Origin of the sequence: Desulfoprunum benzoelyticum (assembly GCF_014201505.1) — a bacterium.
Lineage (GTDB): Bacteria > Desulfobacterota > Desulfobulbia > Desulfobulbales > Desulfocapsaceae > Desulfoprunum > Desulfoprunum benzoelyticum.
Genome location: NZ_JACHEO010000018.1, coordinates 1 through 57,671, shown reverse-complemented (window position 1 = coordinate 57,671; position 57,671 = coordinate 1). Strand labels below are relative to the sequence as shown.

At 61.2% G+C, this 57,671-nt stretch carries 49 protein-coding genes, 1 tRNA gene, 1 other RNA gene, 1 pseudogene and 1 CRISPR repeat array; of the genes and pseudogenes, 10 read left to right on the top strand and 42 right to left on the bottom strand.

From position 1 onward, the window contains the following. Positions 1–20 precede the first annotated feature (20 nt). Both HNQ81_RS13655 and HNQ81_RS13650 read left to right on the top strand, forming a co-directional pair. The gene (locus HNQ81_RS13655) at positions 21–461 is read left to right on the top strand and encodes a hypothetical protein (RefSeq protein WP_183351860.1); all 441 of its coding nucleotides are present in this window, start codon (positions 21–23) and stop codon (positions 459–461) included. Positions 462–498: 37 nt separating this feature from the next. Beyond that, positions 499–945, top strand: a complete 447-nt coding sequence (locus HNQ81_RS13650) for an RT0821/Lpp0805 family surface protein (RefSeq protein WP_183351859.1) — start codon at positions 499–501, stop codon at positions 943–945. Between the two features lie 128 nt (positions 946–1,073). On the opposite strand, the gene HNQ81_RS13645 is transcribed toward HNQ81_RS13650, so the two are convergent. Then, complete coding sequence (locus HNQ81_RS13645) at positions 1,074–1,379, bottom strand: hypothetical protein (RefSeq protein ID WP_183351858.1); 306 nt, start codon at positions 1,377–1,379, stop codon at positions 1,074–1,076. Between the two features lie 369 nt (positions 1,380–1,748). Here HNQ81_RS13645 and HNQ81_RS13640 point away from each other — a divergent pair, with 369 nt between their 5' ends. After that, positions 1,749–2,261, top strand: a complete 513-nt coding sequence (locus HNQ81_RS13640; protein ID WP_183351857.1) for a hypothetical protein — start codon at positions 1,749–1,751, stop codon at positions 2,259–2,261. Between the two features lie 297 nt (positions 2,262–2,558). Continuing rightward, a pseudogene (locus tag HNQ81_RS18185) lies at positions 2,559–2,657 on the top strand (VIT1/CCC1 transporter family protein); the annotation flags it as partial. Positions 2,658–2,693: 36 nt separating this feature from the next. Here HNQ81_RS18185 and HNQ81_RS13635 read toward each other — a convergent pair. The 24 genes from HNQ81_RS13635 to HNQ81_RS13520 form a co-directional block, all read right to left on the bottom strand. Then, positions 2,694–2,963 carry a hypothetical protein gene (locus HNQ81_RS13635; RefSeq protein WP_183351856.1) on the bottom strand — a complete coding sequence of 90 codons (270 nt, stop codon included), beginning with the start codon at positions 2,961–2,963 and terminating at the stop codon, positions 2,694–2,696. Positions 2,964–3,166: 203 nt separating this feature from the next. Beyond that, positions 3,167–3,817: a PEP-CTERM sorting domain-containing protein gene (locus tag HNQ81_RS13630; protein WP_183351855.1), complete on the bottom strand. Its 651-nt coding sequence runs from the start codon at positions 3,815–3,817 to the stop codon at positions 3,167–3,169. A 677-nt stretch (positions 3,818–4,494) separates the two neighbouring features. Next, positions 4,495–7,020 carry a DUF6600 domain-containing protein gene (locus HNQ81_RS13625; RefSeq protein WP_183351854.1) on the bottom strand — a complete coding sequence of 842 codons (2,526 nt, stop codon included), beginning with the start codon at positions 7,018–7,020 and terminating at the stop codon, positions 4,495–4,497. A gap of 31 nt (positions 7,021–7,051) precedes the next feature. Further along, on the bottom strand, positions 7,052–7,672 hold the full coding sequence (locus HNQ81_RS13620; RefSeq protein WP_183351853.1) for a superoxide dismutase: 621 nt from the start codon (positions 7,670–7,672) through the stop codon (positions 7,052–7,054). 436 nt (positions 7,673–8,108) lie between these two features. Further along, positions 8,109–9,041, bottom strand: a complete 933-nt coding sequence (locus HNQ81_RS13615) for a hypothetical protein (protein WP_183351852.1) — start codon at positions 9,039–9,041, stop codon at positions 8,109–8,111. Between the two features lie 110 nt (positions 9,042–9,151). Beyond that, positions 9,152–10,075: a hypothetical protein gene (locus tag HNQ81_RS13610; RefSeq protein ID WP_183351851.1), complete on the bottom strand. Its 924-nt coding sequence runs from the start codon at positions 10,073–10,075 to the stop codon at positions 9,152–9,154. Positions 10,076–10,109: 34 nt separating this feature from the next. Further along, positions 10,110–11,510: a phospholipase D-like domain-containing protein gene (locus HNQ81_RS13605; protein ID WP_205240255.1), complete on the bottom strand. Its 1,401-nt coding sequence runs from the start codon at positions 11,508–11,510 to the stop codon at positions 10,110–10,112. 70 nt (positions 11,511–11,580) lie between these two features. Beyond that, positions 11,581–12,246 (bottom strand): ABC-type transport auxiliary lipoprotein family protein, encoded by a 666-nt coding sequence (locus HNQ81_RS13600; RefSeq protein WP_183351850.1) that lies wholly within the window; start codon positions 12,244–12,246, stop codon positions 11,581–11,583. A gap of 4 nt (positions 12,247–12,250) precedes the next feature. Continuing rightward, positions 12,251–13,180 (bottom strand): MlaD family protein, encoded by a 930-nt coding sequence (locus HNQ81_RS13595; protein WP_183351849.1) that lies wholly within the window; start codon positions 13,178–13,180, stop codon positions 12,251–12,253. Further along, entirely contained in the window at positions 13,165–14,022 is an 858-nt protein-coding gene (locus tag HNQ81_RS13590) for an ABC transporter ATP-binding protein (RefSeq protein WP_183351848.1), read from the bottom strand. The genes HNQ81_RS13595 and HNQ81_RS13590 overlap by 16 nt, the downstream gene beginning before the upstream one ends. A 1-nt stretch (position 14,023) precedes the next feature. Beyond that, positions 14,024–14,887: an MlaE family ABC transporter permease gene (locus tag HNQ81_RS13585; RefSeq protein ID WP_492212468.1), complete on the bottom strand. Its 864-nt coding sequence runs from the start codon at positions 14,885–14,887 to the stop codon at positions 14,024–14,026. A gap of 340 nt (positions 14,888–15,227) precedes the next feature. Next, positions 15,228–16,466, bottom strand: coding sequence for an AI-2E family transporter (locus HNQ81_RS13580; RefSeq protein WP_337833459.1), 1,239 nt, complete (start codon positions 16,464–16,466; stop codon positions 15,228–15,230). Between the two features lie 93 nt (positions 16,467–16,559). Then, positions 16,560–16,718 carry a DUF3309 family protein gene (locus HNQ81_RS13575; protein ID WP_183351846.1) on the bottom strand — a complete coding sequence of 53 codons (159 nt, stop codon included), beginning with the start codon at positions 16,716–16,718 and terminating at the stop codon, positions 16,560–16,562. A 103-nt stretch (positions 16,719–16,821) separates the two neighbouring features. Beyond that, entirely contained in the window at positions 16,822–17,058 is a 237-nt protein-coding gene (locus tag HNQ81_RS13570; RefSeq protein WP_183351845.1) for a hypothetical protein, read from the bottom strand. A 425-nt stretch (positions 17,059–17,483) separates the two neighbouring features. Continuing rightward, positions 17,484–19,004 (bottom strand): sigma 54-interacting transcriptional regulator, encoded by a 1,521-nt coding sequence (locus tag HNQ81_RS13565; protein WP_183351844.1) that lies wholly within the window; start codon positions 19,002–19,004, stop codon positions 17,484–17,486. A gap of 159 nt (positions 19,005–19,163) precedes the next feature. Then, positions 19,164–20,303 carry a RelA/SpoT domain-containing protein gene (locus HNQ81_RS13560; RefSeq protein ID WP_183351843.1) on the bottom strand — a complete coding sequence of 380 codons (1,140 nt, stop codon included), beginning with the start codon at positions 20,301–20,303 and terminating at the stop codon, positions 19,164–19,166. A 50-nt stretch (positions 20,304–20,353) separates the two neighbouring features. Continuing rightward, positions 20,354–22,273: a hybrid sensor histidine kinase/response regulator gene (locus tag HNQ81_RS13555; protein ID WP_183351842.1), complete on the bottom strand. Its 1,920-nt coding sequence runs from the start codon at positions 22,271–22,273 to the stop codon at positions 20,354–20,356. A gap of 142 nt (positions 22,274–22,415) precedes the next feature. Then, positions 22,416–25,529 (bottom strand): chemotaxis protein CheB, encoded by a 3,114-nt coding sequence (locus HNQ81_RS13550; RefSeq protein WP_183351841.1) that lies wholly within the window; start codon positions 25,527–25,529, stop codon positions 22,416–22,418. A 314-nt stretch (positions 25,530–25,843) separates the two neighbouring features. Further along, positions 25,844–26,203: a putative quinol monooxygenase gene (locus HNQ81_RS13545; RefSeq protein WP_183351840.1), complete on the bottom strand. Its 360-nt coding sequence runs from the start codon at positions 26,201–26,203 to the stop codon at positions 25,844–25,846. Between the two features lie 118 nt (positions 26,204–26,321). Further along, on the bottom strand, positions 26,322–26,543 hold the full coding sequence (locus tag HNQ81_RS13540) for a DUF3185 domain-containing protein (protein ID WP_183351839.1): 222 nt from the start codon (positions 26,541–26,543) through the stop codon (positions 26,322–26,324). 20 nt (positions 26,544–26,563) lie between these two features. Next, positions 26,564–26,740: a lmo0937 family membrane protein gene (locus HNQ81_RS13535; RefSeq protein WP_183351838.1), complete on the bottom strand. Its 177-nt coding sequence runs from the start codon at positions 26,738–26,740 to the stop codon at positions 26,564–26,566. 46 nt (positions 26,741–26,786) lie between these two features. Continuing rightward, positions 26,787–26,993, bottom strand: a complete 207-nt coding sequence (locus HNQ81_RS13530) for a hypothetical protein (protein ID WP_183351837.1) — start codon at positions 26,991–26,993, stop codon at positions 26,787–26,789. Continuing rightward, a complete protein-coding gene (locus tag HNQ81_RS13525) occupies positions 26,972–27,361 on the bottom strand; it encodes a phage holin family protein (RefSeq protein ID WP_183351836.1) in 390 nt (129 codons plus the stop codon). Before HNQ81_RS13525 ends, HNQ81_RS13530 begins: the two co-directional genes overlap by 22 nt. Before the next feature lies 1 nt (position 27,362). Then, positions 27,363–27,659, bottom strand: a complete 297-nt coding sequence (locus HNQ81_RS13520; protein ID WP_183351835.1) for an ElaB/YgaM/YqjD family protein — start codon at positions 27,657–27,659, stop codon at positions 27,363–27,365. Positions 27,660–28,236: 577 nt separating this feature from the next. Between HNQ81_RS13520 and HNQ81_RS13515 the strand changes: the two genes are divergently transcribed. Further along, positions 28,237–37,431, top strand: a complete 9,195-nt coding sequence (locus HNQ81_RS13515; protein WP_183351834.1) for a GH36-type glycosyl hydrolase domain-containing protein — start codon at positions 28,237–28,239, stop codon at positions 37,429–37,431. Between the two features lie 66 nt (positions 37,432–37,497). Here HNQ81_RS13515 and recR read toward each other — a convergent pair whose 3' ends face one another. The 6 genes from recR to tadA all read right to left on the bottom strand — a co-directional run bounded on the left by recR (position 37,498) and on the right by tadA (position 41,158). Further along, positions 37,498–38,100 (bottom strand): recombination mediator RecR, encoded by a 603-nt coding sequence (recR, locus tag HNQ81_RS13510; protein WP_183351833.1) that lies wholly within the window; start codon positions 38,098–38,100, stop codon positions 37,498–37,500. 18 nt (positions 38,101–38,118) lie between these two features. Then, positions 38,119–38,436, bottom strand: a complete 318-nt coding sequence (locus HNQ81_RS13505; RefSeq protein ID WP_183351832.1) for a YbaB/EbfC family nucleoid-associated protein — start codon at positions 38,434–38,436, stop codon at positions 38,119–38,121. Positions 38,437–38,465: 29 nt separating this feature from the next. Next, positions 38,466–40,274, bottom strand: a complete 1,809-nt coding sequence (dnaX, locus tag HNQ81_RS13500) for a DNA polymerase III subunit gamma/tau (RefSeq protein WP_183351831.1) — start codon at positions 40,272–40,274, stop codon at positions 38,466–38,468. Positions 40,275–40,321: 47 nt separating this feature from the next. Continuing rightward, an RNA gene (gene ffs, locus HNQ81_RS13495) (signal recognition particle sRNA small type) lies at positions 40,322–40,419 on the bottom strand. A gap of 19 nt (positions 40,420–40,438) precedes the next feature. Further along, a tRNA-Ser gene (locus tag HNQ81_RS13490) sits at positions 40,439–40,524 on the bottom strand. Positions 40,525–40,633: 109 nt separating this feature from the next. Continuing rightward, positions 40,634–41,158 carry a tRNA adenosine(34) deaminase TadA gene (gene tadA / locus HNQ81_RS13485; RefSeq protein WP_183351830.1) on the bottom strand — a complete coding sequence of 175 codons (525 nt, stop codon included), beginning with the start codon at positions 41,156–41,158 and terminating at the stop codon, positions 40,634–40,636. Between the two features lie 113 nt (positions 41,159–41,271). On the opposite strand from tadA, the gene HNQ81_RS13480 reads away from it, so the two are divergent. Next, a complete protein-coding gene (locus tag HNQ81_RS13480; RefSeq protein WP_183351829.1) occupies positions 41,272–42,690 on the top strand; it encodes a sigma-54-dependent transcriptional regulator in 1,419 nt (472 codons plus the stop codon). A 64-nt stretch (positions 42,691–42,754) separates the two neighbouring features. Here the strand turns inward: HNQ81_RS13480 and trpA are convergent, their stop codons facing one another. The 8 genes from trpA to rsmI form a co-directional block, all read right to left on the bottom strand. After that, entirely contained in the window at positions 42,755–43,519 is a 765-nt protein-coding gene (gene trpA / locus HNQ81_RS13475; RefSeq protein WP_183351828.1) for a tryptophan synthase subunit alpha, read from the bottom strand. Between the two features lie 43 nt (positions 43,520–43,562). After that, positions 43,563–44,789: a tryptophan synthase subunit beta gene (trpB, locus tag HNQ81_RS13470; protein ID WP_183351827.1), complete on the bottom strand. Its 1,227-nt coding sequence runs from the start codon at positions 44,787–44,789 to the stop codon at positions 43,563–43,565. Between the two features lie 361 nt (positions 44,790–45,150). Next, positions 45,151–46,785: a hypothetical protein gene (locus HNQ81_RS13465; RefSeq protein ID WP_183351826.1), complete on the bottom strand. Its 1,635-nt coding sequence runs from the start codon at positions 46,783–46,785 to the stop codon at positions 45,151–45,153. A gap of 204 nt (positions 46,786–46,989) precedes the next feature. Next, positions 46,990–47,592, bottom strand: coding sequence for an FmdE family protein (locus HNQ81_RS13460; protein ID WP_183351825.1), 603 nt, complete (start codon positions 47,590–47,592; stop codon positions 46,990–46,992). A 24-nt stretch (positions 47,593–47,616) separates the two neighbouring features. Beyond that, on the bottom strand, positions 47,617–48,384 hold the full coding sequence (locus HNQ81_RS13455) for an ABC transporter ATP-binding protein (protein ID WP_183351824.1): 768 nt from the start codon (positions 48,382–48,384) through the stop codon (positions 47,617–47,619). Next, positions 48,381–49,451 carry a FecCD family ABC transporter permease gene (locus HNQ81_RS13450; protein WP_183351823.1) on the bottom strand — a complete coding sequence of 357 codons (1,071 nt, stop codon included), beginning with the start codon at positions 49,449–49,451 and terminating at the stop codon, positions 48,381–48,383. The genes HNQ81_RS13455 and HNQ81_RS13450 overlap by 4 nt, the downstream gene beginning before the upstream one ends. 1 nt (position 49,452) lies before the next feature. Then, positions 49,453–50,562 (bottom strand): iron ABC transporter substrate-binding protein, encoded by a 1,110-nt coding sequence (locus HNQ81_RS13445; RefSeq protein ID WP_183351822.1) that lies wholly within the window; start codon positions 50,560–50,562, stop codon positions 49,453–49,455. Between the two features lie 224 nt (positions 50,563–50,786). Beyond that, positions 50,787–51,644: a 16S rRNA (cytidine(1402)-2'-O)-methyltransferase gene (gene rsmI, locus HNQ81_RS13440; protein ID WP_183351821.1), complete on the bottom strand. Its 858-nt coding sequence runs from the start codon at positions 51,642–51,644 to the stop codon at positions 50,787–50,789. Between the two features lie 160 nt (positions 51,645–51,804). On the opposite strand from rsmI, the gene HNQ81_RS13435 reads away from it, so the two are divergent. The 3 genes from HNQ81_RS13435 (at position 51,805) to HNQ81_RS13425 (ending at position 54,651) form a co-directional block, all read left to right on the top strand. Next, positions 51,805–52,158, top strand: a complete 354-nt coding sequence (locus tag HNQ81_RS13435; protein ID WP_183351820.1) for an ArsR/SmtB family transcription factor — start codon at positions 51,805–51,807, stop codon at positions 52,156–52,158. A gap of 55 nt (positions 52,159–52,213) precedes the next feature. After that, positions 52,214–53,404, top strand: coding sequence for an SO_0444 family Cu/Zn efflux transporter (locus HNQ81_RS13430; protein WP_183351819.1), 1,191 nt, complete (start codon positions 52,214–52,216; stop codon positions 53,402–53,404). Between the two features lie 116 nt (positions 53,405–53,520). Then, complete coding sequence (locus tag HNQ81_RS13425; RefSeq protein WP_183351818.1) at positions 53,521–54,651, top strand: 6-phosphofructokinase; 1,131 nt, start codon at positions 53,521–53,523, stop codon at positions 54,649–54,651. Between the two features lie 61 nt (positions 54,652–54,712). Here the strand turns inward: HNQ81_RS13425 and HNQ81_RS13420 are convergent, their stop codons facing one another. Genes HNQ81_RS13420 through HNQ81_RS13410 form a run of 3 tightly spaced genes read right to left on the bottom strand, consistent with a single transcriptional unit; the run spans position 54,713 to position 56,727 of the window. Next, a complete protein-coding gene (locus HNQ81_RS13420) occupies positions 54,713–55,594 on the bottom strand; it encodes a hypothetical protein (protein WP_183351817.1) in 882 nt (293 codons plus the stop codon). Between the two features lie 31 nt (positions 55,595–55,625). Beyond that, positions 55,626–56,252 carry a DNA-3-methyladenine glycosylase I gene (locus HNQ81_RS13415; RefSeq protein WP_240191843.1) on the bottom strand — a complete coding sequence of 209 codons (627 nt, stop codon included), beginning with the start codon at positions 56,250–56,252 and terminating at the stop codon, positions 55,626–55,628. Positions 56,253–56,283: 31 nt separating this feature from the next. Then, a complete protein-coding gene (locus HNQ81_RS13410) occupies positions 56,284–56,727 on the bottom strand; it encodes a flavodoxin family protein (RefSeq protein WP_183351816.1) in 444 nt (147 codons plus the stop codon). An 84-nt stretch (positions 56,728–56,811) separates the two neighbouring features. Between HNQ81_RS13410 and HNQ81_RS13405 the strand changes: the two genes are divergently transcribed. Next, positions 56,812–56,970, top strand: coding sequence for a hypothetical protein (locus HNQ81_RS13405; RefSeq protein WP_183351815.1), 159 nt, complete (start codon positions 56,812–56,814; stop codon positions 56,968–56,970). A gap of 150 nt (positions 56,971–57,120) precedes the next feature. Continuing rightward, positions 57,121–57,555: a CRISPR direct-repeat array (repeat unit 33 nt; unit sequence GTTTCAATCCACGCCCCCCGCGCGGGGGGCGAC). Positions 57,556–57,671 lie beyond the last annotated feature (116 nt).

Genomic DNA, 57,671 nt, shown 5'->3' with positions numbered 1-57,671 from the left:
CAAAGAAGAAGAGTAAGAGTATGGATGGACGATTTTCCCATGTTGCCGGATTATCGACTCTTTTCAAGCATGTGTTTCTCTCTTTGACGGAAACATTGCAGGATGGACACGTTGTGCTCAGTTCCAGCGGTAAAGTGAAGCGATTCTGGCTGGTTCATTTTCAAAAAAAGTATGTTCAGCGACAACTTTCACGCCGTCACGGTACCTGCAGTCAATGCGGCACATGCTGTAAGATGCTGTTCACCTGCCCCTTGCTGACAAGACAGAGGGGCTGCCTTTGGTACAGCACATGCAGGCCGCAATCCTGCAGGATTTTCCCCATTGATCAACGGGACATTGACGAAGTAGCTCTTTGCGGCGGTCAGTGCGGGTACAGTTTCATCAGAGAAGGGTCAGCGAAGGCCAAAAAAGAAGCGGTGCAAACAGAAAAAGAAACGGATCGAAATGAAACCGTGGGCTGACTGAGAAGAATAAAATTTCGAACTAATGAGGATTATTATGAAAAAATTGAGTGCGGTGGTACTGGCGTTGGCATTGATGACCCCTCTTGCATCATGCACCGGTCAGTACAACAAAGGCCAATCAGGGGCTGTGATGGGAGGAGTGGGCGGGGCTGTGGTTGGGCAGGCTATCGGAAAAAGTACCGAGGCAACCTTGATCGGTGTCGCCGTTGGCACAATGCTCGGGTACATCGTCGGTAATGAAATGGATAAATACGACCGCCAACAGCTCAATTACGTGTATGAGACCGGCCCATCCGGACGGCAGAGCAGTTGGCAGAATCCCGATTCTGGAAACACCTATACGGTCACCCCCCAGCCCGCGGTCCAAAGTTCATCCGGTACCTGTCGGAAAGCAGAAATTCAAGCGGTGATCGATGGGAGAAATGAGACAACCTATTCAACAGCTTGCCGTGATGCCAGCGGTCGGTGGGTCATTCAATAGCAACACGATTCATCCCGCAAAACGAAGTGTTTGTGGTCACAAGGTCCTGATTCGGGTGCATCTGTCGAGCGAGTGTGGACGACTTGCAGGCTGAGGGCACCCTCGTTTTTCGCGACCGACTTTCTTCTTTATTCCATGTGCGCTCGAGCTGTTTGGAGAGCAAAATCTTTATCCTTTGTAAATATACTCCACTTCATTTTTGATGAATGAATCCCGGCTTTCTTGTCTTGACCTCTGCAGAGATACCAATGACCAAATCGTTCGACCGTAGAAAAAGGATGATTTTCTGTGCAGAACAGCCCGCATGGCCTGAACTCTTTGTAAAAAATAGTCTCATCCGGGTCTTCACCAGCTAACATATTTGCAGGCAGTGCGATTTGAGATACGTCCACGTTTTCGGCTTCTTTTTGATCGAGCCAGTCTGAAATTTTCATTTTGGTAGTACCCTTGAGAATTTTAATTGGTGTCGGAAATCCGTTCGCATTTAAACATCAGACATTCAGTAGGAAGGTAAATTGTGAGATCAATGCCAAATCGGTTGAGATTGGATTTGTCTATCTCAACCCTGAGGGTTTCGAATCTTCAACGAAAATTAATTGTCCAGAAACATCTCTTCTAACTGTCCATTTCTCAGGTTATAGTATACCTGTAATGGCTGCTAAAAAGAATGTTTCTAAACTTCCATTATCATTTTATACAGGCAGTATTATTTATTTTGAGCGTGATGCTCAGAAACTTATAATGATAACTTTAGACCTCTACCTCTGCAGCGGGTAATGCACTTGAGACTTGGTGAATAATATATGGATGCGACGAACATTGTTCAAAGAATTTTTATCATCGGCTACGTGGTCGTTGTCGGCTTTTTCCTGTTTTGCGGGTTTTCCCTTATTGTCATGGCTGGACTGGAACTCTGGCATGGACTCTGGGTTTCCGAACAGGCCTCGCTGCGAAACCGATTCGATTCAATATTGGAGAGCATTGGGCTGTTGACTATCGCCGTTGCAGCGCTCGAATTGGGCCAGACCGTTCTCGAGGAGGAGGTCGTGCGAAAGGCGGGAATGAGCGCACCGACGCGCGTGCGGCGTTTCCTGTCGCGGTTTATGATTGTGGTTGTCGTGTCACTGTCGATCGAGTGCCTGGTGGCTGTTTTTCAACTCATGCACAAAGAGCCGACGCTATTGCCTCAAGCAGCAATGATAGGGGTGGCGGCTGCAGGGTTGTTGATTGCATGGGGGTTCTTTCTGAGACAGAACGTACACGTCGAGGAACTCGAACCGGAGGCCATGGCTGAGGTGAAAAGCGAGGATCAGTAGCTGGATTAATCAGCAGTATCAACCGCATACAACCTGCAAAGTTGTCAAAGATCAAACTTTTCAATCCTTTTGTTGCCAGGATTATCCGCCATTCAGTCCTGGGCGGATCTCCTCATCGTCCGCCATCAAATTCTGGAATTTTTTATTCCCCATGCACCATCTGATCCGGCACCTGAACCACATGCCGACAGCACGAAACTGATGAAAGAGCACGCACCAGAACAGTGGGAGAACGAAGGTGGGATGACTCCAGAGGAGCACTTGACCCAACACATGACCCCGGAGAAAGTATTCAAGATGAGACAGGCAGAACAATACCGAACACAGTGCATCGGTTGGCTCCGCGCCGCCGTCCTCGGCGCCAACGACGGGATCGTTTCCGCCGCCAGCTTGATCGAAAAACTTGAGTTATCCCTTTTTTCGTTCAGTAGATCACCCCATACCTCGTGTATATAAAAACAGGAACGCTGTTCCTGAGCCGACGATACCCCACCAAAAATCACCCCAACTCCATGATCCTTTGCTCCATACGTCCAGAAATTCTTTTATCACAGTTATCGTTATACCTGCACCATAGAGCGGCAACCAATAGACACCGAGCAGGGTCAAGGTAAAGCCCCAGAAAAAATGAAGCTGCAAGTCCCACCTGAAAATACGCATTACGATGAGAGCTGCTTTTTGATGTACTTGAAGAAGTGTCATGGTGGTGCTATTTTTTCTAATTGGCTGTCCGATTATCAGACAAAAAAATGTGATTTGGAGGAGTCTCTCTTCTGTGTATTTTAAATCAGTTTGTGAGCTTCATAGCATCCTTTTGGCCGTGTTTCGTTCGATAAAACCGTACCACGGGATGCTATGAAGATCTATACACTCAAAGTTTGATGATTTACATTACCGTGAAACCTTCAACCTCTTGTCAACAGGCCCTGCTCGTCTTTCTGCAGAGGGCCCGTTTTTTTACCGATTTTTCTGCGTAAGCCGGCCAGGCCGATCAGGCCGGTGCCAAACAGCAGCATCGTTGCCGGTTCAGGTACGGGTGCGGTAGCGGCAGACGCAGACCATGAAAAGTTTGCATTGTCCGCTCCCTGCCCGGTAAAATTCCAGACACCCGGTGTATCTTCAAAACCTGCTGCACTCATCGTACCCAATCCGTAAATATGAAGATTATAGCTCAAACCCTTGGTTTCCCAATTTGAGGTAGCAGAATCCATTTCAAACGAGAAACCACCAACTGACCAGAGTGGTGTGCCAGTGGCAGTAAATTCTGGAAGAAACTGGAAATTATTTATAATTCCAGCCGTGTTGCCGGAAAGGCCTGCATAATCACCAGTTGCCGTTGTTACCAGAAAAGTGTTGTCAGGACCACCATCATACCACCCACCAAAATCAATTCCCGTGGCGAGTGGTATTGTAGTGGCGTCACCCTGAGCATCAACAGGAGTATACGCACCTGTCATGCTTAGTCCACCTTCCAGCATCGCTGCATTGGCAGCCCCAACCGCACACATCGAGCCAATGACTGCCAGTGCTAAACTCTTTAACATTGTTTTTTTCATGCTTTTCTCCTTGAGACGAGATTTGACTGCAGAATCCAGATTCACAATTGAACCTGCGACCCTTCGAACAAAAAAAATCAATACCTTCTGAAGGCTTTGCAGAAAGGCGCTTTCCTGGTGCCTGTTTTTTGGGCGCAGGATGACAATCGGAGTACACAATGCTCCCCGCTTCTCCGAGTCCCGGCCTACGCTGGGATGACTGATTTTACAGGAATTTACTCTTGACGCTTCTGCCCTATCCTTCTCTTTTGGGTTAGGCAGAAAGGGTTTTTGATATCCGATTATAGAGTATCTTGCAGTTCTTGTGCCGGACGGTTGTTTATGTTTTCAAGTCGCCTATGCACCGGGTATTGATAGATAAACCTGTAAAATTCTTGGTGCGCCGGCAGGCGATAGTCTTTGAGAAAGGGCCACATGCAACCAATGGTCATGTAGCATCATTCCGGCTTCATCACTCAAGGTTGGGATGTGCCTTGGCGAAGACAGAGACATCAACACTGCGCGAACGGGATGATATTCAAAAAGGAAAGGCCCCCTTGCATCAGTGCCGATATTTTCGACGACTGGTCAACGGGGCCTTCCCACTTTTTGACCGGGCAGCAGTCCGGTATTTGAATTCAGCAGCACGGACTGCTGATGTCCGTTTCCATCATCGATGATCCCTGGGACTGGAAATTTCAGTGCTTGCCGGATTTTCCCTGCGCTTTATTCCCTTCTTGTTCCAGCGCCTTCTGCAGTCTGATTTTTTCTAGTTCTTCCGCGGTCAGTTCCTTTTGCGGTTGTTTTTTGCCGGGAGCTTTGCCCGTTTGCTGTCCTTCCGGCTGTTTATCCTGCCGCGGCTGCTCCACTGTCTGCCGGGGTTGTCTGTCCTGTCGCGGTTGCTCTACAACCTTGCCTGCGGGTTGGACGTTCTTCTGTTTCTCGACTGCCTTCCGCTGCTGCGATTGCTCTCGCGGCTGCTCCACTGCCTGCCGGGGTTGTCTGTCCTGTCGCGGTTGTTCTACAGCGTTGCCTGCAGGTTGGACGTTCTTCTGTTTCTCGACGTTCTCCCGCTTCGGTGATTGCACTCGCGGTTGCTCCACCGCCGGCCGGGGTTGTCTGTTTTGCCGCGGTTGCTCTACAACCTTGCCTGCGGGTTGGACGTTCTTCTGTTTCTCGACGTTCTCCCGCTTCGGTGATTGCACTCGCGGTTGCTCCCCCGTCTGCCGGGGCTGTCTGTCCTGCCGCGGTTGCGCTACAACCTTGCCTGCGGGTTGGACGTTCTTCTGTTTCTCGACGTTCTCCCGCTTCGGTGATTGCACTCGCGGCTGCTCCACCGTCTGCCGGGGCTGTCTGTCCTGCCGCGGTTGCTCTACAACCTTGCGTGCGGGTTGTACGTTCTTCTGTTTCTCGACATTCTCCCGCTTCGGCGATTGCACTCGCGGTTGCTCCACAGCGTCCCTTTCAGGTCGTACTTCCCTGGTGGGAGCTACCGGGCCTTTTCTCTGCTGCTGACCCCTCGGACTTTCGATCGTGCGTTGCGATGACGTACCCTGAGTGGGTTTCGCCGGCGCCATACGCTCGGGTCTGGCGTCTGGCCCTTCAACCTGCGCCGGTCGTGCTGGGCGCACCGATCTTTGCCCTGCCGGTTGATCTGCCTTTGCTCCGGTTCTGATGTTCCTTTGTTGCAATTTCATTTCCGATGCCGGCCGGTTCATCTCAGTCGCCGGCACGATATAGTTCGTGCTTATGGGTGCCTCGATACGGCCGTCGCGGCTGACGCGTCCTTTCTGCAGATTCCTGACCTGCTTCCGGATCATGGTCGAGTTTTCCCTCTCCCCCTGCCGAACTGCGGTCGCGTTGGTTTCGATCCGCCTGAGCACCGACACGTGGGGTTTGGCCTTTACCGTTCTGCTGGTGTAGGTGTACCGCCGGCTGTCCGTCAGGTAATTGTTGATGACGGTGTTGTTGACCACCGGCGCCGCGTTGTAGGTGTTGATGATCGTTGTCGAGGTGATGTTGCGCACCCGGACATCCCTGTAATCATCCACCCGGTATAAATTGTCGCGAGGGACGATGATAGCCTGACCGGCGTAGGCATACCTGCCGATATCGAGATTGATCCGGCCGATGTTGTCGGTATACTGCCTGTCATGGGCGCCTCCCCAGCGGCGGTGACTGTAGTAGGTCTCACGGGGTCCCAGCGGTACCCAGCCGACATAATTGTCATGATGAATCCACGACACCCTGCCGGGAGACCAGAAAAAACCGATGTCCAGCAGGGAAAGCCCGGCGCGTCTGCTCGCCACCGGCGGCGCCCAATACCACGAATCCTGGACATACATCCAGTTGCCGTAATGATGGGTGACGTAACCGAAAGGCTCCGAGGGAATCCACACCTGGTCCCCATGCCAGTCGGTCCAGCGGCCGGCGGTGAAGGGCGACCATCCCGAGGCGACGGACGTGGGCCGCCAGAACCAGCGCGATGACCCTTCATAGGATACGCTTTCCCATCTGCCATTCTCTTCGAGGGCATACGACTCGCCCCGGAGACTGGGGGGAAGATATTCGACCGAGCGTCCCGTGATCCTCGATTTTTCGGTCCAGAAACTGTCCCGGGCGACGTTCCACCGGTGCCAGTCGGCTTCGACGCCACCGTTGCCGGATGTGACCTGACCGGCGTCCGCAAGGATCGATGGGGAATCCGCCGCCACGTCGTAGCGGGCATCCGTTGCCGCGTGGATGAAACTGACCGTCCCCTCCACCGCAACGATCTCGACCGAGTTTTCACCGACGTAAAAATCGAAGGCCGTTCCCGGATAGGCCAGGACGTAACCGAAGGGGCTGGTGGCCTTGATGACCGTTTCGGAGCCTTTGTTATAGAACCGGGCTACCCCCGATGCCACATCGACTTCGGAAAGATCCGGGTCGAGGGCGATGAACTGGACCTGGGTACTGTAGCCGACCCTCAGCCAGGTGCCGTTGGGGACGTACATTTCCGCCCGCCCCTGGTTGCCTGAGAAGAATGTATCCTCCACTCCCAAGGGCGCATCGTTGACCATCGCAACCCAATCCTTGTCCGCCGGGACATACCGGAGCAGGTCCCCTTCGACGGAGTAGACGCGGCCTACCGTCATGACTGGCTGATTCGCCGCCGAAGCCTGCGAAACCATTGCCAGCGCCGCCAGAAACAAACCCATCGTACATTTCAGCCATGTCTTCATCGTTTTATCCTTGTGTCAGGTGGAAAGGGAATCAGCCAAGATTTTCTGCCGCGAAATCCCAGTTGATCAGCTTGTCCAACACCGCCTGGACATAGTCAAGGCGGCGGTTCTGGTAATCCAGGTAGTAGGCATGTTCCCACACGTCGATGGTGAGGAGCGGTTTCTGGCCTGCGGTCATCGGCACCTCGGCATTGGCGGTCTTGACGACCTTGATCTTGTCGCCATCCAGCACCAGCCAGGCCCAGCCGCTGCCGAACTGGGCCATGGCGGCAGCGGCCAATTCCTTCTTGCAGGCGTCCAGGGTGCCGAAGGACGCTTCGATCTTTTCCTTCAGCAGGGCCGGCGGTTGGCCGCCGCCGGCTGCCCGGAGGCTGTTCCAGTAAAACGTGTGGTTCCATATCTGTGCGGCATTGTTGAAAATCGTTGCCTTGTCCGGTTTGCCGGCCGTCTCGCTGATGATTTTGGGCAACGGCAGGTCCGCAAAGTCCGTTCCCGCCACCAGCTTGTTCAGGTTGTCGACATATCCCCGGTGATGCTTGCCGTAGTGGAAACCGAGGGTATTGGCCGAGATCACGGGGGCAAGGGCATTATCCGGGTAGGGCAGTGACGGCAGGGTTAATGGAGAGACAACTGCATGCTGATCAGTACTCATCGAATTTCCTCCGGGGAAGTGTTTGTTCCTGCCGTTGTCAGCGTCAGGGACGGATGGGTGAGATTGTCAATCGACAGAAAGCACAGAGATCCTGCCCTCTCTAAAGCAATTCGTATGCCAGGCAGGAGACGGGCGCATTCCTGTCGCCTATGTTTATGATATTGCAGGATAATCTGACTGGAAAAAAATGACCCGGACGGGCCTGGGGGCAATGTGGCAGGGCCATATCCAACCAGTGGTTATATGTGACCCTGCCTCTCGGTCGCCGTTCACACCGGTTGCAGCCTGGCTCCGGTGGCCGGTTCTCCATCCCGGAACCGTTTCGAAAAAAGCTTAGGGGCCGTTACGAAATAACCATTACATCTTCACCCATTTCGTTACGGCCACTTATGCCGGTATCGACACTCCACCGTTACGGTTATCTTTATGCAACGGCTTAGTGCAGAAACGACTTCAGGACTTCCTGCTCAAAGGCGTTGACGGCAGGATCGCTGTCGCTGTCCGATCGATTTTCGAGCAGCACATCCGGCTTCCGGTAGGTGATAAGGCTCTGGGCGTAGGTGCGGGTGTACAGGTTGTAGCTTGGCCGCCACAGGAGGCTGACTTTCGCGGAAGCATTGGCGTCGGAAGTCCAGTCCGCGAGCGATCTGGATTCGCCGGGACCATCGACCAGCGAAGATTTCGTCTCATGTTTGCCGGCAATGTCGGCGTCCTGATACACCAGCCGCCCGTCATTGCTGATTACCTGGGCGTTGCCGCCATGGTCGATCCGATGCGCCTCCAGCCGGGTCGAGGTAAAGGTGTGGCTCGTGCCGTTTTTCAAGCGCGCGGAGATGTTCGTGGGCGGCATGTCGTTCCCGGAGTTGACCGAGCGGCGGAAAGTGACCTTGTCGCCGCTGTCCAGTTGCCCGGCGACGACTTGGACGGCCTCCAGCCACCTGGGCTGGGTCCACTGATCTTCCAGCATCGGTACCAGCACGATGTTATCGACCTTGTTCCGGACCCCGTTGAGATGGCGATTGACCGCGCCGGCACGTCTGCCGAGAGTGGCGAGGGCGTTCCCCCAGCCGTCATTCATGACCTTCTCGTCGCGCCAGGAAAGGAAGATCGTCTCAACTTTTCCGACGTTGGGGATGGCAAGCAGGGTATTGACGTTGTTGAACGGATCCTTGGCGTTAAAAAACGGCATGAAGCTGAATTCAAACTGACGGCAGCCGCTCTCTCTGACGGCCGTGGCCAGATTGGCGGCGCTGGCGCCGGACAGCCGGGTGAGCCCGACTGCGGCAAAGCCCTTGCGTTCCGCCGCATAAACATTGCCGCACAGCAGCAGACCGACAAGAGCGCACGTACAACAGGTGATGATGTTCATCTCGTCCTCCGTATGGATCAAAACAGGCTGTGGCCGATACCGGCGGCGCAGCCGTGGCAACAGGGATTACCGGCGAGGTTCACCGAGGCGGCACCGGTTGCCGCCGCGATTCAGTTCAGATCTTTCTGGAGCCTGAGCTGATTGGAATGCTCCCGCCTCTTGTTGGCAAGATACTGCCCCTTGTCCATCTCGTGCAATTGCAGCGGGAATCGGGCCGTCAGATCGTACCAGTGCTCTATCTGCCGCTCAAATCGCTCGCTGCCGGGCGTTTCGAGTTCATCCATGAACGTCTGGATGGCGAGATACGAACGGACCGCCGTCCGCTCCAGGGAGCCCCTGGCGCCATCGACATAGACGGGCTTTCCCCGTCCATCGACGGCGCTCGTGCTGAAACCCTTCTTGTCCCGGCCTATCGTCGCATAGTAGCTGGCCATGGCCGTGCGCGCCAGGGCGCCAAAGCTGTAATCGTAACGGAAATGGATGAATGTCCGGTCGTTGGCCAGTGGCGCCGCTTCAAACCTGCTCCGGTGATCCTTCGTGCCCAGCGGGCCCTTGGCCCCGGCCAGCTCGATATCGATGTATTCCTGTTGCGCCGCGGCGACATGAAAAGTCAGCTCCAGCTCATAGGCATCTTTCGGGGCCTGGTAATATTTGCGGCCGCTGTACAGCGTCAGGAACTGTTGGTCGGATGCCTGGCGGAAGGTGCACGCCTTGATATTCAGGAGCATGAAGTTGATATCACACCAACTCTCCGGCGTCTGCAGTGCATCCATGACGGGCGCAAAGGGGGAATCGAGAATGCCGTACACATCAACGCGCAATGCGCCGGATTCCTCGATGGACTCCAGATACAGCGGCATGCCGTATTGATTCTTCTCCAGGTCGGCGGTGATCGCGGCATGTTTGGCAAGCAGCACCTGGCCGCTGCCGGAGACCGACTCGGCAGCCGGGGCATCATCCGGCCGGCCAAGCGTTGCCGCCCATACGATAACGGCCAGCACGGCAAGGATGATGCAACGTCGTGAGTGGGACATAGGTCACTCCTTCTGATAAACTACTTTTCGCTCTTTAGAGCCATTTGACGAAGATATGGCCGAACGCCTCCTTGAACTTCTGCAATGGAGATCTTTTTCGCCATGTTTCCAGGTGGATCTGGTCGGATCTGGCCAGGTCCATGGCAAACATCTCTTCCATTTTTCCTGCAAAATCGCGGTTCAGGACAACCACATTGACCTCGTCATTGCTGAGCAGGCTCCAGTAATCGAGGTTGGTGGAGCCGACCGTCGACCAGATACCGTCAATGGCCGCGGTCTTGGCATGCAGTATCGAGTCGCGGCGTTCATAGATCTTCACTCCGGCCTGCAGCAGGGCGGTATAATTGTACCGTGCGGCATGAACGGCCATTGCCGAATCGCTGGTGGCGGCGAGGATGATCTTCACATCGACCCCACGCCTGGCGGCAGCGCCCAGGGCGTCCAGTATCTGGTCGTCGGGGATGAAATAGGCGTTGGTCAGGTGTATCGAATGTTCGGCAAAGGTGATGGCGGAGACATAGACGACAAAGGTGATCCTGTTGTCCTGGCCCGGGGTGCTGCCGACCACCCGCACCAGGGCCGGACCGTGTTCCTGCTGGACAGGCAGATAGTCCCGTTCGATCAGTTCCGGTCCCTGCTGCTTCTGCCAGGTCTGGAGAAAGAGCTTCTGGGCCTCGGTCACTGCCGGGCCTTCAACCTGGACATCGGTGTCGCGCCATGGCAGCGGCTGGCCTTTGGTTTTTGCCCGGCCGGAAAGCCTGCTTGAATAGACGGAACTGATATTGATGCCGCCGATAATGGCGATCCTGCCATCAACGATGAGGATCTTGCGATGGTCCGGGTGGATCAGGAACCATTCGCCGTTCGGCTTCAGCGGATTGACCGGATTGAATTCGACGACCTGAATACCGGCGTCCCGCAACCGTTTGAAAAACGCTTCCGGGGTATCCAGGCTGCCGATGCTGTCATAGATGATGTTGACCTGAACCCCTTCGCCCTGCTTTTGCAGCAGCAGGTCGATGAACTGCCGGCCGATCGCATCATCTTCGAGGATGAAGGTCTCAAGGTTGATGTGTTCTGTGGCCTGCCGTATGGCTGTGAACATTGCCGCATAGGTTGCCGGGCCATCGGCCAGCAGGACGACGCTGTTGCCCCTGGTCAGCGGGCTCTCGGTAACCGATTCCACCACGGCGGTATGGCGTTCGAGGATATCGGTCGGATCAACCGATCGCTGCAGCCGTTCCATGATGGCGGCGCTTTGCCGGGGTGACAGCAGACCGCCGGCGGCAACGATCCGGCGGGGTTCCTGGGATGTCGGCGTCTCGTCAATCATTTTGGCCACGTTCGGCAGACGGGCACAGCCGCCGCCCTGGAGCAGAACGGACAGGGCCAGCACCATTACCCACAGCTTCGTATTTTGCAATCCCCGCGTCATACTTGTGACATCCAGAGAAAAAGATATATAATGATTTTAAATAATTGTGTTTCCTGTGCCGGCATACCAGTTACGGCTGCATCTCCGGCAGCTTGCCGGCTGTCTGCCCACAAAAGAGGACCAGTTCTTCAATGACAATCCGTACCGCGCTGCTGGCCGCCAGGACGCCGCCATAGGGATCATCGCTTGCCGAAGGCACGCTGGCGTCGAACTCACGCGAACCGAGAATCTTTCGGGTTGCGCTATCGAGCAGATGCGCACGCAAGGTGAAATGGACCGAGCCCGGTATTTTCAGGAATTCATGCTGCAGGCGAACGATTTCCACATCGAGGCGCAGCTGACCGGCCGCACTGGTGGGCGCCTGGATGACGGCACTGAATTGACCGCTGCGTTCCAGTGCCGTCACCATCAGGGGCAGGAGCATGGCAGCCGGTGTATCGACCCATTGGCTCTGGCGGAAATATTCGAAGGTGTGCAGCTTCCGGATATAGACGATCTGCCGGCTGTCAAAACCCGATGCAGCGCGGGGGGTGCTGATAATCAGGGCGGGCGCACCCGTTTTCAGCGGCTGGGCCGGCCTTTTCTCCATCATCGATTCCGGGCTGTCAAATGAATACAGCGTCGGCGGTGGCGATTTGGCCGGGAGCAGCATGGAACAGCCGGACAGCAGCGATGCCAGCAGAAGGACCATGGCGCCATACCAGTAACGTTGGGTTTGGTTTACGGCAGGTATCATGGTGCTATCGTTCTCCTGGGCCCAGAGGCACGGGTTGGCGACCGCGCAGCAGACTGCTGGGGTTGCGTTCGGTCTGCTCGCTCAATCGTCGCAGAGAGACAAGCAGGGTATTGAGTTCGGCGAGCAGCCGTTCAGTTTCCGGCAGGGTGTCACCGGTGAATTGATGCACGCCCGAACCCACATCGGCAAAAACCACTCTGGCGTCGGTGCTGGCAAGAGTCGCCTCCCTGGCCATTGCCCCAACGGCATCGGCCGCCTTACTGATGCGATTCAGCATGGGGTCGATCTGCGGCGCTGCGCGCGAGGTGTCGTCGGCGGTTTTGGCGGCATTCGTGATAAATGAGCTGATGTCCTGGCGGTGAGCGGCAATCGTGCTCAGCACAAGTGCGCTGCTGGCGAGAATTTTTTTCACTTCCTCCCGATTTTCATCGTCAAATATGGCGTCAACGTTTGCCGAGGTTCGGTCAAGTTTGGCGAACACCGAGGTCAGAACGTTTTCCAGTCGGGTGTTGAGAGAGGGTTTCGACCGGATCCTCGGGTACTGATCCGGCGCCTTTGCCGCCAGAAGGGGTGAACCCGGTGTACTGCCGCTTAATTCAACATAGGCGATACCGGTCAAACCCTGGGTTTTCAATACCGCCACGGTGTTTTCTCTGATGGGTGTTCCTTTCTCGATCGCGAACAGCAGCCGGACTTCCTGCGGGTTGGCTGGATCGAGCTCGATTTGCTGCACCTTGCCGACATCTACGCCCATATATTTCACGGGCGCATCAACATTGAGGCCGGCCACCGATTCATTGATGACCGACATATACAGGCCATATCCTTTGACCTTGCCGGAGCCGACCGCAAGCCACAGAACGCCGGCGATGAATATTGCGCAAAGGGCAAGCACAAATACGCCGACTATTGCATAATTTACTTTTGTGTCCACGGCTTTCCCCTGGTGTGTTGTTGATCTCCGGCCTGGGTCTGCGCCTGAGCCTGGGCCGCCCTGCCGCGTGGTCCGTCAAAGTATCCGCGAATAACAGGATGGTCCATTTCCGCCAGTTCCGCCATCGAGCCTACGCCGACCACCTTGCCTTCGCCAAGCACGGCGACCCGGTCGGAGACCTGCCACAAAAAATCCAGATCGTGGGTGATGATGACGATAGTCGATTGGTAGAGCTCATGCAGGCTGCGCACCAGGGTATCGATGCCGGCGGCCCCGGCCGGGTCCAGGCCGGCAGTCGGTTCATCGAGAAACAGCAGCTCCGGATCAAGCGCCAGGGCCCGGGCCATGGATGCCCGTTTGAGCATGCCGCCGCTCAACTCGGTGGGATACTGCAGTCCCGCCTCCGGTGCGAGGCCGCTCAGGGTAATCTTCCAGGCTGCAAGTTCATCAATCAGCGTGTCTGCAAGATCGGTATGCTCACGTAACGGCAGGCCGACGTTGTCCCGGACATTGAGTGTGCCGAACAGGCCGCCGTGCTGGAACATGACACCCCAGCGCTGACGCAGAACGTGTGCTTCCGCTTTGGAGAGTGTCTGGATGTCGGTATTCAGGATCTGTATCGATCCCGAATCCGGGCGATGCAGCATGATCATTTCCCGCAGCAGGGTTGATTTACCCGTGCCGCTGCCTCCGACGATGGCGTATATCTCACCCTGCCGAACATGAAGATCCAGATCGGCATGCACCACATGGCTGCCGAAACGGGTGCAGAGCTGGCGCACCTCGATGACGGCCGGGTTCTTATTTTCGGCAGTAGTGCCCTGATCAGTTGCGACAGGCATATCAAAGCCCCAGGATGCTGAAGATGACCGAAAAGCCGGAATCGAGGATGATGACGATAAAAATGGACTGGACGACGCTGCGGGTCGTCTGTCGGCCGACGCTGTCGGCATTGGCCTTGGTGCGAAACCCCTGATAACAGCCAACGATGGCGATGATGGCGGCGAATACCACAGCTTTGCCGACCCCGACCAGCAGGGCTGACAGGCCTATCTTGCTGCCAAAGCGGGCGAGAAATTCGTGGAAGCCGACGTCGAGCTGCGAGCGCGCCATGAACATGCCGCCAAAGACCCCGGTGACGTCGGCAAAGACTGTCAATAATGGCAGGGCCACCATCAGGGCGATAATTTTGGGCAGGACGAGAAAATCGATGGGCTCGATGCCGATGGTGCGCATGCCGTCAATTTCTTCGGTGACCACCATCGTGCCGATCTGCGCGGCATAGGCCGAGCCTGACCGCCCGGCGATGATGATGGCGGTGATCAGTGGTGAGAATTCGCGCAGCATTGCATACCCGACCAGATCGACCACGAATATATTCGCGCCGTAATGCCGGAGCTGATCAGCGCCCTGATAGGCGACAACAATCCCCAGTAAAAAAGCTGTCAGGCCGACGATCGGCAGGGCGTCAAAGCCGGAGATCTCGATATTTTTCAGGACCTGTCGCCAGCGCCAGCGGTTCGGCTGCAGGCCGATGCGCACCAGGGCAAGCGCGCATTCTCCGATAAAGCTGAGCAGGGCAACCATACCTTGCCAGGCGGCCGCACCATTCCTGCCGATTTTCTCCAGAAATGATCGGCGCGGTGCCCTGAGTACGGGGATATCGATCTGCTTTTCAATGACATCCAGCAGTTTCTGCACGTTCACAGGCCAGTCACGCAGACGTACAGACCGTCCTGCAGTCCGTATTTTTTTACATTGCTGTTGCAGCAGCCATACCCCGACGCTGTCGATTGCCTCCAGCTGGGAACCATCGACCACGACTTCTACAGCCTCGGAATCGCCTATCGCCTCCAGCTTCCGATCTGCGCCGGCTACCGTGCGCGCAGTCCAGCAGCCGGATAGTACGAAGAGTCCGGGTTGTGGTTGGGAGATGTCGGCTGGACTGAGTCGGGGCTGCATGTGATCGCCGGAGGGTTGTTAATGAATGATCTTGGATACTCTTCTGCAGCAAACCTCAAAATGGATGGTCTTCCGCCTGCCCGGATCACTTTTCGTCGGACAGTTTTTCGTGCAGGGCGATTCGGGCCAGGCGATCCAGGTCGGCGTCGGTGACTGTTGGAAGAACGTGTTTTCGATACAGCTCCTTATGAACAATACTGACTATTGCCACCAGCGGTGCCGCGACCAGCACGCCCAGCACCCCGAAGGCGGCCACGCACAGAAGCATGGAAAAGATCACCGCCAGCGGGTGGAGTTTCATGCCGCGGGCCATGAGGAAAGGAACGATTACATTATTTTCCAATGCCTGCACGGCGATGTAGGCGATCAGGACCCACAGCGGGGTCATCCCCCCCTTGCCGAGGGCGAGCAGGATTGCCGGAACGGTGCTGAAGATCGGACCGAGAAAGGGTATCACTTCCAGCATCGCCGCCGTCATCCCCAGAACCAGCGCATCCATGATACCGAAGATCGGCCACATCAGCAGGAATACCAGCAGACCGATGGTCACCATTCCCATCACTGTCGCCCCGGCCCAGGCGGGAACGAATTTGCCGATGCGCTGCATGATGATCAGGCCCCGCCCGTGGTGTCGCTCGGGCAGCATGGCGAACATCATGCCAAAGACCGGACGGGGATTCATCAGCATGAACACCACGCCAAAGAACACCGTCACCAGAACGACCAGGATCTGCGCGCCGTTGAAGGCCACGGCGGTGAAACTGCCGAGGGCGCCCTTCAGCATGTCCATCAGACCGGAGCGAAGAGACGGCGACGCTTCCGCCGGTTTGGCGGGGACCGTCTGCGGCAGGCGGGGGTGGGCTTCCAGCTTGGCCGCCGCCGGATCGTCGAGGGCGATCTCCGTCCTGACCTCCGCCTGCAGCTTTTTCTCGAACAGCACGGCCTGCTGCTCCATTTTGATCAACGGCTTCTGCAGGCGTTCCCAGTAATCGGGCACCGCATCCGAAATGCTGATGATCGAGGCCTTCATCGGCCCGAACAATGCCCAGCCCATCAGCGCAATGCCGGTGATCAACCCGGCCGTCATCAATCCCGTGGGCAATTTTCTGCCGCCGGTCAAGGCCCGCATCCGGGAAATCACCGGATTGACGGCGAGAGAGATCAGCAGCACCAGCAAAAAGGACAACAGGATGGGGGAAAGCAGCGAGAACGTCTGGATGAAGGCCAGCAGCGCCGCGCCCAGGATCACATGGAAGGCAATCGAGCGCGGCGTCTTCTCTGGCCCGGGGTTGGCCGGGATGTCGGTCTGGTCGTTGTTGTTCACTTGGCCATTGCTCCTTGCGCACGGCAACCGGAGATCAGGGTTGTGCTGTTCCGGCATCTTCTCGAGCAGGATTTTGCCCGGAAGATGCATTGCCTAGATTCTGCCGAGCAGGAGCAGGATCACCAGGATCAGTACGATCAGGCCGACTCCTCCGGTCGGTGCATACCCCCAGGATCGGCTATGCGGCCAGATAGGGATGATTCCCACGAGTGCCAGTACCAGAATGATCAGTAAAATTGTGCCTATTGACATGATGAATCCTCCTGTTGCCGGCGGTGAAGGTGAAACAATAACGCCTTCACCTCCGGGTATCTTTATGGGGCGATACTTCTTTGGTTGAATGGTTGAGCCTCTTTCAGGACCTATTTCCTGACGGGTTCTTCCTTTTTGAACAGCAGACCGGACGGGATTTGGCCGATGAGGACGGGCCCTTGCCCTCGACCCTGGCCTGCGGGTAATACGGGCGATACCCTTCCACCTTCAGCTCCACAGGGTCATTCCCCTCGCTGGAGCGACTCCATTCCCAATCGCTGCCGAAATCTTCGCTGAATTGACGGGCCTGCTCGCTGGTAAAATGATGTTTGATAGACATGGTATTTTCCCCCTGCAATGAGGTTGATATGCCGATACTCCTGTTTTTCCTGGATGGCGGCGTCAAAGAGCTCCCGTCAGGCAGGAGACTGGTGTTCACTGCTTTTATTCCACTTCCCGTGCCAGCTTGACATTCCGCCCCATTTTGCTGGCTATCAACTCGAAATTGAAGGATATTTTACAGGGACGGGATTGGCCCGGCGGCCATCGGCAATCATAGGAAAATGGTCAATCGTCACCGGTGGCCATATATGACCAGCCCCCGGCAGGATGCCAATCAGCGGCACTGCGGAGCGAAGGCGGCAACAGGGGGAAGCCCGGAGAATGCATCCCCCGGCAAGGAAAGGATGCGGGGGATGAGGGGAATGCAGGGATACGGCGGCTGTGCCGGAAGGCGTGGGCGCGCCAAGGCAGGCGGGGAGGATATCAGGCTTTGTGGATATTGAGTTTGGCCATGCGGGCGCGCAACGTGCTCCGATCAAGCCCCAGGATTTCGGCGGCGCTGTTCTGGCCGCTGACTTTCCAGTTGGTCTGTTCAAGCACCCGGAGGATGTAGTTTCTCTCGACCGCTTCCAGGGTGTCTATTCCCGTGGCGAGATACCGGGCCGGTTTTTTCAGTTGATCGGCAAGGTGCAGTTTCGGACCCGACGTGTTGATCACCGCCCGTTCCAATACGTTTTCCAACTCCCGGATATTGCCCGGCCAGCCGTATCCTTGCAGCTCCTTCATGACACCGGAGGAAATATGGGTGATGGTCTTGCCCATCCGTTTGGCAATCTTTTTGACATAAAATTCCACCAGCAGCGGGATGTCATCAAGGCGATCGCGCAGCGGCGGCATGGTGATGGGAAAGATGTTCAGCCGGTACCACAGATCCTCGCGGAAGCCGCCCTTGCGGACCTCCTCCTCCAGATTGCGATTGGTGGCGGCGATGATCCGGACATCGACTTTGATGGTGTGGGAACCGCCCAACCGTTCAAATTCTCCCTCCTGAACCACTCGCAGCAGCTTCGCCTGCAGGTCGAACGGGAGTTCCCCGATTTCATCGAGAAAAAGGGTGGCGCCGTTGGCGATTTCGAAGCGTCCGAGATGCCTGGACTGGGCCCCGGTGAAGGCGCCTTTCTCATGACCGAACAACTCGCTTTCGATCAGGTTGGCGGGGAGCGCGGCGCAGTTGACCTTGACCAGAGGCCTGTTTTTGCGCAGGCTCAGGCTGTGGATGGCCCGGGCGATCAGTTCCTTGCCGGTACCGGTCTCGCCCAGTACCAGGACGGTGGTGTCGCTGCTGGCGATCTGCTCAACTTTATAGAGGACGTATTTGACGCCGTCACTTTGACCGATGATCTGTTCGTGATTCGATTCCAGTTTGATCTCTTCCTGCAGATAGGCCGTTTCCGCTTCCAGCTGGGCCTTCAGCGTCTTGATTTCATCAAGGGCCTGCTCTGCCAGTTCTTTTTTCTTCTCAGCTTCTTCCCTGGCGACGATGAGTTCGGCCGTCCGCTCGGTGACCAGTTCCTCAAGATTTCTTTTCTGGTCTTCGCGCTCGGTCACATCCTCGATCGCCAGGATGATCAGCTCGGGAACGCCTGATTTCCGATAGACCTGCCTGGCGTTCAGGTGCATGATCTTGCGGCCGATGGTCTCGAAGGTGTGTTCCACCTCCAGATCATCGAAGACCGAATTCTGCGGCAGGATTTCTTCCAGCAACTCCCTCAGCTTGGGGATGTTCCATTGCCGGTTGCCAAGATCAAAGATCAACTCCCCTTCGGTCTCCTCCGGCCTGACCTTGAAGGTCTGGTAAAAGGAAAAATTGGCCTTGACCACGTGCAGATCGGGATCAAGGATGACCAGAGGTTCACGGATCGAATCGACGATGTTGCCGAAGACCTTGAGAAGGGTCTGCAACCGTGGTGATCCGACTTCAATTTTCGTGATGATTTTGTCCATTTTTCCAGAGGGCTGATTGTTTTTCATGCGGTAACAGCACGATACGATGCGCAGCGATGTCCAGATATGCCGGGGAAAGGGAGATGATTCATTGTATCACATGGGCCTGCTTTGTTTAAGGGCGTCTTGAAAAATGCCGTCATGCCGGCGCCGACGGGATCAGCGCCGTTGCCGATCCTTCCGCCACCGCAGCACCACCCGCAGTCCTTCCCGGGCGACCCGCTTGCCCTCGAGTTCGCAGGCGATGGCGAAATTCAAGGCGTTGATCACATCGATACTGAGATTGCTGGCACTGGCAAAAGGTTTGGCCGTGAATATCTCCTGGAAGACAGCCCGGAACTCGGCGAGCCGACGTTTGCCGAACAGCTGTTGTAACGATTTCCCCTCAGTTTCTTCGACCTTCAATTCGCCGAGACGCTTGTCGATATACATGATCGTTCGCGGCGTTACCTCGACCCCCAGAATCTCCTGCAGATCGGCGGCGATCGTCGACGCGGCATCGATCCCGGCGAGTTCCTCCCCGGCCAGGGAGGGAGCAGCCGGCGCATCGCCACGGCGGGCCGGCTGCTTATCCTCGGAAGCAGGAGTCCTGACCCGGTTGAACGCCTCCGCCGAACTGCAGAGGTATTCGGCCTGCAGGGCGGCGACCTGGAGGAAGGCGCTCAGGTTGTAGAAACCGGTGTGGATATGCTCCGGCAGCTGTATGCCGCTGCGGCTGCGCATGTACCTGTACTTGTGATCGATCTCGCTCCACGCCTCCTCGAGAATCGTCCGCAGCTGCAGCTCGAACTGGAGGTTGACCAGGTCCGGAGGGGCGCCGGCATTTTCCCCCACCTGCATCCGGTAATGGATGGAGGAGTAGCCGGTATACCGCAGATCCGTTCCTTCAGGGATGAGCTCGCCGAGGTCGAGAGGGAGAACGAAGGTGTTTTTCTGCTCCGGCCCCTTGATGAAACGGATAATTTTTTCCTTGGCCAGCAGATTGAGATACCCCTCTATCTTGCCGACATCGGAGAGGCGCAGGCAGATGATCCTGACACCCAGCAGATCGGGGATTGCGGCCTGGTAATTTTTTTCGGTGATGATCTCCTTGTCGGACGCGACCCTGCTGTTCAGCATATCGATTTTCTCGATCAGCCGTGACTCATCCTTGATCCGATAGATCACCGTATGCAGGCTTTCTTCCGGCGCCGAGGGGTCGTCCTGGATCAGATCGACAATAAACTCGGCCAGGCGCTTATATTTTTCTTTTTCCTTGAGAAAGGAGAGCAGAATCGCCTCTTTCCGGTGCTTCTTCATCTCTTCTTTCTCCTCAGGATGATTCGGGTGCAGGGCGGTATCTTTGCGGTTCAAACAACCTTCGGCACCGCACCGCTCATCACCCGGCAGATGACAGCCCGCAGCACCTCCATCGAATAGGGCTTGTGGAGAAAGGCGTGCGGCTGCTCGACATATTCGCCGTCTATTGCCTGGGCTTCGTCGTAGCCGCTCGACAGGATCGCCGGCAGGCCGGGCCGGATCCGACGGAGGGCGGCGAGGGTGTCCCAGCCGTCCATCCCCGGCATACACAGGTCGGTAAGGACACAGTCGATCCTGCCCGGATCTTTCTCCAGCACGGCTACCGCCTCGTTGCCGCCGGACGCCTCGAGGACGGTAAGCCCGAGATGTTTGAGCAGGGCCCCCGTTATGTCGCGGACGATGGCATCGTCGTCAACCAGCAGCACGGTCCAGCTTGACCCCAGGTCGCACGGTCCTGCCGCAACCTCCGGCTGCCGGGGCACCATGTCCGTGACCAGAGGCAGAAAGACCTGCAGGGTACTTCCCTGGCCAACCGTGCTGGAGACGGCGATCATGCCGTTCCAGGCCTTTGCCAGACCGGTGACGACGGCCAGGCCCAGTCCCCGGCCGGTGAATTTGGTTGAAAAAAACGGATCGAAGATTCTCTCCATCTCCTCCTCGGTCATGCCGCATCCCGAATCCGTCACCTCCAGACAGGCGAAGGTCTCGGCAGCGGTTTGCCAGTCGGTGGGGGCGATGTGAACTTTCGGGATATCCGCTGTCGGGACGGTCCTTGTCACGACCGAAATCCGGCCGGTAGTATCGCCGATAGCCTCCCTGCCGTTGGTGATCAGGTTGGTCAGAATCTGTTGGACCTGGTTGGCGTTGGCAAGAACGACCGGGCCCGGGGAGAGAAAATCGGTCTCGAGGGCAATCGTTGCCGGCAATCCATCCTCCTTGATCACGGGGAGATTGTCGTGACAGAACACCGAGAGATCGAGAGGTTCCAGTCTGGAGGTGCTCTGGCCGAGATAGGTCAGGAGCAGGCTGCTGACCTCTGACGACCGACTGACTGCCCGCATGGCATTGACCAGGTATTGATGGGGCAGGGCATCGCCCTGGGTGTCGGAGATCGTCATCTCCAGGTTGCCCAGGATGACACTCAGCTGGTTGTTGAACAGATGGGCGATCGCCCCGGCCATCCGCTGCAGGCTCTCGGCCTTTTCAATCTGCCGGGTCTGGACTTCAAGTTCGATCTGCCGGCCCTCCGCCTGCTTGCGTTCGGAGATATCGTTCACCACCAGCCTGAACTCGAACGAATTGCGGTCGGCAGGAACTGCGGTGGCTTTCAGGCTCACCCAGAACACGGTGCCGTCGGATTTCTGCATCCGCAATTCGGTGACATGCGGTTCGGGGGATGCCTCGGGGGACGTCGGGGTGGCGCCTTCCTGAGGGGCATCATCGGTGTCGACGAGCTGATGGATCAGCAGGTAGTAGCGGTCCTGGTCCTCCTTGACGATAAACCGGGATATCGGCTGTCTGACCAGCGCGCTTCGGGCCACTCCCAGCAGGGATGATGCGGTGAGATTGGCCTCCTTGATCAGCCCCTTGTCGTTGAGGGCGCAATAGCCGATCGGCGCCAGATCGTACAGATCGAAATAGCGCGCCCGGGCCAGGTCAAGCTCCACCTGGGTCCGGTGCAGTTCCTCGTTCTGCATTTCAAGCTCGATCTGGTGCACCTGCAGTTCATGGAAGGCCGTGCGGATTTCCTCCAGGGACAGGGCTTCGAGGGTTTCCGGCTGCAGGACCTTCTTTTGCCGCAGGATTTTCTCGGCCTGGCGGCGCAGTTCATGCCCGGAGGCGACTGCGGACGGTCCTGCCGCTGCAACGGTGGCGTTCTTTGCTCTGCTGCTGTGTTGTACTTTCCTGGTTCTGCCGGTCATGTCCTGTACCTCGTGGATGTTGTCGAGCGGTCTCTGACTGTGGATCATCCGGCCGACCGGATACGTTGTCCCTTGGATTCCCCCCCCCCGGATGTCTCCAGGCGGGGGGCTGGACGGGCTGGATCGGTTGGCGGAGGGGCGAGCGCATCCGCTCCGAGAGCGGTGGGCTCGATGCGCCTGGTGCCGATCGCTACTGCGGTCCCCCAAGGGGCTGGCCGATCTTTGCCCCCTTCGCCCTCTCCGTTGTCGCGATCGCGTACACCTGGTTGGCTTCATCGATCAGGGCGGTGGACGTCATCAAGACCTCCATGACCATGCCATCCCTGTTGATCCGTTGGGTGCGGTACGGTTCGAGAATCTCCGCCCGGCTCAGTCGATGGATCTGGGCCAGGGTTTCCTCCTGCAGCCGTTCCGGGACCAGGTCGCGGACGTTCATCGCCAGCGCCTCGGCCTCGCTCCAGCCGTACATCCGCACCGCCGCGGGATTCCAGGCGAGGATGCGGCCATCCAGGTCCTGGACGGTGATGGCGTCATGGGCATCCCGCACGACCACGGCCAGTCGCAGCTGCTCGTTGGCCTGGTGCAGCGCGTCCTTCGCTTTCTTGGCCTCGGTGTTGTCGACAAAGGTGATCACCGCCCCTTCGATGATATTGTCGAGGGTACGGTAGGGTTGGATGCGCAGGATGTACCACCGGCCATCGGCGGTCTCCACTTCCACTTCCCTGGTTGTCAGGGAATCCAGCACGGACTGGACGTCCGCCACCAGCTTGTCGTAGCCCACCATGTTGGAGACGATGTGGCTCACCGGCCGGCCGATATCGCTGGAGATCAGGTTGATGATGCCGGTAGCGGTCGGGGTGAAACGCAGGATGCGCAGGCTGTGATCGACAAAGATCGTGGCGATGCCGGTCCCGGCCAGCAGGTTGTTCATGTCGTTGTTGGCCCGTGACAGGTCGCTGACCTTGTTCTGCAGTTCGGTGTTGATCGTGGCCAGTTCCTCGTTGATCGATTGCAGCTCTTCCTTGGACGTCTCCAGTTCCTCATTGGTGGATTGCAGTTCTTCGTTGACGGACTGCATCTCTTCGTTGGTCGATTTGAGTTCCTCGTTGGCGGTCTGGAGATATTCCTCCTTGGCCCACAGCTCCTGCCTGAGCGCAGCGATACGAGCGCTGGCCCGGGTCTCGGAGGAGCTGTCGGGATCAGCCGCCCCCTCTTCGACGTCGCCGGCGGCGGCCAGTCGTGCCTGGGCGGGATCGAAGGAGACCCCTTCTTCGAGAATGACCAGGTAGAGTGACGCCGACAGTGTCGTCGCAGGGTCGACCATTCCACCACCGCCCGAGCTGGAATCGGGACGGGCGGCCAGGGGGCAGATTGTCAGGTTGGTCGGGGTGAAATCGCCGTTGGTCTTGACCAGCAGACCGGTGCGGCGCACCTGGTCCCTGGTTCCCGCGGCCCTGTGCAGGGCGGTGGCCAGTTCGCCGCGCAACCCTTCCCGGGCCATCTTCAGGATATTGTTGACCCCGGCCTCACCCGGGGCCGGTTCCAGATACATGCCGGTGCGGCCGTGGAGATAGAGAATGTCGCCGTGGCCGTTGACCAGGGCCCCGGTTGGGGCGATCTGCCGCAGCAGGGCCTGCTCGGTCAGGTCGCGCAGTGACATTTTTCCCGGCGTGGCGCTGTTACCGATGTTCTTCGGTTGGATCGCGCCGACCGCCGCCCTTGCCGGCAGCAACCGGTCGAAGGTCACGCGCTGCATCCCGTGGAAATCCTCCTGGCGGCGGTACAGTTTCAGTTTGCGGTCGAGGGGCACGAACAGATCGCCGAATTCGCCGACGGTTTCCGAGGTGCCGAGAAAGAGAAACCCGCCCGGGTTCAGCGCGTAATGGAAGAGCGGGATCAGTTTTTTCTGGAGTTCGGCCCCCATGTAAATCAGAAGGTTGCGGCAACTGAGCAGATCGATCCTGGAGAAGGGCGGGTCCTTGATGACGTTCTGTTCGGAAAAGACCAGCATGTCGCGGATGCGTTTATTGATGCGGTAGGCGCTGCCGTCGGTCTCGGCGGTAAAGAAACCGGCCAGCCGCTCGGCGCCGATATCAGCGGCGATGCTGGCCGGATAGAGACCGGTGCGGGCCGTAGCGATCGCCTGGCTGTCGATGTCGGTGGCAAAGATCTGCACGGTATGGCTCCGATGCAGTTTGTCGAGCTGCTCCTGCAGGAGGATGGCGAGTGAAAAGGCCTCTTCGCCGGTGGCGCAGCCGGCTGACCAGACACGGATCAGGCTGCCCGCCGGCCTGTCGGCAAAGAGGGCGGGGATGACCTGTTCCTCGAGTTGCCGGAAGGCCTCCGGATCACGGAAGAAACCGGTGACGCCGATCAGCAGGTCGCGAAACAGCGCTTCGACCTCGGCGGGTTTCTGCTGCAGGTACTGGACGTAGTTGTCTAGCGCTTCAATCTGGTGGATGGCCAACCGTCGTTCGATACGGCGATTGATGGTGTTCGGTTTGTACTGGGAAAAATCGTGGCCGGTCTGGGCGCGCAGCAGGATGAAGATCTTTTTCAGGGCGCCGTCGTTTTTCGAGTCCGGGCGGGGAGCAGCCTGGGCGTTCCTGCCGAAGGCGTGGGCGGCGTAGGCCATGAGTTGAGCCGGCATCTCGGCCGGCAGCAGCTCGTAGTCCACCAGGCCGGTGGCGATGGCGCTGCGCGGCATGCCGTCGTACTCGGTCGAATTCGGCCTCTGGGCCATGGCCATGCCGCCCTCGGCCTTGATATCCCTCAGTCCCTGGGTTCCGTCACTGCCGGTGCCGGAGAGGACGATGCAGATCGCCCGCTCGTGCTGATCCTGGGCCAGCGAGCGGAAAAAGAAGTCGATCGGCATCCGCCGGCCGCGGGGGGCGGAGGGTTCGAGCAACTGCAGGCTGCCGCCCAGAAAGGCCATGTCGCGGTTCGGCGGGATGATGTAAGCGCAGTTGGGTTGCACCGCCATTCCGTCCTCGACCTCGAAGACCTGCATGCTGGTGTAGCGCTTGATGAGATCGGTGAGGATGCTCTTGTGGTCCGGGGCCAGATGCTGCACCAGGACAAAGGCCATGCCGGGAGGGCGGTCGGCCGGCATGCCGGAGAAGAAGGCTTCAAAGGCCGCCAGCCCCCCGGCGGAAGCGCCGATGCCGACGATCGGAAAGTCGGCCCGCGGTTCGGCGAGTTCCTGTACCTCGCCCTTCTGCTCGGCGACTTTTCGGGGTCTGGTATTTGCGGCAACCGGCGTGGTCTTCGTCGCCGGGTCCGGGGTTTTCCTGCGTGCTGTCATGATGGCCTCCATTGCCGATTATCAACTCCTGCGTCGCCTGCATCATATCAGAGCCGGGAACGGCGCGGCCCTCTTTTCCGGCACTTCGCTGCAAAATAAACGATGACAGTCGTGCGCTAATCATCCGGCCCCATGAATATGGAGCTCACAGGTCTTGCGGTAATGGGAGCCGTAGCTGGATAGTGGTATGGCCGTCGGCACCAGTCTCGGCCTGCGACTCAGGGTCCACAGCAGCAGGTGCAAAGCTCAGGGCGCAGGTGAAGGACCGCAAGGTATCGGGAAATCTGGGGGAGACAAGGAGAACGTTCATGGCGTCAGGCTCCCTCCCAGGTGAACCTGCCGGGGGCCGCCACCTTTTTTCGTATCGCGTTGACGGCCTCTATGCCTTCGATATCTGAAACTGTAATAATTTGAATTTTCATGGGTTCGGACAACATGCTCCTGGTCCCGAGCAGGACGCTGAATGTCTCGGACGTCAGATGACGGTTCAGTTGCCGGCGGCTCTGCCATTCCGAAATCAGGCTGAAAACATTTCTGTCTTCGATGTCGCCGAGGATGTCATAACTCAGGCAGCCGGCGTTTATCGGCGGCTCAACCAGCGACAGCAGGGTCAGCAGTACTTCCTTCTGCTTTTCCGGCAGCACATTCATGATAGTCCTGATTATGATTGTCATGTGATAGTATCGACATCCCACACGGAGTTGATCCTTGCGGCTGCCTGGCGACGGCTCCTCCGGCGATCCGGTTGCTCGTGTTGTTCCGGGGGGCTGTCTGTGCAGGCGCCTGTTGCGTTCATTTTTTCCTGGTGCCCATCACCAGCACCACAATGCCGCCGATAAGGGCGATGGCGCCGACAATCGGCGGCAACGGCAGGGTTCTGGTCGTATCCGCCGTCACCTGGAGCGGACCGATATCGACGACCTTTTCGCTGGTCGTGTAGGTGATGCCCTGGTAGGCGAAGGCCGCAACTCCGATGGCAATCAGGATAATGGCAATTAGAAATGGTGTTTTCATCTGGTTCCTCCCCGACCTCGTCAGTCCGGTTGATTGTAATTTGCCGTGCCGGCTTTACGTCGTCCCCGGTTCATGCCGATCAGCATGGCGAGGGCGGCAATCGCCGGCAGCACATGAATAAATCCACCCATCCTGTAACTGCCCATAAAGGCCAGCAGCCACAGGAACACAAGTACCACCGCAGTCATCCACAGCATTCGTTTCTCCTTTCACGTCCACCCCATGCATTCATGGTCCAGACTCCTAACGGCGGCGGGATTTTTCTTCCCGAAAAAAACCGAGGACCTGTTCGGCGACGGCCAGTCCCAGGGTCAGGGTGGAGAGGGTACGGCGCGTTCCCAATCGGATTTCCTGGATCTCGATATCGACCAGGCGACGATGGAGATCGCAACAGATCGACACGCGGTTCTTGGCTTCCCCGATGCTTTTCAGTTCTTGGTCGAGAAACATGTGGCGTCCTTTTTCAGCTCGGCCAGACTCTGGTCAAAGGCCAGCGGTTTTCGCTGCAGATGCCGAAGCAGGGTGAGATACGCTCCCCCCCCTGCCAGCATGCTGACTGCCGCCGCACCAATCATCCCGTACAGGCGCGATTCGAGGGGCAGGATATATATCCCGGCCAGGACCAGAAGCAGCAGCCCGAGCAGGGAAAAGACCACGGCCAGGCAGACCAGCAGCACCGCCTGGATGAAACGGATCTTGGCCTCCCGCAGTTCCAGGGCCAGGAGCTCCAGGCGATCCTGAAGGATCTCGCTCGCTGCCCCGCCGAGGCGGCCTGCTGCACCGGTGATTCCGGAGATGAACATCGGCAGCCGTTCCATGCTATTTCCTGGACATGAACCAGCCGAGGAACAGGCCGGCAATGAAGGTGCCGCCGATGGCGTAGTATGGTTTGACATGGATGTACTTGTCAGCGCTTTCCACCGCCTCCAGCAGCCGGTCTTCCAACTCGCCGACCTCGCCCCTGGTCGCCGCCAACCGTTCCTGCAGCGCCGCTCGCGCCTCTTTGATCCGGTCGTCGACTTCTCCGGAGGTGGCGTCGACCAGTGCGCGGGCATGGTTGATGATGGTCTGCATTTCCTGGCTCATTGCCTTGGCGTTGTCGTGTGTGCTTGCCATGGTGCGGTATCTCCCTTGATGTGGTTTTCAATCGTATCTTTTGTCGGCGTTCAATGTCAGCCTTCGCTGTTCCTGTCCTGAAACCCCGGCACTGGTCCGGAGGCGTCAGGCGAGAAGAACCGGATCTCACACTCCTTCCACTGCTGTATAAAGCAAGCGCTGTGCCAGTACTGAATGACCGGCGGGAATCCGGGCCATCGTTATGATTTTCAGGGATAATTGAACGGCGAAGGGTGGTCCGGACTGCCGTCAGCGGCCGGCCGGAAATGGTCATATTTCACCACTGGTTATATCTGACCCCCTTTCCCGGTGCTGCCGCCGGCAAGGGGTGGCCGGGTGCAGGCCGTGTCGGCCGGAGATGTGGCCCGGCCGGCTGCCGGTGTCCGTCCTTGCATGAAAATTGCAATATAAGGGTGAGGGAAGCGCTTCTCGACAACCTGTCTCTCCGGTTGCACCATCCCTCCCTCAGTCATCCCCCCTGGAACAGTCTGCACGGTTCCTGTCCGGATCCTGCCAGCAGATCAACTTTCCGATAATGGTCGGAGATCCGGATAACGCAGTTTGCTAAAGGATACATGTGGGCTCAGCCGTTCTGATCGGATATTTCACACAGCAGGAGGATGGTCGCGCCGCCCTCCGGGAACTGATACGGCAGGGATACAGCCGTACCGCCCTGGTGCATAAAGACCAGGCCGGCGACCTGCATGTCACCGACCCCTTCCGCCGCCGTCTTGCCTTCAGGGTCGGCGTGGTTGCCTGCCTGTCCGGGGGGGTGGCGGCGCTGGCGCTTCTGGCCCGGTTCGGGCTGTCGTCCCTGCCCCTCCGGGGTCTCGCCGTTTCGCTGGCCCTGGTCCTCGGCTGTGCCGCCATCGGGGCCGTGGCGGCACTGGTCCGGTTGCGGCGCTCCCGCCATGGTGTCGAGTCCGGGATCATCGACGATCACAGCCGCTGGCTGATGCCCGGCGAGTCCGTCCTCATCCTCCAGACACCCGTTGATTCCCTGCAGCGTCCGCTGGCGCTGTTGCGGGAAAGCGGCGAGACCCATCCGGCCCTGTTCGTCATCCATCCCAGGCGCGAGAGGCGGATCAGGGAGCGCGACCGGGCGGTAAACCTGCCTTCGACCCAGATCCAGGAGCATGCCCGGCGCCATGCCGGTGAGCAGGCGGTCGACCCGCAGCCGAATCGTTCCGTCGAACTACTGCAACGGCTCAGGCGGTCGCGCCTGTGGATACGGCAGGTCTGCGCCGATCTCTCCGCTGCCAGCCAACTGGAACAGAAGACCACACCGGCGGCCGACTGGATACTCGACAACGAGTACATCCTCGAAGGCAACACCCGCGATGTCCTGGTCAACCTGCCCCCGAAGTATTACCTGCGCCTGCCGGTCCTGGCCTCGGCCGGCTACCGGGGGCTGCCGTGCATCTACGGCCTGGCCAAGGATCTTGTCGCCCACATCGACCTGCGTCTCGACCGGGACAATGTCCTGGCCTTTATCGAGGCGTACCAGTCGGTGCGCACGCTGACGATCGGCGAACTGTGGGCTATCCCCCAGATGCTGCGCATCGCCCTGATCGAAAACATCCAGAGTTTCGCCGTCACCGCCCTGGAGGACCTGCGCGAACGCCAGCTGGCCGATCTCTGGGCCAACCGGCTGACCGCCGCCAATCGCCGCGGTTCCGACCAGCTCTTTATGATACTGGCGGAACTGGCCAAGGCCGAACCGCAGCCCAGTCCCTATTTCGGGGCCCAGCTGGTCGGTCTGCTCTATGACGAGGCCGCGGCCCTGTCGCCGGTCCAGAGCTGGCTCGAACGAACCTTCAAGGACCCGCTCTACGACCTCATACTGCGGGAGCAGAACCGGCAGACCATAGAACAGCTTTCCTGCGGCAACGCCTTTACCAGTCTGCGCCGACTCGCCCTGCTCGATTGGCGGGAGGTGTTCGAGGACATCAGCCGGGTGGAGCGGATATTGCGCCGCGATCCATCCGGGGTCTATGCCGGGACGGATTTCGCCACCCGCGACCGTTGCCGGCGGGCGATCGAGGAGCTCGCCCTGGCATCAGCCCGCACCGAGGAACAGGTTGCGGAAGAGGTCATCGAACTGGCGAGCCGGGCCGGCGTTGAGGCGGACGGCGATGAAGGTCGCAGCCATGTCGGCACCTGGCTGGTCGGCGCCGGCAGGGCTGAACTGGCCCGGCTGCTGGCCTGCCGCGAGGCCCGCCGGTACCGGTTGCTGGCATGGATCTATCGCCACCACACCGCCTTCTATCTGGCAGCGGTCGGGAGTTTTTCCCTGCTGCTGGCGGTGGCGATTGCGGTCTTCGTCCTCCTCCCCGGGAGCCCTGGCGTCGTCTCGCCCCCTCTCCGCGCCTTACTGGTGCTGCTTCTGCTGATCCCGGTCAGCCAGCTGGCGATCGAGGTCGTCAATTACCTGATCTCGCGCCTGCTGCCGCCCCGGACCTTGCCGAAGATGGATTTCGAGGACAAGGGGATTCCCGACGCCTTCCGCACCCTGGTCGTCGTGCCGATGATGCTGGTGGATGCCGCCACGATCCAATCCGAGGTGGAAAAACTCGAAATCCGCTACCTTGCCAACAAGGAGGCGAACCTGTATTTCAGCCTGTTCGCCGACTACAGCGACGCCCCGACACCCTCCTGCGAAGAGGACAGCCGGCTGCTCGAGATGGCCACGGCACTGCTCTCGGAGCTCAACCGCCGCCATGACGGCGAGCGCTTCTTCCTGTTTCACCGGCCCCGCACCTGGTGCGAATCCGAGCAGCAATTCATCGGCTGGGAACGCAAGCGGGGCAAGCTGGAGGAGCTCAACCGCCTGATTGACGGGACCCGGCCCGAGACCGCCGCCTCCCTGGTCCCGGTCGGCGACCAGCAGCGGCTGGCCGACGTCCGCTTTGTCATCACCCTCGACAGCGATACCCAGCTGCCGCACGGGACCGCCCGGCGACTGGTCGAGACCCTGGCCCACCCCCTCAACCGGCCGCGCTTCGATCCGGCAGGAAACATTGTCGCCGGCACCTACACCATCATCCAGCCGCGGGTGAGTCCGACCCTGGCCAGCACCAGCGTCTCGATCTTCAGCCGGCTGTTTGCCGATGCCATCGGCGTCGACCCCTATACCCAGGCGGTTTCCGATGTCTACCAGGACCTGAGCGGCGAAGGCTCCTACCAGGGCAAGGGGATCTACGACGTCCATGCCTTCAGCCGGCTGCTGTCGGAGCGATTCCCGGAAGGGTGGGTGCTGAGCCACGATCTGATCGAGGGCGCCCATGTCCGGGTCGGGCTGGCCAGCGATATCGAACTGTTCGATGATTTCCCGCAGGGCTACCAGGGCTATTCCAGTCGAACCCATCGCTGGATCCGCGGCGACTGGCAGATCGCCGCCTGGCTGCTGCCATGGGCGCCGCAGTCGGGCGGCGGTTGGGGAACCAATCCGCTGTCGCTGCTCAATCGCTGGAAAATCCTCGACAATCTGCGCCGCAGTCTGCTCCCGGCCGCCAGTCTCGGCCTGTTGCTCCTCTCCTGGTTCATTTCCCCGAGTGTCGGCGCCATAGCCGGCCTGGTGGTCGGTCTGCAGCTCCTGATCCACCCCCTGTCCCTGCCCCTGACGATGGCCACCAGCCGCGGCGGCTTCAAATATTTCGACCTGTCGAAGGTCCTCCACGATCTGCTGCGGGCGACGGCCGATGCCGCGCTGCTGCCGCACCAGGCGGCGGTGGCCATCGATGCGATATGCCGGGTCTGGTACCGGTGCCTGATCTCCCGCCGCGGTCTGCTGGAGTGGAGGGCCCAGGCCACCTTCTGGAGCGCCTCCCGGCGGCAGCCCCTGTTCGTTGCCGGTCTGGCCCTGGCGACACTCTTCAGTGCCGCGGTTGGTCTGACAATCTGGCGCGTTATCCCTGCCAGTATGCCGCAGGCCGCACCGTGGCTCGTTTTGTGGCTGGTGTCACCGCTCCTCGGCTGGCTGCTGAACCTGCCGTCGGGTGAGAGGCGGCGGCTTCAGCCGCTGCCGGCGGAGGACCGCCTGCTGCTCCGCCAGGTGGCCCGCCGGACCTGGCGCTATTTCTCGGCCTTTGTCAGCGCCGACACCTCCTGGCTGCCGCCCGACAACTACCAGGTCTCCCACCAGACCCGCCTGGCGATGCGCACCAGTCCGACCAATATCGGGCTGTGGCTGACCAGCGCCCTCGGGGCCAGTGATTGCGGCTACCTGACGATCAACCAGGTCGTCGACAGGCTGAGTGCCAGCATGGCCAGCATTGCCCGCCTCGAGCGCCACCACGGGCACCTGCTCAACTGGTATGATATCGGCACGTTGGCCCCGCTCGAACCGCGCTACGTCTCCACCGTCGACAGCGGCAATCTGCTCGGTTCCCTGTGGGTCCTCGAACAGGGCCTGGGCGAACTGCTGCACCTGCCGCTTCTCAGCGGCAGGGCCTTCGCCGGTCTGGCCGATACCGGTGAAATCCTCAAGGGTACCCTGGCCCGGTCAGGGGGCGGCGGCGACTGTCTCCCGGCTCTCCAGACCCTGTTGCGCGACTGGCACAGTCCCCCACCCGCCGTCGTTCACCAGCTCGGCCTGCAGCGGCGGCTGGCGATCGACCTGCATACCGTCGTGACGAGCGCGGGGCCGACTCCCTGGGCCGGGGAACTGGCGGAGCAGGGGGCTGCCTGGCAGGTGATCGCGGACCGTTATCTGACCTGGATAAATATCCTGGCCGAGAAAAGCGCCGCGGAGCTGGCCCCGCTGGGGGAAGCGGTCCTTGCCGCCATCCGGCAGGACCTGTCCCGGGCCCCCTCGCTCGCCGATCTGGCCCACGGCCGGATCGAAGCGATAATGATCCTCAGGCAGATCCGGGAGCAGTCCCTGCCGGCCGCGTCACCGCTGCTGCCCTGGCTCGACCGGGTCCTGGCCGCCTTTGCCACCGCCCAATGGCTGGCCGGCGAAACCCTGGCGCTGGCCGAACGGCTGATCATGGATGTCCGTGAGCTGTCAGCCGGCATGGACATGCGTTTTCTCTACGAGCCCAAACGCAAGCTGTTCTCCATCGGCTACAACGTCTCGATCAACCGGCTGGACGGCTCCAATTACGACCTGCTGGCCAGCGAGGCCCGGCTCGGCAGTTTCCTCGCCATCGCCCGGGGGGATGTGCCCATGGAGCACTGGTTCTCTATGAGCCGGCCCTACGGCGCCGTCGGCCGGCGCCGCGTGCTGCTCAGCTGGACCGGGACCATGTTCGAATACCTGATGCCGCTGCTGTTCCAGCGCTCCTTCGACCATTCGCTCCTCGACAAGGCGGCCGGGGAAGCGGTGGCGGTGCAGATTGCGTACGGCCGCAGCCATCGCGTGCCGTGGGGCATTTCCGAATCGGCCTTTGCCGACCTCGACCTGGAGAAGACCTATCAGTACAAGGCCTTCGGCGTACCGATCCTCGGCCTCAAACGCGGCCTCGAGGAAAAGCTCGTGGTCGCTCCCTATGCCACCCTGCTGGCCCTGAATGTCGCCCCGATCGAGGCCGTGCAGAACCTCAAGCGACTGGCGGGCCTGGGCATGCTGGCGGAGTACGGCTATTTCGAGGCGATGGATTTCAGCCGCCAGGCCCAGCGTGATCCTGCCGCCCGGGATCTCAAGCGCGGGGTGATCATCGAGGCCTACATGGCCCATCACCAGGGCATGGCCTTTTTGGCCCTGACCAACTTCCTGCATGACAACCCGTTTCCCCGCCGCTTCCACAGCGATCCGCGGGTGCGGGCCTTCGAGGCCCTGCTGCAGGAGCGCATCCCGACCCTGCCGCCGCTGCACCTGATCTCGACCCGGCGCAGCGAGCCGGTGCTGTTGAGCGGAGATCTGATCGCCCCGACGGCGAGCACCTTTACCACCCCGCATACGACCACGCCGATGACCCTGTTGCTGTCCAACGGTCGCTATGATCTGATGATCACCAACAGCGGCGGCGGCTACAGCGGTTGGAAAGGTCGGGAGATCAGCCGCTGGCGGGCCGACCAGACCTGCGATGCCATGGGGACCTTCTGCTATCTCCATGAACGGGAAGGGGATTGTCTGTGGTCCGCCGCCTATCATCCGGTCGGCGGCAGGCCTGAAAGGTATGCGGTCGATTTCAACCTCGACCGGGCGATCTTCCGTCGCAGCGATAACGGCATCGATACCGAAACAGAGGTCAGCGTCTCGCCGGAAGACGATGTCGAGGTGCGCCGGATTACCCTGGTGAATCACTCCAGCCGCAGCCGTCATCTCAGCCTCACCAGCTACATCGAGCTGGCGATGGCCGCCCACAACGCCGATCGCCAGCACCCGGCCTTCAACAAGCTGTTCATCGAGACCGAGGCGCTTGCCGACAGTCAGGTGCTCCTCGCCTCCCGGCGACCGCGGAGTGAAGACGATCCGCCGCTGTATGTCGCCCACCGCCTTACCTCCGGTCCCGCCGCCACGAGTTCCGTGGTTATGGAGGGGTGGCAGTTCGAGACCGACCGGGCCCGGTTTATCGGCCGTGGGCGGAACCTGACCCGGCCGATGGGGGCGGTACAGGAGCTCGGTAACAGCCAGGGGTTCGTCCTTGATCCGATTCTCAGCCTGCGGCAGGATCTGACCCTGGAACCGGGGCAGCGGCTCCAGGTCTCCCTGGTGCTTGCCGCCGGGACCGACCGCGAGGCGGTTCTCCTGCTGATGGACAAGTACAGCGATCCCCATGCCGCCGGGCGGGCCATGGATTTCGCCTGGCACTCGGCCCAGCAGCAGCTGCAGATGCTGCGCATCCAGCCCGACGAGGCCCGTCGCTTCCAGCAGCTGGCCAGTCACCTGCTGTTCCCCAACGCCCTGCTCCGGGCCTCCGCCAGACGTCTGGAAGACAACCGCAAGGGGCAGGCCGGCCTGTGGCCGTACGGCATCTCGGGCGATCTGCCCATCGTCCTGATCACCATCGGCGAGCCGCGGGAGGTCACCCTGGTCCGCCAGGTCCTCCAGGCCCGCACCTTCTGGCAGATGCATGGGCTGTCGGTCGATCTGGTGATCCTCAACGAGGAGGCCGGGGGCTATCAACAGCCGCTCCAGGAAAGGCTGGAACAGCTGCTCCAGGTCCATTCCCTGACCGCCGCAACCGACCGGGGCGGGGCGGTCTTCCTGAAGAGCGCAAACCAGATCCCGGAGGATGACCTGAAGCTGCTCAGGGCTGCCGCCAGTGTCGTTCTGATCGCGGCCCGCGGGACATTGCCCCAGCAGCTGCGGGTGCCGGTCGAAGCCACCGAGCCGCTGGTGAAAATGGCGAGGAAACGGGCTGTCATGGAACCTTCGGCGCCGCTGCCCTTCATGGAGCTGGCATATTTCAACAGCCTCGGCGGTTTCACCCCGGACGGGCGGGAATACGCGATCTATCTCGGTCCCGATACCAACACCCCGGCGCCATGGGTCAACGTCATCGCCAACCCGAACTTCGGGACCATGGTCAGTGAAACCGGGGCCGGCTTCACCTGGTACGGCAACAGCCAGCGTAACCGCCTGACCGGCTGGTCCAACGACCCGGTCCTCGACCCGGCCTCGGAAGCCCTCTACCTCCGCGACGAGGACAGCGGCATCTTCTGGTCGCCGACCGCGGCGCCGATCCGTGAGCCAACGGCCTATCGGGCCCGGCATGGGGCAGGGTACTCCGCCTTCGAACATAACAGCCATGGCATCGAACAGGAGCTGACGGTCTTTGTTCCCGTCGATGACAGCGGCGGACAACCGGTCAAGCTGCAGCGTCTGCAGCTGACCAACGCAACCCGGAGAAGGCGGAGGATCTCGGTTACCTGGTATGTCGAATTGACCTTGGGCGAAAACCGCGAGACCTCCCGGATGCACGTCATTACCCGCCGGGATGAAGAGACCCGGGCCCTTTTCGCCCACAATCGCTACCACCCGGACTATGGCGAGCGGGTGACGTTTGTCGCCATGACTCCGCCGCCCGAGTCGTACGGCGGCGACCGCACCTCCTTCATCGGCCGCAACCGCTCGCTGGCGCAGCCGATCGCGATGGAACTGCCCCGGTTGTCGCAGCGGATCGGCGCCGGGCTTGACCCCTGTGCCGCACTCCGGGTGGCGATCGAACTGGCGCCCGGTGAACGCCGTGATATCGTGTGCATGCTGGGGCAGGCCGAGTCGGCTGGCCAGGCCCGGGATCTGGTGCTCGGCTTCCACGACGAGCATGCGGTGGAGGATGCTCTCGACCGGACCAGGGTCTGGTGGGATGATCTGCTGGGGACGGTCGAGGTCCATACCCCCGAACTGGCCGCCGATCTCCTGATCAACCGCTGGCTGCGCTACCAGTCCCTGAGCAGCCGCATCTGGGGCCGCTCCGGTTTTTACCAGTCAAGCGGCGCCTATGGTTTCCGCGATCAGCTCCAGGATAGCATGGCCTTCTGCATCACCAGGCCCGGCCTGGCCCGGGAACAGATCCTGCTGGCCGCCGGCCGCCAGTTCCAGGAGGGGGATGTCCAGCACTGGTGGCATCCGCCGGGCGGCGCCGGGATCCGTTCCCGCATCTCCGACGACCTGCTGTGGCTGCCGTTTGTGACCGCCCACTACGTCCGGACCACCGGCGATGCGGCGATCCTGGACACGGAAATTCCCTTCCTGCATGCCCCGGTGCTGGCCGCTGACGAGCATGAGCAGTACGCCCTGCCGGAGGTCTCCTCCGACCGGGGTACACTGTTTGAGCACTGTCGGCGGGCGGTGGCTTGGGGTCAGACGGCGGGGGCCCACGGTCTGCCGCTGATCGGCACCGGCGACTGGAATGACGGCATGAACCTGGTCGGGGCCGAGGGGAAGGGGGAGAGCGTCTGGCTGGCCTGGTTCCTCTGCGATGTGCTGCAGGGAATGGGTGAACTGGCCGACATCCTTCGGCAACCGGAGATGGGCCGGGGCTACCGGGACGACAGGGTGATGCTGCTCCAGCGGATCGAACAGGCCGGCTGGGACGGCGAGTGGTATCTGCGGGGGACCTTTGACGATGGCAGCCCGCTCGGCTCGGCCGCCTGCACCGAGGCCCGAATCGATTCCCTGCCCCAGTCGTGGGCCTGGTTGACCGGGGCGGCGGAACCGGCCCGGGCCGCCCGGGCCCTGGAATCGGTCTGGCGCCATCTCGTCTGTGAAGATGACGGTCTGGTGCTGCTCTTCACCCCTCCCTTCGACACCGCCGAGCCCTCACCGGGCTATATCAAGGGCTATCCCCCGGGAGTCCGGGAAAATGGCGGACAGTACACCCACGCCGCCCTGTGGCTGGCCATGGCCATGGCCCGCAGCGGCGACGGGGGGCGGGCGGTGCAGCTGCTGCGGATGCTCAACCCGATCGAGCACGCCCGCGATGCGGCGGCGGCCTGGCGATACGGCATCGAACCGTACGTGGTGGCGGCCGACGTCTACCGTCTGCCCGGCAGGATCGGCCAGGGGGGGTGGTCCTGGTACACCGGCTCGGCGGCATGGATGTATCGGGCCTGGGTCGAAGAGGTCCTGGGGGTGCAGGTGCGTGGCGACCAGCTGCGGATCGATCCGGTCATCCCGGCAGGCTGGCCTGGTTTCAGCATGAGCTATCGTCATGGTGAAGCAGTCTATGCGATCGAGGTCGAGAACCCGGACGGCTGCGAACACGGGGTGGCCTGGATTGAGATCGATGGCCAGCGTCGTGCCGGTGATCTGGTCTCGCTGGAGCGGCACTCAGTCAAACATCGGGTGCGGGTGCGAATGGGAATTGCCGAAGGGCCATGACGACTCGGCCTGATCCGGCCGGGGGAAGAGCCCATGGGGCAGAAAAACGTGCAGCCTCGGCAAACCTTAGCGGGCCGTGGCCCGGCCTTCGATCGCCTTCGCCAGCGTGTGCTTGTCGGCGTATTTGATATCCATGCCCATCGGGATGCCGCAGGCCAGTCGGGTCAGCAGGATCGGCGCCCCCTGGAGGCGGTCGATCAGGTAGGAGGCGGTCGCCTCTCCGGGCACGGTCGAACTGGTGGCGATCAGCACCTCCCTGACGGCCCCGCTGGCCACCCGGGCCAGCAGTTCCCGGACCTTGATCTCCTCGGGACCGATGCCGTCAAGCGGTGACAGCACCCCGTGAAGGATATGGTAGTGGCCGCGGTAGGATCCGGTCTTCTCGACCGCCATCAGGTCGCCGGGCTGTTCGACGACGCAGACGATCTCGCCGTTGCGTTTGGGGTCGGCGCAGATGGCGCAGGGATCGGATTCGGAAAAGGTGAAGCAGCAGGAGCAGAGCTGGATCGCGCTGTGCAGGGCGGTAAGCGACGCGGCCAGCTCAATGGCCTGCGCGGCCGGCCGCCTGAGGATATTGAGGGCGAGCCTGGTGGCGGTTTTCCGGCCGATACCCGGCAATCGGGAAAGATTTTCGATGAGCCTGTCTAAGGCAGGAGGGACGACCTGCATGGTAGGGATCGCGGAGGTTCAGATGAAATTCGTCAGTCCGGGGATATTGACGCCGTGGGTGAGCTGGCCCATGGCATTCTTCCCCGCTTCCTTGGCCTTGCGCAGGCCGTCGTTCATGGCGGCGGTGATCAGATCCTGAAGCAGTTCGGCCTCATCCGGGGCAAGCAGCTGTTTTTCGATGGTCACGGAAACGACCTCCCCCAGGCCGGTGACCCTGGCCTGCACCATCCCGCCGCCGGCGGAGCCGGTGATAACGGTCTTGGCCAGGTCCTCCTGGATCTTGGCAATCCTGCCTTGCATCTCCTGGGCCTGCTGCATGATACTCTTGATATCCATGAATGTTGTTCCGGCGGTCTGTTGTTTGATTAACGGCTTTGCTGGCCGATCCGTATGTCTCCGACCTGTCCCCTGAAGATCTCGGCAGTCATGATGACCAGCGGATCGCCGGCGAGCTGCTGCCGCTTGGACTGGGGGGTTTCGGCGGCGGCGTCGTCGGCGTTGTCCTGCTGATCGGGGACGATAAACAGAATCTTGATCTCCTTCTGGAAAAAATCAAGGGCATATTCGGTCAGCAGCCGGCGGTTGTCCTTGCGGCGCAGGAAGGCGCAATTGGCCGGGTCGTTGTAATGGAGGCGGACCTCCTTGTCGACCTGGCGGACCGAGTCCGCGCGCTGCAGGTCCTGGGCCATCCATACCTTGTGGCCGTGGACATACTTGACGAAGTCGAGCCAGTCGCGGCGGATATCCTTCTCGTGGGGCCGGACCTCGATCGGGGTCGCGGCTGGTGGCGATGGGGGCACGTCGCCAGGCGAGCTGTCGCCTGCAGGTGCTGCGACCGGAGGTGGCGGGGGTGGAGCTGCCTGAACCGCATCCGGGCCGACCTCCGGCTGTGGTGGAGCGGGCGCGGGTTCGGGTGCGGCGACCGGGGCCGACGGGGCGACGGCGGGCGCTTGCCGGGCAATGTCCGGCGGGGGCGAGGAGGCTGCGGCCGGGGGAGCTGTTGCCGGCTGTGGCGGAGCTTCCGCAGCCGCGGGTTCATGGCCCAGCAGCTGCTCGAGGTGGCCGAGCAGGGTGGTGACGGCCACGACATTGCCCGCCTCGATGATCTTGAGGAAGGATATTTCCAGGGCCAGGCGGGGCTGACTGGAGTGGCGGATCTCCTCGACCGCCTGCATCAGCAGATTCAACTTCTGGTGCAGGGTTTCGAGGGTGTATCTGTGCGCCGTTTCCTGGAAGGTGGCGAGTTCTTCGCCGGGCAGGTCGAGAAGTTGGTCGCAGCCCGGGATCTTGCACAGGATCAGGGTGCGGAAATAGTCCATCAGGTCGGCGGAGAACCGCTTGATATCGAGCCCGTAGGCATAGATCTCGTCCAGCGTCGTGAGGGCGGCGCTCCGGTCGCCGTCGAGCAGGGCGGCCGTCAACCGCATCAGGGCCTGACGATCGACCAGTCCCAGGACCTCGATGACGTCTTCGGTACGGATCAGCTGCTCGCCGAACGAGAAGACCTGGTCGAGCAGGCTCAGCCCGTCCCGGACCGAGCCTTCGGCCTCGCGGACGATCAGGGCCAGTGCCGCCGCTTCGATCTCGAAGCCTTCCGCTTCCGCCAGTCTGCGGAAGTGGGCGGACAATTCGGCGGCCGGTACCCGCTTCAGCTCGTACTGCTGGCAGCGGGAGAGGATCGTGACCGGGATCTTGTGCAGCTCGGTGGTGGCGAACATGAAGTAAACATGGGCCGGCGGCTCCTCGAGGGTCTTCAGCAGGGCGTTGAAGGCCTCGGTGGTCAGCATGTGCACTTCATCGATGATGATGATCTTGAAGCGCGAGGAGGTCGGCAGAAAACGTATCCGGTCCTTCAGTTCCCGGATTTCCTGGATGCCCCGGTTCGAGGCGCCGTCGATTTCATGGAGATCGAGGGAGTTGCCGGCGGTGATCTCGAGGCAGGAGCGGCAGCGGTTGCAGGGGGGCTGATCGGTCTCGCCTTCGCAGTTGACCGCCTTGGCCATCAGGCGGGCCAGGGTCGTCTTGCCGACGCCGCGAACTCCGGAAAAGAGGATGGCGTGGGCAACCCGGCCACGGCTCAGGCTGTTTTGCAGCGTCTTGACGACCGGGCGTTGGCCGACAACCTCGGCGAAGGTCTGGGGGCGTGATTTTCTGGCGAGGACGAGATAGGACATGCGGTACCGTGGCCCGGGGTGGGGAGGACTCGCAGAGCGGAAAAAATGATAGCCGGGTTACCTGCAACACACGAAGAGTGTCACTACCGTTGCTTCCTCCCGGACCTGGCGGGGTTCGTGATTCTCCGTTGCACAAGGCCCGGCTATCAAACTGAAATCGAAACTGGCGGAGAGGGTGAGATTCGAACTCACGGTACTTGCGTACACACGCGTTCCAGGCGTGCACCTTAAGCCGCTCGGTCACCTCTCCAGGCATCGCATCACTCGACGCAAAGTGGACTCTACTATCTATACGGTCGGATTTGGTTTGGCAATCAAAAAGTCACGGCGGGTGAAAAAAACCGAGACCTGCTGCGGATTCACGCCGACTGGCCGCAATCCCGGCGGTGGCGGAAAAAGTCCCGGAGCAGGGCTGAACACTCAGCTTCGAGGATGCCGGCGGTAATTTCAAGCCGGTGATTGAGCCGGCCGTCGCTGGCGACCCGATAGCACGAAAGAGCGGCCCCGGTCTTGGGGTCGAAGGCGCCGAAGACGAGACGGGTGACCCGGGCATGGATCATCGCCCCCATGCACATGAGGCAGGGCTCGAGCGTGACATAGAGCGTGGTTCCGGCCAGGCGGTAGTTGCCGATCCTGGCGGCGGCCCGGCGGAGCGCCAGGATTTCGGCGTGGGCGGTGGGGTCGCACAGGCTTATCGGACCGTTGCCGGCGGCAGCGATCAGCTGATCTCCAGCCGTAATGACCGCGCCGACCGGGACCTCGCCGCGTTCGGCCGCCGAGCGCGCCTGCTCCAGGGCGAGACGCATCCACTGTTCATCGCCGGGTGGTTGCGGCGAAGACGGACCGGAGGCCCTGCGGCTGTCGACGGTGCTCGGGGGGGTCATGAGTCCCGCCGGAACTGCGCTTCTTTTATTTGCATTCTGTCAGTTTGTCCTGTATAAAAAAAGAAGATGAATTACGATATTGAAATTTTGGATACATTCTCGGTATGGTGAGTATGAATATGATTCTGATCTACGATTCGTCACCACAAACCGCTGCCGCCACGGTCGCCGCCCTCGAGGAGCGATCTGTCCTGACATGTACGCTGGATACCGCCGAATTTCAAGAGCAGATCAACGAGCGCCAGTACGACCTGGTCTTCCTCGATATCGATGCGGTCGAAGAGGAGTCGCTGGGACTGGTGGAGAAGATCCATGGCAGGAATCCGTTCCTGCCGATCATTATCACCAGCAAATCGGAAAGGGTGGATCTGATCGTCAAGGCGATCAACGCCGGCGCCAGCGATTTCCTGGTTCACCCGCTGTCGAAGGAACGGATCAATCTCTCCGTCGACCGGGCCATCGAGATTCGCGACCAGCGCAACGAGATCGCCTATCACCGGCGCCAGCAGGACATTGTCTACGATTTCAACGATGTCATCGCCGAAAGTCCGCAGATGAAGGCAATCCTCAAGAGTCTCGAACGTTTCGCCAAAACCGACTCGACGATCCTGATCACCGGCGACACCGGTACCGGCAAGAGCTTTCTGTCCGGAACGGTGCATTTCAACTCCCCCCGCCGCAAGAAACCTTTCGTCAAGATCAACTGCGCCAACATCCCGGTCGATCTCCTCGAGTCGGAACTGTTCGGCCATGAAAAAGGGGCGTTCACCGGGGCCGACAAGCTGCGTATCGGCCGCTTCGAGCAGGCCACCGGCGGCACGATCTTCCTCGATGAGATCGGTGAGATGAGCATGGGTCTGCAGACCAAACTGCTGCGGGTGCTGGAGGAGAAGTCCTTCGAGAGGGTCGGCGGCAACAGGACGATCCATGCCGATGTCCGCATCATTGCCGCCACCAACAAAGATCTGCTGCAGCAGGTGGAGAAGGGGTTGTTCCGGGAAGATCTGTACTATCGGATCAATGTCCTGCCGGTCCGTCTTCCTCCGCTCAACGAGCGCCGGCAATGCCTGGAGCCCCTGGCCAGGGTTCTGTTGAAAAAGTGCTGTATATCGTTGCGCCGTTATATCCAGGGATTTACCGACGAGGCTTTGGCCCAGATCATTGCCTATGACTGGCCCGGCAATATCCGTCAGATGGCCAACACCATCGAGCGGGCGGTGATCCTCGAGGATTCCGGGCTGATTCATGCCGACAACCTGGCCCTGCCGGCGGCCAGAGGCGGCGCCGTTTCCCCCTCCTTCCCGGGAGCGCCGGTAGCGGATGGTAATGCGGCCGGGATGACGAACTCCCTGGTCAGCCAGGAGCGGGACCTTATCCTCAAGGCACTCGAAGAGTGTCTCTGGGTGCAGAAAAACGCCGCCGCCAAACTGGGAATCAGCCCCCGGGCCCTGAATTACAAGATCAACAAGCTGGGCATCACCCATCCGCACTGGCGCCGCAATGTCGCCCCCGATTTGAGGGAGCATCGCTGATCTGGAGACGGGCGACGCAGCCGGCCGTGCCAGGCCGGAGCGAGGGTGGACCCGCTGCAGGTCGTCAGCGCAGGGAGGCGATAAAGGGGCCGACGGCCTCGGGACCTTCTTCGTCGACGAGGCGGATGGTGCGGGAGCCGATGACCGCCATGTCGGCGCGACCGATCAGGGCGGCGACATCGTCCCTGTTCTGGATCCCGAAACCGACCGCCAGCGGCAGGCTCGTTGCCCGCCGGCAGCGGGCCAGGTACTCGTAGAACTCGCTGCCGAACTCCGATTTCTTCCCCGTCACCCCGCGCCGGGCGGCACAGTAGATGAAGCCGTCGGCCCAGCCGTTCAGTTCCGCCATCCGCTCGTCGGTCGAAGTCGGGGCGATGATCAGGATCGGCGCGATTTCGCGGTCCCTGGCCATCGTCATGAACTCGCCGCCCATCTCCGGCGGCAGGTCGGGGATGATCAGCCCGGTGATTCCCGCCGCTTTCGCCGCTTCGAGAAACCGCTCCTCTCCGTACTTGAAGACAATATTGTAATAGGTCATGAACAGGAAGGGGATGTCGTAGCTGGCCGCCATCTCCCTGCCGAATTCGAGACAGGCGGCGACAGTGGTGCCGGCGGCGAGGCTGTCCTGGTTGGCCTTGAGGATGACCGGGCCGTCGGCCATCGGTTCGGAAAAGGGGATCTGCATCTCGATGCAGTCGACCCCGTTATCGACCATCTGGCGGATGATCCGGCGGTTGACCTCGAACGAGGGATAGCCGAGGACCAGATGGGTCATCAGCAGGATGTCCTTTTCCTTGCGTCGTTTCTTCAGTGTTTCTTCAAGCTGCATGGCTGTCACCTCTATGTCAGGACCGGCGGGAGCGGGCGGCCGGTTATTTCCGGTATTCGTCGGCGCGGGCGATGATGAATTCCTTCCACGACGGGTCGTCGAAGGCATGGGCGATGGTGAAGATGTCCTTGTCGCCGCGGCCCGACATATTGATGATAATAGCCGCATTATTCGGTAGATCGGACGCTTCCTTAAAGGCTTGGACGAAGGCGTGCGACGATTCCAGGGCCGGGATGATGCCTTCGAGGCGCATCGTCAGGTCGAGGGCGGCGATGACCTCGCTGTCGGTGGCCGACTCGAAACGGACCCGTTTTTTGTCGGCGAGATCGGAGAGGATCGGGCTGACCCCGACGTAGTCGAGGCCGGCTGCCACCGAATGGGTCTCGAGCATCTGGCCGTCGTCGTTCTGGAGAAACATCGTCTTGTAGCCCTGGGCGACGCCGGGGCTGGCGTCGCGGCCGCACAGCCGGGCGGCGTGCAGGCCGCTGTCGAGGCCGTGGCCGCCGGCCTCGACCCCGACCAGCTCGACATCATCGTTCAGAAAGCCCTGGAAGACCCCCATGGCGTTGGAACCGCCGCCGACGCAGGCGTAGACCCGGGCCGGCAAGCGGCCGTGCTGCTCGACAATCTGCCGCGCCGCCTCCCGGCCGATGATCGACTGGAACCAGCTCACCATTTCGGGAAAGGGGGCGGGGCCGCAGGCGGTTCCGAAGACGTAGTGGGTGTCGTCGAGGTTGGTGACCCAGTCGCGGAAGGCCTCGTTGATCGCGTCCTTCAGGGTGCGGGAGCCGTCCTTGACCGGGACCACGGTGGCCCCCATCTTCTCCATCCAGAAGACATTCGGCCGCTGCCGCCGGACGTCGACCTCACCCATGTAGATGGTGCAGGCGAACCCGAACTTGGCCGCCATCGTCGCCGTCGCCATGCCGTGCTGGCCGGCGCCGGTCTCGGCGATCACCCGTTTCTTGCCCATCCGCTGCACCAGCAGGCCCTGGCCCATGACGTTGTTGGCCTTGTGGGCCCCGGTGTGGTTGAGGTCCTCACGCTTGATATAGATCTGCGCCCCGCCGAAGTGTCGTGACAGGTTGGCGGCGTAGGTCAGCGGGGTCGGGCGGCAGGAGTAGTTCGCCATCAGAGCGGTGTATTCCTGCCAGAAGGAGGGGTCCTGCCGGGCCTTGTCGTATTCCTCCTGCAGCTGGCGGAAGGTCTGATGCAGCACCTCCGGGATGTAGGCGCCACCCCAATGGCCGAAAAATCCTTTTCTTGTCATAGTATGCTCCAACACGTGCGATCGGCTGCGCCCCTGCCGGCAGTTCATGCGGCCGCTGCGGTCCGGAACCGCGGCAGAAAGGCCGTCATGACTGCGAGGTGGCTTGAAAAACGGAATATACGGGAAGGTAACAGGATATGGATGGGAAGGCTCCGGTTCGTTCCGAATTTTTCCCTGACACCACGATGAGGCGCGGATCGCGCCTGTGGATGCAGCTGTCTGCCAATCTCAGACTGCCCCGGCGGCATTGTGTCTTCCTGGGGCGTTCCCGGAAACGAAGGGTACACCAGGAGCCGTATTTTTCACAAGCAGGAAAACTATGCCGGCACATAATGGCCGGCGTCCGGCACCTGCTGCTCTCTCACCGGGCCGGTGGTTTCAGATCGCCGCAACTGAGGCGGCGCCGGCACACGGCGGCGAAATCCTCGGGATAGTGACCGTTGATATAGCGCAGCTGCGCCTCGCTGAAGGCCCCCGGAGATTCCGGCAACCGGGGCAGAAAGGCGTAGAGCAGCGGCTGGTTGCGATCGTTATCGCCGATCCGCTTCGGATACTCGATCGAAGTGACCATCCGGGCCCCGAGGCCGGCCAGAGTCTTCTGGGCCATCAGGATGCCGGTGTCGAGCGATTCCCTGACGGCGCGGTCGGCCTCGACGATATTGCCGACCGTGCCGCCATCGCTGTCGACCCTGGTCATCAGCTGCAGCTCCCACTGCGAGGTCTGGGCCTTGGGGACGAACAGCAGGCAGTTGGGATCGCTCCAGACGACGAGGTCGCTCTCCAGGTCGCTCCGCCCGTCCATCCGCCGGTTGCCGGCGATCGCCCGCTGGTAGTCGGCGAAGAAATCGCTGCCGCAGTCGCGACGGTACTGGTCGATGACCTCGGCGATCATGTCGCCGCAGCCGAAGGCGGCAAACCGGCCCTCGGAGTGGTTGGGATCGGCGTTGTAGGCGGCCACCGTCGCGGGAAGCATGGCGTACTGCTGGTGCACCTGCTGGTGCGAGGCGTGGAGCCGGTAGCCGGTCGGGGCGTAGTCGAAACCGAAATTCCAGCCCCACAGGGTCGCCGCGGAGGCGGGTGTCCGGCCGGCCCCGAGTTGAGCGCCGATCGCCAGGCGCAGTTGCTCCAGTTCGTCCGGCGCCAGGTTGCGGCGGGCCGTCGGGACCGTCAGGCCCAATTCGGCCGCCAGCCGGACATAGGTCCGCTGGTAGTAGAGGTGGCGCAGGGCCCGCAGGTCATGGTCGCTCAGGTCGGCGACGGCATAGCGGACGGCGTCGTCGGCCATGTTGGCGGCGTAGTGGCCGCCGGCGATATAGGAGTTGCGCCGCAGGTATTCGAAGACATGGGTGGCGCCGTCGGCCGGCCATTCGCCGACGATCTCGCTCCCCCCCTGGGCCCCGGGGCGGACGACCATGATGATCTTGTAGCGGTCGGGCAGCCGGGGGTTGTTGGCGACCGCCTCGAACAGCAGGTGGTCGTGGACCACCGGCCGCAGCGACCCATCCGGCCGCCGGTCGTAGCGCAGGCCGGTCGGCTCGCCGGCGGCGTCAAATTCGAGGGCGCAGCTCAGCCGGGCGAGGCGGATCATGTCTTCCGGGTCGGTCGAGGTCGTCGCCAGGGCCAGCTGCAGCGGCGCCGGCAGGCGGTCGATGATCTCCGGGCCGGTCCCGGCACTGCGGCAGGTGGCGCTCAGTGAGACCGGGACCGGGGCGGCGATCCTGATCCGCCCGGGGTCGCCGGCGCCGGCATCGGCCCATTCCTTGTCGATGTAGGTCGTGCCCTTGAACGGCAGGGGGTTGGGGATCTCGAAGATCCAGTCGGCGCCGTCGACCTCTATGTCACCGGGCGGAAAATTGGCGGCGTTGTTCACCGGCGTGGCATCGTTATCGCTGCCAAGCCGCTCGATCCGGTCGTCGCGGCGGAGGTTGGCGACGGAGTAGGATGGTTTGTGGATGCCGTAGCGGAAACGTCCGGCCGGGGTGACACAGGTTCGCATGAGAGGCATGGGGGCTGGGATGTCGGGCGGTTGGTCGGGAGCGGCCGGGGATCAAGGGCCGCCGGCTGCAGATTGTCGTACCCGGAAAATACCGCAGCGGGCGGGAGAAAGCAAACCAATCCCTTGCTCCGGCCTCAGGGGCGGCAGGCGCGGATCAAGGGGCTGCTTCCCACGGAGAGCCCCCTGTCCGCACGGCACTGCGGTCTAAATTTTCTGCTCGATCCTGGCGAAGCAGGGGATGCACAGTGTCCGGCCGGCAAAGCGGCGGGTCCGCGATTCCATCGTGCTTTCACCGCAGTCCTCGCAGGCAAGGCTCTGCAGCACCCGGGCGGGGCGGGGCGGGGCCTGGTCCAGGGGCTGGATCGCGAACAGCTCGGCGGCGGGCAGGGTCATCATCCGGTTCTGCATCTCGGCCCGCAGGGCCTGGAGGCGCTGCTGTTCCGCTTCGGTCGGCAGCGCTTTGCCCATCAACGCCGCCATCTCCTGATCCAACGCCCCCCGTGCCTGCTGGTTGAACAGCAGGCGCAACCCTTTGCCGTCTTTGCGGTCATAGAACGAGAAGGCCATCTTGCCGTAATCGCGGTGGATCAGATTGCCCTTGCCGAAGGTGCAGCCGGTGAGGAACTGGATGGCGTCGACCCCGCACATGTCGGTCTCGGTGATGCAGACCAGGTCGGCCTGGCCGACGCCGGGCAGTTCCCGGAGGGCGATTTCGGCGGCGCGGATTCCGATGGCCAGGCCGGGGCAACTGTGGCCGTGAAAGGCGATGGTGGCTTCGATGGTCGATGGGTCTATCTGGCAGCTCATGAGGTCTTCCTTGTGGTTGTGGAGTTAATGGACAGCTTCATCTCTGGGGATCACCAGAGGATAACCATTGATGTGGTGAATTTCCACCGCCAAGCCGTAGACAGTCTCGATCATGGCGGCGGTGACCCGGCTGGTCGGGACGTAGCTGTGGATCTCGCCGTCCTTCAGCATCAGGATCGTGTCGGCATAGCGCATCGCCTTGTTGAGGTCGTGCATGGTCATCACCGCGCCGATCCCGTGTTCGTCGACGACCCGGCGGATCAGGCGCATGATCTCGATCTGGTTTTTGAGGTCGAGGGCGCTGGTCGGTTCGTCGAGCAGCAGCAGTCGCGGTTCCTGCACCAGGGCCCGGGCGATGCAGACCTTCTGCAGTTCGCCGCCGCTGAGCTGGTCGATGCGGCGCAGGGTCTTGCCCTCGAGATGGAGGTGACGGAGAGCGGCATCGACGATCTGCAGGTCGCGGGCGGCGGTGCGCCAGCGGATATGGGGCTTGCGGCCCATCAGCACCGCGTCGAAGACGGTGAGGCGGGCGGGCTCGCTTCTCTGGGCGACGTAACCGACGCGGGTGGCGATGTCGTTGGGCCGCATCCGCAGCACGTCCGTGCCCTCCACCAGGATCGCCCCGTCGTGGGGGCGATGGATGGTGTTGATGCACTTGAGCAGGGTGGTCTTACCGACCCCGTTCGGCCCGAGGATCGCCAGGAGCTCGCCGGGGGCGACCTGGAAATCGATGTTCTTCAGGATATCGGTACCGTTATAGGCGAAACGCAGTTGTTGGGTATCAAGGATCATGTGCGACCTCCGCGGACGATCAGCCAGAGGAAAACCGGGGCGCCCATGAAGGCGGTCAGGATCGACACCGGCAGGACGTGGGGAGCGAGCAGCAGGCGGGCGGCGGTGTCGGCGACGAGGAGCAGCAGGGCGCCGCCGAGGCACGAGGCCGGCAGCAGGAAGCGGTGGTCGGCGCCGATGAGGCGGCGGACCATATGCGGCACCACCAGGCCGACAAAGCCGATGATGCCGAGGAAACTGATGATGATCGCGGTCAGGACCGAGGCCAGCATCATCCCGGAGGTCCGCACCCACTCGACCCGGACGCCAAGCCCCCTGGCGGTCTCGTCGCCGGCATCGATGGCGTTGTAGTTCCAGCTGTTGGTAAAAAAGAACAGTGCGACGGCGAGGGTGGCCGCCGCCATGTAGCCCAGTTCCCGCCAGCTGGCGCGGGCGGCGTCGCCGAAGGTCCAGAACACCATCGCCGCCAGTTGGACGTCGTCGGCGAAGAACTGCAGGAACATCGTCCCGGCGGTGAAGAAGGCCCCCAGGGCCACTCCGGTCAGCACCATGACTTCGGGAGTGGTGCCGCGCAGGCGGGCGACGCCGACGATCGCGGCGGCGGCGGCGATGCTGAAGACAAAGGCCGAGGAGGTCGTCAGCCAGGGGTTGGTGATCCGGACCGCCCCGACCGCGGTCGAGGTCATGATGCCGCCGCCCAGCACCATCACCGACAGGGCGGCGCCGAAGGCCGCGGCGTGGGAGATGCCGAGGGTGAAGGGGGAACCGAGGGGGTTGCGGAGAATCGACTGCATCGCCGCTCCGGCCACCGCCAGGCCGGCCCCGGCCACCATGCTGGCCAGGGCCTGGGGCAGGCGGATGTTCCAGACGATGACCTCCGTCTGCCTGGTCGTCTCCATCCCGACCAGGCTCTTGACCACCGCCGGAATCGGGACGTTGGCGGCCCCGAGCGAGACCGCGACGACGAGGGCGGCCGCCAGCATGATCGTCAGGACGATGAGGAAGGCCACCTTGCGCCCGACATAGCGCCGGTATTCCTCGGGTATATGACCGTCGTGGAAGTGCATGTTATCTCAGCGGTACGGGCCGGAACGCCAGATTCCGGAACTGGGCGTTCATCTCGGCGAACACCGGTGTGCCGACCATGAAGGTGTAGATCTGGTCGGCCTTGGCAACCGGGTCGATATCGGTGAAGCGCTCCGGGTAGAGGAGGTGGCCGATGAAATAGGCATCGGCGAAGATTGATTCGAAATTCTGGTTGTACGAGTTGTAGGGCAGCACCCCATAGACTGTGCCGTTCTTGACGGCGGTGAGGGTCTGGTAGGCCGGGTCGGTCCTGAGTTCGTAGAGACCGCCGGCCTGGTCGCCAAACTGCAGGGTCGAGAGATCGAGAAAGAGAACATCGGGGTTCCATTCGACGATCTTTTCTTTGGCGATATCGGTGCTGGTGATCTCCCCAGCCTGCGGATTGGCGTTGTCGGCGAGGTTGCGGGCATTGACGAAGCGGAACGGCGGATAGGTCGGCTCCGTCGACTGCAATCCATGCGGGCCGGCGTAGGCGACCCCGCCGAGATAGACCGATGGTCGCCGCTGCTCCGGGATGTCGGCCGTCCGTTTCTTCAGGTCGGCGATGTGGTCGTCAAGGAACCGGCAGATGGCGACGGCGCGCTGCTGTTTGCCGACGACGTCGGCCATGATGTGCAGCGATCCGTAAAGTTCCTCCTTCATCGTGCCGAGGTTGCCGTATTTCAGGGCCACCACCGGAATGCCGGTTTTGTCCTGCAGGTCCCCGGGCTCCATGCCGACCGTCCCTTTGCCGGTGCCGACCAGCTTGAGGATGACCTGCGGCGCCGGGTCAAGGGTCAGGATCAGCTCGGGGTTGTCCTTGCCGCGGAACTCGCCGAAAACCGGCAGGGACTGGAATTGCGGGTTGGCCATCGCATAGGGGCGGGCATCGAACTGACGCTGCCGCCTTTCGATATCGTCGACCGCCACTGCCATCTCCTGGGCCTGCAGGTAGGTGAGCAGGCGCAGGCAGCCGGAACCGGAGCAGATGACGCGCTCAACCTGGTCCGGGATCTCAACCTTCCTGCCGAGGGCGTCGGTAATCTCCCGCGCGTACGATGCCGGCGCGGCCAGGACGAGGCAACAGCAGAAAAGCACTATTCTGAGGACCATAAAACTCTCGCAGCGTGATGGAAGGGATGATAAGACGAAGCGGTATAAATTATTACGTGCATTGTCACGCTAACCCTTGGCGCAGGTCGTGTCAAGTCAAAGATAGTACAAAAATCGATTTGGTGTTATTTGGCCCGCGACAGAGAGGGCCGCTTGCCGGGGGAAAGGCATGGAACCGGCTCAGGCCAGGGCTTGGCCGGAGGAAAATCGGGGGCGGGGGCGTTTCAGCTTTTGTCCTGCCAGATCGCCAGCGCCTGCTGGTAGATCTGGGAGCGGGACAGGCCGAGGTCGGCGGCCAGCCGGCGGCAGGCATCCTTGAGCGAGAGCCCGGAGTGGTCGCGATACCAGCACAGCAGCTCCTCCATATTGTCGCCTTCCGGAACGCGGGCGGTGCCGGGATGGATGATCACCACCGATTCGCCCTTGTTCTGCCGTTCGGCTGCCAGGGCCTGCAGTTCGCTCAGCGGGGCCTCCCGCAGTTCCTCATACGATTTGCTCAACTCCCGGGCCCACAGGGCCAGGCGGTCGCCGAGGATGTCGAGGGCATCGGCCAGCAGTCCCTCGATGCGTTGCGGCGCTTCGTAGAAAACGAGCGAGTATTCACTCGATATCAGCGAGGTGAGGATTTTCCGGCGCGGCGATTTCTGTGACGGCAGGAAGCCGAGAAAGAGGAAGCTGCCCGGCTCGAGACCGGCGACGGACAAGGCTGTGGTGAGGGCTGACGGCCCGGGCAGCGGGACCATCGGGATTCCGGCCTGCCGGGCCAGCCGCACCAGGACCGCGCCCGGATCGGAGATGCCCGGAGTGCCGGCGTCGCTGACCAGGGCGACGTTCTCCCCCGCCTGCAGCCTGGCGACGATCTCCCTGCCACGATCCATCTCTTTTTCCCGGTAGTAGCTGAGCAGGCGGGTATGAATGGCGAAGTGGTTGAGCAGCTTGCGGGTGTGGCGGGTGTCCTCGGCGGCGATCAGGTCGACCTCCTTGAGGATCCGCAGGGCGCGGAGGGTGATGTCCTCGAGGTTGCCGATCGGGGTGGCGACGATGTAGAGCGTCCCGGCTGCCGTGTTTTCAGGTGGCTGCATGATGTGTCGGGGGAAGAGGGAGAAGCGAGCTTCTGAGGACCAAAATCGCGGCCATTATGATCAATCCGCCGGGAAAATGCATCTCCTTTCTTGACAGCGGCCTGGCGTTATCTAATATATGAGCAGATAGTCATATAGTGATGACAAAGGAGACAGGACGATGGAACATGACGTCTGCGGCAGCCGGATCATCCATCCGCACAAGATCGCCGCGGCCAGGGAGAATGCCCTGCCGGCGACGGAAATCGCGGATCTGAGCCAGATATTCAAGGCCCTTGCCGATCCCAGCCGGCTGCGGCTGCTGTACGCCCTGACTCGGGAAGAGATGTGTGTCTGCGATCTCTCCGCCCTGCTGGAGATCAGCGAATCGGCGGTCAGCCATCAGCTCAGGCTGCTGCGGAACCTGCAGATCGTGGCCAACAGGCGGGAGGGAACGGTGTTGTATTATCGGCTCAAGGACCATCATGTCTCCGAGTTGATCGCACTGGCGCTGGAGCACCTGCGCGAGGGGTGAGCGGAAGATGTGCCGTGAGTTTCAGAATAACCAGAAGATTTCGTAGGTGTACAGCATGATTCAAGAAAGTGTTCGATTCGCAATTGCCATTGCGGCGGCGGCCTGGGATATCCTGCTCGATTCCTCTATCTACATCCTGTTCGGCATCGTCGTGGCGGGGCTGGTGAAGGTTGTCCTCAACCCCGGAACCGTTGCCAGCCATCTCGGCCGGGGCCGGTTCCTCCCGGTCGTCAAGGCCGCCTTTTTCGGGGTCCCGCTGCCGCTCTGATCGTGTGGCGTGCTGCCGGCGGCGGCATCCCTCAAAAAGCAGGGGGCGAACCGGGGGGCGGTCTCCGCCTTCCTGATCTCGACCCCGGAGTCCGGTATCGATTCGATCTTCATCACCTACGCCCTGCTCGATCCGATCATGACGATCGTCCGGCCGATTTCCGCTTTTATCACCGCAGTTACAGCAGGATGGACAGAAAACCTGATGCACCGTCCGAACGATAGCGGCCCGCTCCAAGTCGACCGCAGCTGCCCGGTCGACAACTGCTGCGACGGTGTCGACTGCCCCGACGAGGTGCACCGGCGCCATCACCGGCCGGGCGAAAAGATCGCCGCCGGTCTGCGGTTCGCCGTCACCGACGTCTGGGGCGATATCGTCGGCTGGTTCGCTGTCGGCCTGCTGCTCGCCGCCGTCATCACCGTCCTGATCCCCGACGATTTCATGGCCCGCTGGCTGGGCGGCGGCATCACCTCGATGCTTGTCATGCTCGTCATCGGCATCCCGCTCTATATCTGCGCCAGCGCCTCGACCCCGATCGCCGCGGCCTTGATTCTGAAGGGCGTCAGCCCCGGGGCCGCCCTGGTCTTTCTCCTCGCCGGCCCCGCCACCAACGTCACCTCGCTGACGGTTCTGGTCGGCCTTCTCGGCAAGCGGGGGACCCTGCGCTATCTGCTGGTGCTCGCCGTCTGCACGGTGGCCTTCGGCCTGCTGGTCGATCAACTCTATGCCTTTCTCGGCATCGTCCCGGCCGCGGTTATCGGCGAGGCGGCCGAACTGGTGCCGGAATGGCTGCAGTACACCGGTGTGGCGGTTCTGCTGCTGATATCGGTCAAGCCGCTGGCAGCCACCTTCCATCGCAAGTCAGCCGGTCCGAAGGGAGAGACCACCTTTCACAGCGGTTTTCCGATTGCACCGGCTGCCGGACCGAAAAAAGGCGAAGGCTCTTCCTGTCCGCCATCCTGCGGTTGCGGGCACTGAGGGAGATCCGCTATTTGAGCGCCGGACCGCATTGTCTATTTGTAAAACTTTTGTCGACCATGTATGAAGAAGGAGGTTGTTGTCTCTCTTGATCAATCCATGCATTGGGCGAAAAAATGAATAAACATATCGGTATATTGACAGCTGGGGGTGACAGCCCCGGGCTGAACGCGGCGATCAGGGCGATCGGCAAGACGGCGCTCGGTACGGGACGGATGGATATCGTCGGTTTCCGCGACGGTTTCCGCGGCCTGCTGGAAAACCGGACGATGCGCCTCGACCGCGAAGGGTTGTCCTCGATCCTGACCCTCGGCGGCACCATCCTCGGCACCAGCCGCGACAAGCCCCACAAGATGCCCATCGGCGGCGAGATCATGGACATGACCGAGGTCATCTGCGAAAACTACCGGCGCCACAACCTCGACGCCCTGATCTGCATCGGCGGCGGCGGCACCCAGAAGAACGCCTTCCGCCTGGCCCAGAAGGGCCTCAATATCATGACCCTGCCGAAGACCATCGACAAGGATGTCGGCATGACCGACCTGACCTTCGGCTTCCACACGGCGATGGAGATCGCCACCGAGGCCATCGACCGCTTGCACTCGACCGCCCACAGCCATCACCGGATCATCGTCGTCGAGGTCATGGGCCACAACGCCGGCTGGCTGGCCCTTGGCGCCGGACTGGCCGGCGGCGCCGACGTCATCCTGATTCCGGAGATCCCCTACGACCCGTTCAAGGTGGCCCAGGCCATCCGCCTGCGTCAGCAGCGGGGCACCAACTTCAGTATCGTCGCGGTGGCGGAAGGGGCCCTGTCGAGTGATGATCACAAGAAGTACCAGACCCTGAAAAAGAACAAGACCAAGGCCAAGGAAGACAAGAACCCCAAGGCCGACAAGAAGGCCTCCGATGCCCTGCGGGAATTCGATCTGTACCGCAGCACCAACACGCTCAAACTCAGCCGCCTGCTCGAGGAGATGACCGGTCTCGAGTCGCGGATCACCATCCTCGGCCACCTGCAGCGGGGTGGAACGCCCAGCGCCGCCGACCGGGTCCTGGCCACCCGGCTCGGCAGCGCCTGTGTCGGCTATATCGAACAGGGGCTGACCGGGATGATGATCGCCGTCCGCGGCGAGGGCACCGAACCGATTCCGCTCGACCAGGTCGTCGGCCGGCGTTCGACCGTGCCGCTCGACCACTGCTGGGTCAGCAGCGCCAGGAACGTCGGGACCTGTCTCGGCGACTGAGGCGGGTCCTTCCTTGCCACTCACCTGATGTTCGAGCCGACCGGATCCCGGTCGGCTCGATTCATTTCATCTGCAGAAAATCGATCAGTATCTGCCGCTCGGCCGCCGTCGGCACGACATAATCGCGCTGCGCAGGCGGCTCCGACCGCTGTCCGAGACCCTGGTAGCCGGCATTCCACAGCAGAAAGATGCTGCCCATCTCGCCGGCGCGGCGTTGCACCCCGGCCAGGTCGGTCAGCGGCAGCCAGGGGAGGAAGGCCGGCGTTGCGCCGGGGAAGGCGTAGGTGCAGCCGTCGTTGGAGACGACGCCGTCTTGAACGGTGAAGTCGGTCGCGGCGGCATGGTGGTGCTCTTCGAGGAAACAATCGCCCGGCACCTGCCCCTCGTTGCCGGGCCAGCAACTGACGCAGGGATTGCGGCCCAGCCGCACCGCCACTTCCGGCGGCAGAGATTTTTTCACCAGATCGGCCATCGCCGCGAAACTCCGGTTGCTCTGGTTATCCTCGAGCTGCGGGACGATGCAGGCCTGGCCGCCGGCCTTGCCGATCTGGACCAGCAGCGGCGCCAGCCTTTCGACCAACGCCTGGAACGTTTGGCGGAAATGTAGGTCGTCAAGTATCTGCCGGCGGAAGGTCTCGGGGGCCAGGCGGGAACCGAACCCATCCAGCCCATGTCCTTTCGAGTGCCGTGCCGCCGGCCCGTTGGCGAGGTAGAACAGGACGTGGGCGATCCGGCCGCCCTGGCTGTATTTGTCCACCAGTGCGGCCAGATACTCGGGGTCCCAGCCGAAATCGCCGCTGCACAGGATGTTCATGGCCGGGCGGCGGATCCGGCTGGCGACGACGATGTCGGTCAAGGCCTCGATCTGCTTTCTCGCCTGCGGCTGGCAGGCGTGGAGCAGGGCGAGACCGCGGGGGGGAAGGTCGATCAGTTGTTCAATCATGGAACGCTCCTTGCGGCGGGTTGGTTGCTTTTTAATCTGTCTGCCGATTCGATGCCAACCGCATCTGTTGTATCTCTTCATAGCGGAAGCAGTCGACCAGGTGGTCGTTGACCATGCCGACGCTCTGCATCAGGGCGTAGCAGACCGTCGAGCCGACGAAGTTGAAGCCCCGCTTTTTCAGGTCCCGGCTCATCGCCTCGGACTGGCCGGTGCGGGCCGGGATCTCCGTCATCGTCCGCCAGGCGTTGTCAATCGGACGCCCGTCGACGAAGCGCCACAGGTAGGCGGCGAATGAGCCGAATTCCTCCTGGATGGTCAGCACGCCGCGGGCGTTGCGGATGGCCGAATCGATCTTCAGGCGGTTGCGGACGATGCCGGCATCGGTCATCAGGCGCCCGCGGTCGGTGTCGGTGAAGGCGGCGACCCTGTCGATGGCGAACCCGGCAAAGGCCCGGCGGTACTGCTCGCGCTTTCTCAGGATCGTCAACCAGCTCAGTCCGGCCTGCGCCCCTTCGAGGACCAGCATCTCGAACAGTCGCCGGTCGTCATGCACCGGCACCCCCCATTCCCGGTCGTGATAGTCGCGATACAGCGGGTCGCTGCCGCACCACGGGCACCGGGTCATGCCGTCTTCGCCGGGACTGCTGATATCCGTCATCGTTCTTCAGGGGGCTGGAACATCCTGCCGCTCATGCCAGCATGGCGCCGAGGGCGCGGCCGTAATCCTGGCAGGCCTTCATGCTCTGGTCGGAATCGAGGGTGCTTTCCTTCAGGTTCAAGGGACCGAGGGCGCTCATCCGCATCGAAAAGACGAACTCCATCGTGTCGAAGATGATCCCGGGCGCCTCGCCGCTGTGGGTGCTCGAGCCGAAGGCGCCGCCGGCCTTGCCTTTGAGCGGGGCTTTTTGAGCCATGAAGAGGAAGGTCTTGAAATTTTCGGTCATGTGTTTGTGGTAGGTCGGGCAGCCGAAGATGTAGCCGTCGTAGCCCTCGAGGTCCCTTTCGCTCTTGATCGCCATGATCTTCCTGAGCTCGACGGCATTGCCGCTCAGACGCACCCCCTCGGCAATGTATTCCGCCATGATATCGGTATTGCCGGTCCTGCTGTAATACGCGATCAGCACCTTTTTCATGTGAAACCTCCATGTTGGCGGTGGGCACGGCATGACGCCGTGCAGTGATGGGTCGCTGGCCTTGCCTTCAGCCTACCGGAAGGAATGACGATTTACAAGGCGCAGCGGTGGGGTGGGGGAAATGTTTCAGGCAGGGTTTCGGAGCGGGGAACGACTGGGGAAAAGATGAGGTTGCTGGTGGTGTTTGAAACGCAAGGCGTGAAGCTGGAGATTTGGATGTTGCTGCCCTTCGAGAAGCGGTAGTATCTCAACAGCCGACCAAACGGGAAGTTGATGTATTATAGGGTGAGGACGGACAGGCCGCTGCGGCAACCCCCGCGCTGTATGGCGATTAACGATCCGCAGCTCAATCGCCATAACCGTGAATTAATATCATACACGACAACGTAAGGAGTTTCAATCCACGCCCCCCGCGCGGGGGGCGACGGAGAACGACCTGGCGAAGATGAAGGAAGAAAACGTTTCAATCCACGCCCCCCGCGCGGGGGGCGACGCAACCCCCGAGGTGCAGGCCAAACCCGCCAAAAAGTTTCAATCCACGCCCCCCGCGCGGGGGGCGACCCAGCCGCTGCATGGTCCCGCACTGCGGGCAGGGGTTTCAATCCACGCCCCCCGCGCGGGGGGCGACACCATGTTGCCTTGGCTTCCGCCTCCTTTTCCCGGTTTCAATCCACGCCCCCCGCGCGGGGGGCGACCTGAATTCGTGCGATCGGTGGTCAAGGTATACTGTTTCAATCCACGCCCCCCGCGCGGGGGGCGACCCGCTATCCGCTATCAGGCGGAGGCGATCTTGATGTTTCAATCCACGCCCCCCGCGCGGGGGGCGACTGATCCGGGTTGCCGGGATACGGTATCCGTCAAAATAACCGCATCTGTTTTTCCCTGCACTGAGCTGTCATAGTGGGACCACCTTTTATCATGGAGGAGCTTCACTATGAACATTG

Excerpts from the sequence above, each read along its gene's own strand:
- HNQ81_RS13655 (WP_183351860.1), top strand. The coding sequence starts at position 21 with ATGGATGGACGATTTTCCCATGTTGCCGGATTATCGACTCTTTTCAAG.
- HNQ81_RS13650 (WP_183351859.1), top strand. The coding sequence starts at position 499 with ATGAAAAAATTGAGTGCGGTGGTACTGGCGTTGGCATTGATGACCCCT.
- HNQ81_RS13645 (WP_183351858.1), bottom strand. The coding sequence starts at position 1,379 with ATGAAAATTTCAGACTGGCTCGATCAAAAAGAAGCCGAAAACGTGGAC.
- HNQ81_RS13640 (WP_183351857.1), top strand. The coding sequence starts at position 1,749 with ATGGATGCGACGAACATTGTTCAAAGAATTTTTATCATCGGCTACGTG.
- HNQ81_RS13635 (WP_183351856.1), bottom strand. The coding sequence starts at position 2,963 with ATGACACTTCTTCAAGTACATCAAAAAGCAGCTCTCATCGTAATGCGT.
- HNQ81_RS13630 (WP_183351855.1), bottom strand. The coding sequence starts at position 3,817 with ATGAAAAAAACAATGTTAAAGAGTTTAGCACTGGCAGTCATTGGCTCG.
- HNQ81_RS13625 (WP_183351854.1), bottom strand. The coding sequence starts at position 7,020 with ATGAAGACATGGCTGAAATGTACGATGGGTTTGTTTCTGGCGGCGCTG.
- HNQ81_RS13620 (WP_183351853.1), bottom strand. The coding sequence starts at position 7,672 with ATGAGTACTGATCAGCATGCAGTTGTCTCTCCATTAACCCTGCCGTCA.
- HNQ81_RS13615 (WP_183351852.1), bottom strand. The coding sequence starts at position 9,041 with ATGAACATCATCACCTGTTGTACGTGCGCTCTTGTCGGTCTGCTGCTG.
- HNQ81_RS13610 (WP_183351851.1), bottom strand. The coding sequence starts at position 10,075 with ATGTCCCACTCACGACGTTGCATCATCCTTGCCGTGCTGGCCGTTATC.
- HNQ81_RS13605 (WP_205240255.1), bottom strand. The coding sequence starts at position 11,510 with ATGACGCGGGGATTGCAAAATACGAAGCTGTGGGTAATGGTGCTGGCC.
- HNQ81_RS13600 (WP_183351850.1), bottom strand. The coding sequence starts at position 12,246 with ATGATACCTGCCGTAAACCAAACCCAACGTTACTGGTATGGCGCCATG.
- HNQ81_RS13590 (WP_183351848.1), bottom strand. The coding sequence starts at position 14,022 with ATGCCTGTCGCAACTGATCAGGGCACTACTGCCGAAAATAAGAACCCG.
- HNQ81_RS13575 (WP_183351846.1), bottom strand. The coding sequence starts at position 16,718 with ATGTCAATAGGCACAATTTTACTGATCATTCTGGTACTGGCACTCGTG.
- HNQ81_RS13570 (WP_183351845.1), bottom strand. The coding sequence starts at position 17,058 with ATGTCTATCAAACATCATTTTACCAGCGAGCAGGCCCGTCAATTCAGC.
- HNQ81_RS13565 (WP_183351844.1), bottom strand. The coding sequence starts at position 19,004 with ATGGACAAAATCATCACGAAAATTGAAGTCGGATCACCACGGTTGCAG.
- HNQ81_RS13560 (WP_183351843.1), bottom strand. The coding sequence starts at position 20,303 with ATGAAGAAGCACCGGAAAGAGGCGATTCTGCTCTCCTTTCTCAAGGAA.
- HNQ81_RS13555 (WP_183351842.1), bottom strand. The coding sequence starts at position 22,273 with ATGATCCACAGTCAGAGACCGCTCGACAACATCCACGAGGTACAGGAC.
- HNQ81_RS13550 (WP_183351841.1), bottom strand. The coding sequence starts at position 25,529 with ATGACAGCACGCAGGAAAACCCCGGACCCGGCGACGAAGACCACGCCG.
- HNQ81_RS13545 (WP_183351840.1), bottom strand. The coding sequence starts at position 26,203 with ATGACAATCATAATCAGGACTATCATGAATGTGCTGCCGGAAAAGCAG.
- HNQ81_RS13540 (WP_183351839.1), bottom strand. The coding sequence starts at position 26,543 with ATGAAAACACCATTTCTAATTGCCATTATCCTGATTGCCATCGGAGTT.
- HNQ81_RS13535 (WP_183351838.1), bottom strand. The coding sequence starts at position 26,740 with ATGCTGTGGATGACTGCGGTGGTACTTGTGTTCCTGTGGCTGCTGGCC.
- HNQ81_RS13530 (WP_183351837.1), bottom strand. The coding sequence starts at position 26,993 with ATGTTTCTCGACCAAGAACTGAAAAGCATCGGGGAAGCCAAGAACCGC.
- HNQ81_RS13525 (WP_183351836.1), bottom strand. The coding sequence starts at position 27,361 with ATGGAACGGCTGCCGATGTTCATCTCCGGAATCACCGGTGCAGCAGGC.
- HNQ81_RS13520 (WP_183351835.1), bottom strand. The coding sequence starts at position 27,659 with ATGGCAAGCACACACGACAACGCCAAGGCAATGAGCCAGGAAATGCAG.
- recR (WP_183351833.1), bottom strand. The coding sequence starts at position 38,100 with ATGCAGGTCGTCCCTCCTGCCTTAGACAGGCTCATCGAAAATCTTTCC.
- HNQ81_RS13505 (WP_183351832.1), bottom strand. The coding sequence starts at position 38,436 with ATGGATATCAAGAGTATCATGCAGCAGGCCCAGGAGATGCAAGGCAGG.
- dnaX (WP_183351831.1), bottom strand. The coding sequence starts at position 40,274 with ATGTCCTATCTCGTCCTCGCCAGAAAATCACGCCCCCAGACCTTCGCC.
- tadA (WP_183351830.1), bottom strand. The coding sequence starts at position 41,158 with ATGACCCCCCCGAGCACCGTCGACAGCCGCAGGGCCTCCGGTCCGTCT.
- HNQ81_RS13480 (WP_183351829.1), top strand. The coding sequence starts at position 41,272 with ATGAATATGATTCTGATCTACGATTCGTCACCACAAACCGCTGCCGCC.
- trpA (WP_183351828.1), bottom strand. The coding sequence starts at position 43,519 with ATGCAGCTTGAAGAAACACTGAAGAAACGACGCAAGGAAAAGGACATC.
- trpB (WP_183351827.1), bottom strand. The coding sequence starts at position 44,789 with ATGACAAGAAAAGGATTTTTCGGCCATTGGGGTGGCGCCTACATCCCG.
- HNQ81_RS13465 (WP_183351826.1), bottom strand. The coding sequence starts at position 46,785 with ATGCGAACCTGTGTCACCCCGGCCGGACGTTTCCGCTACGGCATCCAC.
- HNQ81_RS13460 (WP_183351825.1), bottom strand. The coding sequence starts at position 47,592 with ATGAGCTGCCAGATAGACCCATCGACCATCGAAGCCACCATCGCCTTT.
- HNQ81_RS13455 (WP_183351824.1), bottom strand. The coding sequence starts at position 48,384 with ATGATCCTTGATACCCAACAACTGCGTTTCGCCTATAACGGTACCGAT.
- HNQ81_RS13450 (WP_183351823.1), bottom strand. The coding sequence starts at position 49,451 with ATGCACTTCCACGACGGTCATATACCCGAGGAATACCGGCGCTATGTC.
- HNQ81_RS13445 (WP_183351822.1), bottom strand. The coding sequence starts at position 50,562 with ATGGTCCTCAGAATAGTGCTTTTCTGCTGTTGCCTCGTCCTGGCCGCG.
- rsmI (WP_183351821.1), bottom strand. The coding sequence starts at position 51,644 with ATGCAGCCACCTGAAAACACGGCAGCCGGGACGCTCTACATCGTCGCC.
- HNQ81_RS13435 (WP_183351820.1), top strand. The coding sequence starts at position 51,805 with ATGGAACATGACGTCTGCGGCAGCCGGATCATCCATCCGCACAAGATC.
- HNQ81_RS13425 (WP_183351818.1), top strand. The coding sequence starts at position 53,521 with ATGAATAAACATATCGGTATATTGACAGCTGGGGGTGACAGCCCCGGG.
- HNQ81_RS13420 (WP_183351817.1), bottom strand. The coding sequence starts at position 55,594 with ATGATTGAACAACTGATCGACCTTCCCCCCCGCGGTCTCGCCCTGCTC.
- HNQ81_RS13415 (WP_240191843.1), bottom strand. The coding sequence starts at position 56,252 with ATGACGGATATCAGCAGTCCCGGCGAAGACGGCATGACCCGGTGCCCG.
- HNQ81_RS13410 (WP_183351816.1), bottom strand. The coding sequence starts at position 56,727 with ATGAAAAAGGTGCTGATCGCGTATTACAGCAGGACCGGCAATACCGAT.
- HNQ81_RS13405 (WP_183351815.1), top strand. The coding sequence starts at position 56,812 with ATGACGATTTACAAGGCGCAGCGGTGGGGTGGGGGAAATGTTTCAGGC.